Origin of the sequence: Kitasatospora sp. NPDC004615, from assembly GCF_042873545.1 — a bacterium.
GTDB lineage: Bacteria > Actinomycetota > Actinomycetes > Streptomycetales > Streptomycetaceae > Kitasatospora.
In genome coordinates this window covers 907,171-964,841 of record NZ_JBIALQ010000001.1, presented here as the reverse complement: position 1 = coordinate 964,841, position 57,671 = coordinate 907,171, and the positions used below count along the sequence as shown (strand labels likewise).

Genomic DNA, 57,671 nt, shown 5'->3' with positions numbered 1-57,671 from the left:
CTCGTACCTGCCGTCGCTGGAATCCCAAAACCCTTGGGGCAACGACGAGTCGGGCAAGCAGTTCGCCGAGGGCGAGAAGGGCTACCTGAAGTACAGCAAGGACACCCTGGACGTCATCAAGGGCCTCCCGGCCGCCCTCAAGGGCATCGCCGACGGCCTGAAGGCGATGGCCGACGGCTACCAGGGCGCCGACGACGGCGTCATCACCGAGCTGAACGGCGTGGACCCCGGCAGCGCGCCGATGCCCGCCTCGCCGCAGCAGGCGGCCACGGCACCCATGCGGATCACCCCGCGGATCTACCAGAGCGGAAGGCACTGACCAGATGGCTGTCGAACTCCCGGAGCCCCTCCAGTGGGTGCTCCTGCTGCTCGCGGGCTGCCGCTGGCCGGAAGCCGACGAGGACCAGCTCCGCGACATGGCCGACCACTGCCGCAAGGCCGCGGAGACCCTGAAGGATGCCGCGCAGAGCGGCGACGCCACGATCAAGCGCGCACTCGAGGGCCAACAGGGCGTCGCCGCCGAGGCGTTGGGCAAGTACTGGGAGAAGTACTCGGTCGGCAAGGGCACCGAACAGGACCCCGGCTACCTGCCCGGCGCGATCAACGCGCTCAACGGCATGGGCGACATGCTGGAGCAGGTCGCCAACTCCGCGGAGACAGCCAAGATCCAGATCATCGCCCAACTCGGCATCCTGGCCTTCGAGATCGCGACCGCGGAGGCCGAAGCGCCGTTCACCGGCGGCCTCTCGATGCTGGAGGTGCCCGGGTTCATCGCGGCGAGCAAGCTCACGGTCATGGCGACCCTGAAGGCCCTGCTCAAGGAAATGATCATCATGGCGGCCAAGCAGGCCGCCCAGATGGCCGCGATCAACCTGATGGCACAGGGCATCGAACTCGCCGAGGGCCACCGCAAGAGCATCGACATGAAGGAAGTCGGCGAAAGCGCCAAGGGTGGCGCGATCGGCGGCGCCTCCGGCCACCTGATCGGCAAGGGCATCGGCAAGGCGGGCGAGAAGCTCGGCGTCGAGACCGCGCTCAAGTCCACCGCCGGCAAGATGGCCACCGGCGCGGCCGTCGGCGTCGGCGCGGACGTCTCCACCCAGCTGATCACCACCGGCAAGGTCGACGGCAACTCCCTGCTCGGCTCCGGCCTTTCGGGCGGCGCGGGCGCGGGTCTGCACGCGGGCGCGTCCAAGGTCAAGGGGCACTTCGCCACGCCGAAGGCGGCGGAAGCGCCGAAGCTGCCCGGGGCCGGTGGCGGTGCCGGCGCGGGCGAGCATGGTGGGACGCCCAGCTTCAACAAGTCCGACACCGCCACGGGCGCCTCCGCGTACCACGGGCCGTCCGGCGGCTCCGGTGCCGGTGCTGGTGCTGGTGCTTCGCGCACGGCGGAGTCGGGGTCGTCCAACTCGGGTTCGTCGGCTTCGGGTTCGTCGCACGAGACGGGATCTGGTGCGGGCGCGTCGAAGGTCAGCGGGCTGACCCCGTTCGGCGGGGGACGGTCCGGGGACGCTCCGTCCGCCGGCTCGTCGGCCGCCGGCCACAACACGGCGCCGACGCCGACGCCGACGCCGACCTCGCACGAGCAGGCGGCGTCGCACGTCCAGGAATCGATGGCCCCGCGCGCCGAGTCGCGGGCTGCCGCGCCTGCGCAGGAGTCGGTGCCGCGTCAGGAGAGCGTCGCGCCCACGCGTGAGCAGATGGCGCCGCGCGGTGAGTCGCAGCCTGCTGCGCCTGCGCGCGAGTCGGTGCCGCGTCAGGAGTCGGTGGCTCCGGCGCACGAGAATGTCGCTCCGCGCGGCGAGTCGCAGCCTGCTGCGCCTGCGCGCGAGTCGGTGCCGCGTCAGGAGTCGGTGGCTCCGGCGCACGAGAGCGTCGCTCCGCGCGGTGACTCGCAGCCTGCTGCGCAGGTCCATGAAACAGCGCCGCGTCAGGAGAGCGTTGCCCCGGCCGCGGAGCGGTCCGTGCCGCGTCAGGAGTCGGTGGCTCCGGTGCACGAGAATGTCGCTCCGCGCGGCGAGTCGCAGCCTGCCGCGCCTGTGCACGAGTCGGTGCCACGTCAGGAGTCGGTGGCTCCGGCGCACGAGAACGTCGCTCCGCGCGGCGAGTCGCAGCCTGCCGCGCAGGTTCACGAGTCGGTGCCGCGTCAGGAGAGCGTCGCGCCCGCGCGTGAGCAGATGGCGCCGCGCAGCGAGTCGCAGTCTGCTGCGCCTGTGCATGAGTCGGTGCCGCGTCAGGAGTCGGTGGCTCCCGCGCACGAGAATGTCGCCCCGCGCAGCGAGTCGCAGCCTGCGGCGCCGGCCCACGAGTCGATCCCGCGTCAGGAGAGTGTCAACCAGCCTGGCGCGCACGACAGTTCGGCGCCGGACGGGTTCACCCCGCAGAACGATCCGCGGGAGCCGAGGCCGAGCGGCGCGTCCGCGATGCCCAACCTGTCGGGTGTGCTCGGCGGTGCCGGGCACTTGGCGGGGGCCGGGGGCACCCATCTGGACGGTGGGACCCGCCTGTCCGCAGGGCCGGCGACGGCCCGTCCGGCGGGGCCGGAGCAGGTGGCCGCGCACCTCGTGCCGGACGGTCCGGGCGATGCCCCGGCCGCCGCGAGCACCACGCAGAGCCCGATGGCCGGTGCGCCGATGGCGGGCGGGTTCACGCCCGGCCCGGTCGGCGGTGTCGGCGGTGTCGGCGGTGTCGGCGGGCACGGCGGGTCCGGGGCCTCGGCCCACGCCACGCCGTCCCCGACCGTCCCGCACCAGGGCGGTGCCAAGCCGGCCACCACCCCGAACCCGAACGCCGCCCCGGCCGCTGGCACGATCCGCCCCGGTGCGGGTCGCGCCCCCGAGGCGGGCAACAACGGCAAGCCGACGGCGGAGCAGGCCCACGACCAGCTGCTGGACCGTCAGCGGCGGGAACGCCAGACCGAGCTCGACCGGCTCGGCCGGGCGACGAACGTCCGGGACGCCGTCCAGCAACTCGGTCGTACCCAGCGGCCCGGCCAGCGGCTCCGTCGTCCGGCCGACGCGGACCGGCTGCGGCAGGACATGCCCGGTATGACGCCGGAGCAGCGGGCGCAGGAGCTCGCCAACCTGAAGCCGGAGAACCGGCGTTGGCTGGCCCAGGACCCCGAGTTCGTGGACACGCTGAAGTCCTCGCTGCCGCCGAAGGACTTCGCCAAGGTGGCCGCCGACCTGATCGTGCACGTGGACCCGCGGGCCGAACAGGCCCCGTCCGCGCGCCACGAGGCGCAGCAGCAGGTCGCCCGGATGCTCCAGGACCCGGACACCGCCGCACAGTTGATGAAGAGCGGCGCGGACGTGGTGATCGTCCCGAAGGACGTCCGGATGACCGACGTCCCCGAACTGCACAACCTGCGCGGCGGGACCAACGACTCCGACGCGGGCGGCGGTCGCGGCTACGACGACATGCGCGGCTCCGGCGGCAAGCACTCCGCCGTCACCGAGGAGAACCTGCTCGGCGAGCGCACCACGATCGGCGCGGGCGGCCACTACGCGGACGGGTACTCCACCACCACGCACGAGTTCAGCCACACGCTGCACGAGCACGGGCTGACCCCCGCGGACAAGCAGACGATCACGGACGCCTTCAACAAGAAGAAGGCCGACGCCCAGGACCCGACGAAGTCCGTGCAGTGGCCGGACGGTTCGAGGCCCGGCAACTACTCCTCGCAGGACCAGCACGAGTACTTCGCGCAGGCCACCAACGCCTACCTGGGGACGAACCACGGCCACGACGCGTTCACCCGCGAGCCGCGCAACAACGGCCCGGAGTGGGTGAAGCAGCACGAGCCCGACCTGTACCCGCTGCTGAAGAAGCTGTACGGCGAGAACCCGTCCGCCATCCACGACGGCCCGGCGAACCCGGTGCGCGAGACCACCGCGCAGAACGCCGCGTACGACGGCTTCCGCGAGTTCATGCAGCACGTGGACGGCACCCCGACCCCCACCGGCGAGCACGTCCCGCCGGCGACCGAGCACACGCCCCCTGCGGCTGATCGCACACCTGCGCCGACCGAGCACACGCCCCCTGCGGCTGATCGCACACCTGCGCCGACCGAGCACCAGCCCCCGACGGGTGACCGATTGCCGCACCCGCCGCCGCCCGCCACCAGCGCGGAGTACCAGCACAAGATCGACGGCAAGAAGACCTTCGAGACCCTCGACAGGTTCCTCAGCGACTCCCCGGAGTTCCAGCAGGTCCGCGAGCAGGTGCGGGGTTACGACCGGGACGAGCTGAAGACCGGCGACACGAACGCGGTGCTCTCCCAGTACCGGAACGAGAAGCTCCAGCACGTGGATGTGCTGTCGCGCAACGCCGAGCAGCTCCCGAAGGCGATCGCCAAGGTCGACGAGCGGTTGCAGGCGGTCGAGCACGAGCTGACCACCGGCAACCACCCGCCCGAGCGGGTCGCCGAACTCCGGTCGCAGCGCGAGGGGTTGGAGAACGCCAAGGCGAGCATGCAGGAACAGCGCGACCGGATGGCGATCTTCGAGCACGAGCGGCTCAAGGACCCCGCGCTGGCCCGGGCCCGGTACGAGGCCGAGGTCCGGGTCCTGCCGGGCAGCATCGAGCGGATCAAGGCCGAGCAACTGCGCAACGACGCCCTGCTGGCACAGGCCACGCAGCACCGGGAGGACGGAAAGCAGCCCGACGGCAGTTACAAGAACAAGGTTCACAACGACCGGTACGAAGACCTGAAGACTCACAAGAAGAACCTGGCCAAGGATCTCACGCAGCGCGAGAACGACCTTGCGACGGCGCAGGCGGAGATCAAGAAGCCGGCCCCGTCGGCAGCCCCGGCGGGCAGCACCGGCAGGGGCGGGGTGAAGGCGCCGGCCAGCAAGGAGGCCTGGACGGACTTCGACAACACCTACCGCAAGGCGTTCGGGTACTCCGACCAAGGCGTGATGGGCCATCAGCCGCACGCCGAGAAGGTCGTGGCCCGGATGGAGAACCACGCCCCCTCGATCGGGCCGGCGAACATCAACCGCAACCACGTGATCGCCGACTACATGGTGCACAAGTACGTCACGGCGGCCGTGTTCAAGGCGCGTGCGATGGACGAGGGCGACCATCGGGCGGCCTCGGACGCGTTCGGAGACTTCGTCTCCGCGATGTCCCCGGACCAGCACCGGATCTACGACGTATACGGCAAGAAGGCCCAGGCCCGGATCGGCACGGAGGTCTACGACCTGGCCGGGCTGAGGGAGCACGAGCTGACCCGCACTCCCGGCACCGTCGATCTGAAGGCGACGTACGGCAATGAGCGGTTGCCGGGCGCGTTCGAGACCACCGGGATCACCGACCACGGCAGCGCCGAGACCGCGGCGAAGAACCTGGAGCGAGAACTCGGCCGGTCCGGCCTGGACGTGCCCGCCCGCGAGCAGCTCAACCGGTTGAACGCCGCAGTGGCCGGGGTGCACCCGGACAACCCGACCGCGAAGCAACTCGCCGACGTGCACGGGGCGGTGGGCGCGGTCCACCAGAAGATCAAGGAACAGGCGGTCGACGACCTGGCGCTGGTCCACGGCGTCACCGGGCCGCAGAAGCTGGACGAGGCGGCGGCCGTGCTGACCAAGGCCGCCGAGGGGAAGGGCGGGCTGCAGACGCCCGAGCAGCAGCAGCGGCTGGCCGGGAAGTTGGACGACCTGGCCGACCACCTCCAGGCGGCCGGCAAGGACCCGAAGCCGGTCCGCGACCTGGCGGGCGACCTGCGCGACCACCCGGAGCGGCTCACCGCGGACCGGTACGGCGCCGTCGCGGACAAGCTGACGAACGACCGGCCCGCCGTGCGGGATCGCGAGGTCGACACGCTGCTGAAGGAGCCGGTTCCGAAGGGCACGGTCCGGCGGACGGCGGAGGGCCCGGCGGAGCGCGAGGTGAAGGCCGCGCAAAAGACGGTGACGGAGCGCGAGAAGACCATCGCCAACACGAAGAAGGACTTGGCAGCCGCCGAGGCCACGCACGCCACCGCCGAGCAAGCGGCCCAGAAGTCCGCGAAGGCCGCCGCGGACAACCCGACGACCGCGAACAAGAACAAGGCGGAGGCCGACGTCAAGGCCGAGCAGAAGGCCAAGGCCGCAGTCGACAAAGTCGCGAAGAAGCTGGGCGAGGAGGAGGCCAAGCTGCGCGGGGACAAGCAGCACCTGGACGCCAACAAGGCACTGCGCGACCGGGTGAAGGCGGTCTACGCCGAGCAGGTGTCGGGAGTCACCAAGCCCTCGCCCGCGCAGAAGAACGACGCGGGCCGGGTGGCCCGGGCGACCGTCGACCTGGAGACGGTCGGCAAGCAGTACGGCGGCTCGTACGCGCGCGCCGGGGACGGGGCGAAGCACCCGGCCGCGATGTTCGAGCAGGCACTGACCGCACACCTCGACGATGTGCCCGCGCTGATCGAGAAGCTCACGGCCGACCTGTCCAACAGCGCCTCCAACCTGCGGTTCGGCGATGAGTGGGTGAACAAGTGGATCCAGAACTTCCTGGACCCGCACATCATCCGCGAGCCCGATCTGCTGACCGCCGTCGCCCACGAGCAGTTGCCGCCCGAGGTGCTGTACGCGCCGCACACCGCCGACCTGTTGCAGGCGGTCCGCAGCCTGGAGGCGAACGGCCTGGTGCCGCTCGAGCTGCGCGACCTCATGGCCCCCAAGACCCAGGCCGACCTGGAGCACCTCCGGACGGCCGAGAAGCTCAGCGACAGCTCGACGATCGTCGTCGAGGACCTCGGCATCCCGTCCCCGCACGCCGCCAAGCTGCCGGTCTCTTCGTCCGGTGAGTTCGCCAACCGCGCAGACGCCACCAAGCTGACGGACGAGCAGCTTCAGCGCCTCGGCGTGGAGGGCCTGTACCGGCCCGACCACGTGCCGCAGCCGGCGCCCGACCACGACGTGGTGATGGCCGACGCCGGCCAGTCCACCGCCCACACCCCCGACGGGGACGTGCAGATGCACGACGGGACGGCGGACGCCGTGGGGCCCGGCCGCAAGCGCCGCCGGGACGACAGCGAATCCGACGAGGAGTTCAGCCGGGAGACCGCGCGCCTCCGCCTGGACGACCCCACCCCGCCCCCGCCGCCCCCGCCGCCGCCCGCGGCCACCGGGCACGGCGCGGGCACCGGCACTCGCGGGTTCGGCAGCCCGGCTGCGCCGCCGCCCCCGCCGCCGATGGGCAGCGTCCACGAGGGCGCGCCGGTCTTCGGACACCAGCCGCCGCCGCCCCCGCCGCCGCCGAGCGCTGTCCACGAGGCGCCGTCCCACGACGCGCCGCCGGTGCACGAAGCACCGTCGCACGAGCAGCCGCACGCCGCCCAACAACCGCCGCACGCCGAGCCGTTGCTGCCGCCGCCCGGCACGGTGGAGCGCTGGCTGGTGCAGAACCCGGCCGAGCTGATGTCGCAGGCGCCGGTGACGGTGAACTACGCCGACGGCGCGATGCAGCGGATGCCCGGGCTGAACCAGCAGCAGGCCAACTCCTTCGTCGCCGCCGTCGAGAAGGCGGACCAGCACTGGTTCACGCTGGTACCGGACCGCAACCACGTCGGGGCGGGCAAGAACGGCTTCGTGCTGACCCCGGCCTGGGAGAAGTACGCCGAGCACGACCCGTCGTTCCCGCGTCCCCCGGCCGGCACCGCGTTGCCCGCGCCGCAGCCCGACCACCACTACGTGACCGGTTCGTACGTGCCGTACAAGACCGGCCGCCCGGACCCGAACCTGCCCGACGCGATCGGCAAGACCGTGGTCCCGATGCACCCGGACCCGTCCCGGCCGAACGACGGCCTGGTGCTGACCGGCGGCATGAACGGCTGCGCGTTCGCGATCACCGACGTGACGCCGCACGAGTTCACCGTCTGGCACGTCCAGTCGTACTCGGCGTCCTCGAACCTCGGGATGACCGCGGACTTCCGGGCGACCAAGTCGGTCACCGACTGGTTCGGCGTCGAGGAGTACATGACGCCCGGTCAGTCGCGGCCGTTCGCGGTCACCAACATGCTCAAGCACGGTGCGCACGGCTGGGAGGTGATCAGCCACGAAGTGGTGGACCACGGCGGCGAGTTCGGGGTCGGACGGCAGAACCGGCGTCCGCTGAACTTCACCCCGCCCACCGAGGCCGACCGGGTCCGGATGACGGTCGGCACGTACGAGGTGACCGCCCGCGAGCAGTTGAGCAACTTCGACCGGGCGGCGGAGTTGGCGCTGCGCGAGTTCGACCGCAACAGCCCCGGGTACCGCGTGCTGGAGCAGCAGATCGGCGAGTTCCGCGGCCGTCTGACGGACCAGCTGGACACCGTGGCCGCTCTTCAGCAGCCCGGCCGCAGCCTCCAGGACGTGCGCAACGCCGCTCAGCAGCTGACCGACAACGCCGCGCAGCTCGGGCGGGCCGCGAATGACAGCAAGCTGCTGATCGAGGGCACCATGCGGGCGCTGCTGAAGGAGCCCGTCGGGTACGGCGCGGACGCCGAGCCGCACTCGCGGCAGGGGAAGATCGACACCATGCTGGAGGCCCTCGAACCGCAGCGGGGCGGCCACTGGATCGAACGGATGAACCAGGACAGCGCGAAGCAGCTCCAGGCCCACAACGCGGCCCCGGCCACCAGCGAGGGTTTCGGCTCGCCCGCTGCCGACCAGCGCGGTGCCCCGCCGGTCGAGCACGTGACCGGTCGGGACGTGGAGCCGATGGACATCGAGACCCCGCCCTCAACCGACGTGCGCCAGGCGCCAGTTGAGCAGGGTGGAGACACCGCGCCCCGGGAGCAGGGTGGAGGCGCCGCGCCCCGCGAGCAGGGCGGAGACACCGCGCCCCGCGAGCAGGCCCGCAACGACCGCAAGCGCGGACGGGAGGACGACGAGCCGACGCTGCGCCGGGAGACCGAGCCGACCGGGCCGCAGGCCAAGCGGCAGCGCACCCCCGCGTACGAGAACACCGACGCCGTCATGCACGACCGCGGCTACCAAGCGGTGGGCCCGCAGCACGAGTTGACCGGGCAGCTGGTCGACTACCTCGGTGGCGCACCGAAGTTGCATCCGCCGATGAGCAACTCGCTGCTGCAGAAGGTCAATCCGCACCAGTCGCCGGTCCGGCCGGTCGAGGGCTTCCAGCCCGGCAACGACCTGAAGGCCTGCTTCGAGAACGTCGAGGCTTACCGGGACACCCACTTCGGGCGGCCCCGGGTTTCCGGCCAGACCCTGAACGGCACGGTCGAGCCGATCCCCGGCAACGTCCTGTGGAAGCGGCACGACGGGCCCGCGCTGTTCGGCGAAGGGCCGGGCGCGGTCAACGAGTTGATGGCGAAGGTGAAGGCCGGTGGTCCCGGCAGCTTCGCCACCGTACTGGGCGCCGGGCCGACCGGCGCCGGCCACGCAGTCGCGCTGGTCCACGACCGGGACGGCGCGCTGCGCTGGGCCGACCTGACCGACCGCCGGGTGGTCGCCGCCAGGCCCGGGGAGATGCCCTACAGCTTCGACCCCTCCTGGACGGTGTGGGCCTCCGTCGCGGACCGGCACGAGACCAACATCTCCGGGCCGCACGACCCCCAATTCATGGAGCGCTACAGCACGTTCACCCGCGGCGAACCGTCGCACGACACGTCCGAGCCGATGGACATCGACGACGGCTTCGGCACCGAGGGTCCGTCCCGGACGGAGGTGCTGGACGAGCACCCGGGCGGGGCGCCGAACGACGCTGCGCCGCAGCCGGGCGCCCCGCAGCCGACCAGCCGGACCGCGTCCGGCGACGACGGACTGGACGCGCCGGGGCTGACGACGCCCAGCACCCCGCCGCCGAGCACGCCCGGCGGTGCCAGCGGCCACGTGGCGGGTGGCCCGAACCCGGCTGGTGGCCCGAACCTGGCTGGTGGGCCGAACCTGGCTGGTGGGCCGGCCTCGACGGGCGGCGGCAGCCGTGCGACGGGCGGACCGAACCGCCCCCGGTCGGCCTCGGCCCCGGCCGAGTTCGGACCGCGCACGCCCGCCACCCCGGCCCGGTCCGAGACCGTCGCCGCTCCCGTCCGGTCGGAGACCGCCACCGGCCCGGTCCGGGCCGAGAGCGCCGCTGCTTCGGTCCGGTCCGAGACCGTCACCGAACCCCGCACCGGGACGGGCCCGGAGAGCCCCCTGCGTCCGACTTCCCCCGAGGGGGGCGAGCGCGCCCCGTCGCTTGCACCGAACTCCGAGCACACGCTTGAGCCGGAGTTGGGGCCGCCCACGTCGAAGCCCGAGCACGCGCCTGAGGCGGAGCTTGCGCCGCCGACGCCGAAGTCTGAGCACACGCCCCCGGCGGAGCTTGCGTCGCCCGGGTCGAAGTCCGAGCACACGCCTGAGGCGGAGCTTGCGCCGCCGACGCCGAAGTCTGAGCACGTGCCTGAGGCGGAGCCCGCATCGTCCGCGCCGAGGTCCGAGTACACGCCCTCGGCGGAGCCCGCGTCGCCCGGGTCGAAGTCTGAGCGCGCGCCTGAGGCGGAGCTTGTGCCGCCGGTGCCGAGGTCCGAGTACACGCCCCCGGCGGAGCTTGCGTCGCCCGGGTCGAAGTCCGAGTACACGCCCCCGGCGGAGCTTGCGTCGCCGACGCCGAGGCCCGAGCACACGCCCCCGGCGGAGCTTGCGTCGCCCGGGTCGAAGTCCGAGCACGCGCCTGAGGCGGAGCTTGCGCCGCCGACGCCGAAGTCTGAGCACGTGCCTGAGGCGGAGCCTGCGTCGCCGACGCCGAAGTCCGAGCACACGCCCCCGGCGGAGTTCCCGCCGCCCGGGCGGCGGGTGCCGGTGGCGGGGGACGGGTACTGCCTGCTCCGGGCGGTCGCGGTCGGCGCGCCCGAACTGGCGGGGCCGCACCAGCTTCAGGCCGCGGTCGGGGACCACTTCCGGTCGCTGCGTCCGGAGGAGTGGCCTACCGAGGTGGTGTCCAACTACCGCAACAACCTGCTCGGTCGGCCGGACCTGCCCGCCGGTGACCTGCTGGCGTACGTCCGTGCCGAAGACCGTCCCAACTTCACGGGGCTGACCGTCGAGCAGCTGCGGGAGTCCGTCGGCGCGTACCTGACCGAGCACCAGCCGCTCCCGGCGGGCCACGAGCGGGCGGCGCTGATCCGGACCGTCCAGGAGTGGGACACCCGTTGGGGGAGCACCGAGGGCGAGATGCTTCCGGCGGCGACCGCCCACGCGCTGGGTCTCCGCCTGCGGGTCGTCGACCACGACGGGATCACCCAGGCCGTCTTCGGCCCCACGGACGGCCGCCCGGTGACGGTGTACCGCGCCAGCGACCACTACGACGGCAGCGAACCGCCGACGCACACCCCGGAGACCGACCACACGCCGCCGCCGACCCCCGAGGCCGAGCAGCCGCCGTCCCACACCGCCCCGGAGGCCGAGCAGCAGCCGCACCCGGCCCCTGAGCCGGCGCCGCAGCAGCCCGCCGCCGTCGCGCCGAAGCCGATCGCGGGTACCGACCTGGTGGTCGGTCTGACCGGCAACGAGGCGGCCGTCCGGAAGAAGGTCATCGACGTCATCGCGCAGGCCGTCCCGGGCGACCGGGCGGCGGCGCGGGCGTTCGCGGATGCGCATTTCGGGCCGGCCACGCTGCGCCCGATGCTGGGTGCGCTCTCGCGGGGCGAGGTGTGGACGGCGCCGTTCGAGGGCAACGGCTGGAGCGGCAGCGTGAAGCTGCGCGGCCAGGTCACCGAGTCGACGCATCTGCGTACCGAGAAGATCGAGTTCGAGAACGGCGCCGACCGTACCGTGGCGACCGGGACCAATCGCGGTGCGCAGTGGCAGTTCAACGTCGGCGTCCAGGCCCGGGAGGGGCGTGGGATCGGCGAGCCGTCGGAGCTCGTCGCGTACTACCATGACCGCGGTCAGGCCGAGGTCAACCTGGATCTGGGCGGCATGGTGGCGCGGTCGAAGACCAGCGGGCCCGCCGAGGTGTTCGAGTCGACGATGCGGCTGGAGCTGGACCTCGGCGACCTGCGCCACAACGGTGAGCCGGTGCGCGCCGAGGGGCAGGGCCGTACCGAGGCGGTGGACATCGACCTGACGGTGGCCGTCCCCGAGCGGCTCGAGGCCCCGGCGGCCGGCGAGCAACGGGTGCCCCCGCAAAGGCTGTTGGACGGCCGGGTCGGCGGCCAGGAGATCGTGCTCGACCTCGCGCCGCGTGATACGGCAGGGAACCGTCCGCCGGTGGAGGCGCTGCTCGACCGTGCGGACGCGGCGGGCCGGCAGGAGTTCGGCGGCGACTGGCCCGCGGTGCGCGAGAAGGTGCTCGCGGAGGTCGACTTCGCCCGTCTCCAGCGGGACTTGAAGAGCATGACGGCCGGCGAGCCGGTGTCCGTCACGCTCACCGACCGGCGCGGAAAGCAACTCGGCGAGGTGGAAATCACCGCGCGGGTCGGCGAGTTGAGGCAGACCGGCACCACCAAGGAGACCGAGTTCAACATCGGCACCGCGGTGCAGCAGGTGCGCAGCACCTCCTCGAACAGCGGCCACGCGGGTCAACTCGGGTTCTCCGCAGCGGTGAAGCCGGGCACCGGCCTGATCGGTGGCGGCGGCGCCGGGCGGCTCGGCCGCGACCACGTGGAGATCAGCGGTGAGGCCCGGACCGCGCAGCTGACCAGCAAGTCGAAGGTGCCCGGCGTGATCTACGACGGCACCGTCCACTTCGATCTGAAGTTCAACGGCAAGTCCGTTGCGCACGACGCGGGTTCGGCGGACCTCCGGGTGCTGGTCGATCGCGCGGACACCAGCGCGGACACCAGCGCGGACACCACCGCGAAACACACCGCAACCGCACAGCAGCCGGCCGAGGTGGCCGCCCCGCCGGACAGCGTCTGGCGCGGCGGCGACGACCGGGGCGGGCTCGGCGAGACCGTGGTGGTTCGAGACCTGGAGAGCACGGCGGGGCTTCGCGAGGCGCTGGACCGCAAGGGGCGTGAGCGGTTCGGCGAGGACTGGAACTCCGTCCGCGACCAGGTGATGCAGGGGTTCAGCCAGCCGAACCTGGCGGCCCGGCTGACCGGGATGACCCGCGGTGAGGCGCTGGAGGTGAAGATCCCGGGCAAGGAGGGCCTGGTCGTCAAGGCCGTCGCCCGGGTCGAGGAGATGACCTACCGCCGCGAGGACGGCAAGGCGGAACTCAACACCGTCAACGAGACAGGCGCGTTCAGCGTGGCCCGTCGCCTCGGCGCGCGCACCACGATCGAGCAGGGCCAGCTCGGCGGCACCGTCGCCAAGGGCACCCCCGGTGCCGAGCTCGGCGCCACCGCGTCCGGTCAGCAGCGCCGGCGTGTCGGCGGCCAGGGCCGGCAGGCGGACCGGGTGTACGCCAGCGGCAAGTACAGTGCCCCGCAGGTCATTTACGGGGCCAGGCTGGTGGTGGACGTGCACGTCGGCCGGGCCGGCGAGGCGGTCGGCGGCCGTCCGGACGTCTCGGCACCGGTCAAGGTCGAGGTGGGCCTGGACGCGCGGGAGACCGTCAAGGCCGAGGCGCCGTCCACCGGGAGCTTCACGCGTCCGGAACAGCGGCCTGAGAGCACGGCGGCCCCCGCCGAGGCGGCCACGCACACCGCGCCGCGCCGGATGACCGAGCGCCACGAGCTGAACGCTTCCTACGTGGTGCACAGCCTCAGCGGCGCCGACAAGGTGCGTGCGGCGGTGGAGGACGCGGTGCGGACGAAGCACGGCGAGCCGTCGGAGGAGGTGAAGCAGCGGATCGGGGCGAGCTTCGACCGGGTCGCGCTCAGGGCGCAGCTCTCGCAGCTCACCCGCGGCGGGCGGATCACCGAGACGGTGGCCGGCAAGACCTGGTCGGCGGAGGTCACCGTCACGGCCAGGCTGGGGGAGTCCACGTACCACTCCCAGGCCGCCAAGTACGAGTTCGAGTCCGGGACGCGCACGTCCAGCGGCCAGGGCACCCTGCGCGACAGCCGGGACCGGCTGAACGGCGGTGGCCAGGTCAGGGCGAAGGCCCCGTTCGTGGCCGTCACCGGCGGCTACACGTACCGGATGGACCGCAGCTACGGCCAGGCGACGGAGACCGTCGGCTCGGCCTCGAACCGGGGCAAGCACGTCGAGCCGGCCGTGTTCTTCGACGTCGCCGTGCCGTACGACGTCACCGTCGCGTTCAAGCGGCTGGGTGTGCCCGACGGCTCGCACACGGCGCCGGTGGAGACGGTGGCGCGGGTGGCCGTTCCGATGCGTGACGCCGAGCCGGTGTCCGGGCCGGTCGAGCGGACCACGGCAACGCAGCCGAAGGGCTTCGTGGAGGGGCGGCGCCTGGACTCCTCGGCGATCGTCACCGACATCCACGCGCTGCCCGGGCCGACGGTCGGGGTTCCCCGCCGGACGCTCGGCGAGTCGGTCCTGTCGCAGGTGGAGTCCGGCTGGAAGCCCGGCGGGCTGCGCGCGTTGCGGCGGAGGCAGGCCGGGCAGCCGGAGTTGACGCGCAACCCGTTCGGCCGCGACTGGGCGGGCATCCGGAGCAAGCTGGACGCCGAACTCACTCCCGACCGGCTCCAGTCCAGGCTCAAGGGCATGACGGCGGGCGACGAGATCGTCGTGCGGCACGGGCGGACCACCGTCCGAGTCGGCGCCCAACTCCGCGACCGGATGGAGTACTTGGGCGACACGGGCACCACCGAGTTCAACGCCGGAACCGACGTGCAGCGCAGCTTCGCGCACACCGGCGGCACCGGCAGCGGCCACCAGGGCGCGCTCGGGGCGGTCGCCTCCGTCCCCGTACCGGCGGCGCCCGGCGTCTCGGTGACGGCCGGTGTGACCGGCAGCGGCGGCCGGGGCCACGACCAGGTGGACACCCATAACCGCGCCACCGCGACCGGGTCGGCCACCAAGGCCAAGCTGCCCGGCAGCGCGTACGCCGGTGAGGCGGAGCTCCAATTCACCATCTCCCGGCGGCCGTTGGTCGGCACCCAGGTGTGGCAGCGGCGTACGGCGGCGATCGGGTTCGAGACGCTGGTCGAGTCGGGCGAGACCGTGCCGGTGCCGACCGGCACGGTGTCCGGGTCCGGAACCGTCACTGTGCCCGGCGACGGGCAGCCGCGCACCGTCACCGTCCGGCCGCCCGAGCCCGTCACCGTCCAGGTGCCGCCGGAGCGGGTCTGGGAGGGCGGCCTGCGCGACACCGACGTGCTGCGCTGGCTCGGCGACGTCGGCGGCGTGCAGGACCTGGTGCGGCTGCGCGGCCCGGAGTACTTCGGCAAGTCGGCCTGGAAGGAGATGGAACCGGTGGTCGGGACGATCACCTCGCACGGCCACCTCTCGGCGCTGTTCGGCACCGCCACCCAGGGCATGGAGGTGTCGGCGACGGTCCCGTCCAACCGGATCACGCTCGGCGGCGGCAAGGGAGTCGAGGTCGGCGTGAAGGTCGTCTCGCTCGAACACCGGGCGGTCGACGACAAGGTCGAGCTGAGCCCGGCCAACGCCGTCTCGGCCGGCAGCACGCGCTACGACCTGTCGACGGGCAACGCGGGCGTTCAGGGCCAGGTCGGTGCCAAGCTCACCGGCGACGTCACCACCAGCCCGGCGATCGTCGGCGGCGTCCAGCGCCTGTGGCACGAGGGCGGCGGCCACAGCGACGGCGGCCAGGTGGTGTCGAACGGCAAGTTCGCCGTCCCGATGGCGCGTTACGCCGGGCATGCCGAGGTGGAGGTGACGCTGTTCAACGGTGGCCGAACCCCGGTCAAGGAGAGGGGAGTTGTTCCGTTCGCGGTCGACATCCCGCTGTCCGAGACGACCGCGTCCAAGGTGGCGGGCGACCACTACCTGGCGTTCACCGAGCAGCAGCGGTCCGGTGAACTCCGGGTCGCCGAGGGCGCCTGGCGGCTCGCCGAGGTCCGGCGGCTGCTGGCACCCGACGCGGGCCCGGTCCGTACGCCCGCCGAGCACGAGCAGCTGATCGGCACCGTGCGGCTCGGACAGGCGGTCTACGAAGGGGAGTTCACCGCGAGCACCGAAGCCGGCGCCGCCCACATCCGGGCCACCCACCAGCTGGTCGAACTGGCCGGCGGCACCTCGGAGGGCACCGCCGCCCTGCTCGACGGCCTGCTCGGCGGCACGGACGGCGCGCCGCTGAACGCGGACGACGTGCGCCAGGTGATCACCCACATCGAGCGGAGGACGGCCGAAGGACCGCTCACGCTCGAGGAGTTGACCGCCGCGGCGCAGAACGGCTGGAACGCCTGATCCACCCGAGGCGGAAGGCCGCCGGGCCCGCTCCAACGGGCTCCGGCGGCCTTCCGATTTCGACAACGAGTGTTTCGGCGTGGGGCGTTGACAGTCGATCTGTCCGGTCGATCTAATGCTGACGCCCGAGCAGCGGGCAGCTCACTGGGGGGAGCCGCATGGGAAGCAGCAGGATCGACTCACTGTTCGAGCGCGACCGGGCCTGCCAGGGCGCGGGCATCGTGCTCGACGAGGTGACCGGCGGCCGGGCGGTGGCCCGGATGAAGGTCACCGCGGAGATGGCCAACGCGCACGGCATCGGGCACGGCGGGTACGTGTTCCTGCTCGCCGACGCCGCGTTCTCCTACGCCTGCAACAGCTACGGCCCGGTAGCCCTCGCGCAGGGTGCGCAGGTCACCTTCCTCGCCCCCGCGCAGATCGGCGACGAGCTGATCGCCGAGGCCGTGGAGCGCACCAGGTCCGGCCGGCAGGGCGTCTACGACGTCACCGTCCGGAGCGGCAGTGGCACGGTGGTCGCCGAGTTCCGCGGCCAGAGCACGCTGGTCGCCGGAGTGCCGCACAGCGCCTGACAGTTGGGCCTCACGGCACCCAGGCACTCCGGGGTTCAGACGTCGCGACGGCTGCCGAAGAACAGGGCGGCCAGCGCGCCGCCCACGGCCCAGGCGGCGTAGACCCACCACTCACCGGCCGGATCGGCCGGGAACGGAATGTGCGGGTTGACCGGCGTGCCGACCAGGTCGTGCAGGACCTGCCAGGCGCGGAACGGCGTCGCGTGGTACAGGCAGGCCGACCAATAGTGGTTCTCGCTCATGAAGTTGGGGATCAGCAGCAGCACCGTGACAGTGGTGACGACGGTCGCCACGCTGTGCCGGACGATGGCCGCCAGCCCGAGGCCGGTCAGCGCGCACACCGGCGGCAGCAGGGTGGAGGCCAACAGCGCCCGCCAGATGCCCGGTTCGGCGAGCGAGATGCCGGCGTGCTTGCTCGACAGCACGGCCTGCGAGGCCCAGAACGACACCGCGGTCGCCACCACGCCGAAGGCCGTCATCACCACCGTCAGCACGACGATCTTCGCGGAGATCAGCGCCTGCCGGGCCGGCACCGCCGCAAAGGTGGTGCGGATCTGGCCGGTCGAGTACTCGCTGACCAGCGCGACCGCGCCCAGGCATCCCGTGATCAGCAGGGTGGCGATGCACGCGTTGTTGGTGAAGGAGGCCGCCAGCGATCCGCCGGGAACGAAGAACTCCCGCATCCCGGGAGAGAAGTGGTCCCAGTCGTTCACGTCGGCGATCGCCGCGTTGACGTTCAGGAACACCAGCCCGAGCAGGCCGAGGAGCAGGCCCCAGCGGATCGACCGCAGCGAGATCAGCTTGAACCACTCGCCCAGCAGCAAGTCCCGGAAGCGGGCCCGCGGTTCGTCCACCGCGAGCGGTGCGGTGGGGGCGACGGAGGTGAGCGCGGTCATCGGGAGTCTCCTGCGAGGTATTCGACGCTGTCGGCGGTGAGTTCCATGAACGCGGTCTCCAACGAGGCGGCGCTGGTGGCCAGTTCGCGCAGCCGCAGACCGTGCCGGTGCGCGAGGTCGCCGACCGTGTCCGCGTCCAGGCCGGTCACCACCAGCCGCTCCTCCCCGTCGGGCCGCACCTGCGCGCCGGCCGCCGTCAGCACCTCGGCCAGCGCGGTCGCGTCCGGGGTGCGGACGGTGACGCTGCTGCCCCGGCCGCGGGCGGCGAACGTGGACAGCGGCTCGTCGGCGATCAGCCGGCCGCGGCCGACCACCACCAAGTGGTCGGCGGTGTGCTCCATTTCGCTCATCAGGTGGCTGGAGACGAACACCGTGCGCCCCTCGGCGGCCAGCCGCCGGAACAGGCCGCGCACCCAGCGCACACCCTCCGGGTCGAGGCCGTTCAGCGGCTCGTCGAACAGCAGCACCGGCGGGTCGCCGAGCAGCGCGGCCGCGATGCCCAGGCGCTGCTTCATGCCGAGCGAGTAGCCGCCGATCCGCCGCCGCGCCACCCCGGCGAGCCCGACCTCCTCCAGCACCTCGTCCACCCGCCGCAGCGGGATCGCGTTCGTCCGGGCCAGCACCCCGAGATGGGCGGCCGCACTGCGCCCGCCGTGCACGTCGGAGGCGTCCAGCAGCGCGCCGACGTGCCGCAGGCCGCGCGGGTGGTCGCGGAAGCGGTGGCCCTGCACGGTGACGGTGCCACTGGTCGGCTCGTTCAGCCCGATGATCATGCGCAGCGTGGTGCTCTTGCCGGCCCCGTTCGGGCCGAGGAAACCGGTGACGCAACCCGGGCGGACGGTGAAGGTCAGACCGTCGACGGCAACCGTGCGGCCGTAGCGCTTGGTGAGTTCGTTGACTTCGATCACGACAACCACAGTTCCGTGACGGGCCGTCGTCCCGCGTCGGCCTGCCGCCGACACCTCCGGCGGCCGATGTCTACCCAGGTTGTACGCCCCGGGTCCGACGCCCGTCGGCCGGGCGGCTGGCTACGATCACCCCATGCCCGTGAACTCGCCCTCCCTGCTCAGACGCGTGACACCCGGCGGCTGGGCGGCGGTGGCCTGGACGGCCGGCCTCGCGTACTCCTTCGTGGTGCTGGTCCGGCTGCCGGGCGAGTCGCCGGACAACTTCTACCGCGGCCTGCTGATGTCCGACGCCAACCAACGCTGGCTCGCTGTCTGCGCGGTGGTCTCGCTGGCCGGCTGCGTGCTGCTGCGCCGCATGCCGCTGACCGCCCTCGGGCTGCTGCTGGTGGGCGCGGTGTTCGGCGCGTTCGCGATGCACTCCAGCACGATGGACGTCCCGCTGGTCCTCGGCCCCGACGTGGCGCTCTGGTACGTCGCGGCGAGCCTGCCCCGCCGCAAGGTGGTGCTCGGCTCCGGGATGGCCGCCCTGGTGCTGCTCGGCTACCCGATCGGACGGGTGTTCGCCGGCTTCATCATCGGCACGTCCACCGAGCTGGCCGTCCTTTTGACCGCCGCCGTCGCCGTCCTGCTCGGCAACTCCGCCGGGGAGTCCCGCCGGCACGCCGCCGAGCTGAGCGAGAACGCCGCCGCGCGGGCCGTGGCCGGTGAACGGCTGCGGATCGCCCGCGAGTTGCACGACATGGTCGCGCACAGCATCGGCATCGTCGCCCTCCAGGCCGGCGCGGCCCGGCTCGTCCTCACCACCCAGCCGGAGGCCGCCCGCGACGCACTCGGCCAGGTCGAGACCGCCAGCCGCGAAACCCTCTCCGGCCTGCGCCGCATGCTGGTCGCCCTGCGCGCCGCCGAGGACGACCCTTCCGGGCGGCCGCCGCTCACCCCCGCCCCCGGCCTCGCCGACCTCGACCGCCTCGCCCGCTCCACCACTGCCGCGGGCGTCGCCGTCGACCTCCGCTGGCACGGCGAACGCCGCCCCCTGCCGCCCGAGGTGGACCTCTCCGTCTACCGCGTCGTCCAGGAGTCGCTGGCCAACGTGGTCCGCCACGCCGGCGCGCGCTCCTGCCAAGTGACCATCTCCTGCGAGGAGGACTCGGTGTCCGTGGAAGTCCTCGACAGCGGCGGCCTGCGCGGCACCCAGCCCAGCGGCGCGGGCTTCGGCCTGCTCGGCATGCAGGAACGCGTCTCCCTGCTGCACGGCACGTTCGCGGCCGGCCCCCGCCCCACCGGCGGCTTCCGGGTCGCCGCCACCCTCCCCGTCGCGGCGGGTGCCCGATGACCGTCCGCATCCTGCTCGTCGACGACCAGCCGCTCGTCCGCGCCGCCCTCTCCATGGTGGTCAAGGACGCCCCCGACCTGGAGATCGTCGGCGAGGCCGGCACCGGGGACGAAGCAGTGCGCCTGGCCGCGGAGTTGGCCCCTTCCGTGATCGTCATGGACATCCGGATGCCGGGCATGGACGGCATCGAAGCCACCCGCCTGATCACCTCGGGCCCGTCCTCGGCCCACGTCCTCGTCCTCACCACCTTCGACGACGACGAGTACGTCTACGGCGCGCTGCGCGCCGGCGCATCCGGCTTCCTGGTCAAGGACATGGGCCTGGAAGAGATCCTCGCCGCCGTCCGCGTGGTCGCCGCCGGCGAGGCCCTGCTCGCCCCCCGCGTCACCCGCCGTCTGATCGCCGACCTCACCGCCCGCCCCACGCCCGGCAGTTCAAGGCCGCCGCTCGCCCTCACCGCCATCACCGAACGCGAACAGGAAGTCCTCACCCTGATCGGCCGGGGCCTCTCCAACACCGAGATAGCCGAGCACCTCTACCTCAGCGTCACCACCATCAAGACCTACGTCACCCGCCTGCTCTCCAAGCTGAACGCCCGCGACCGCGTCCACCTGGTGATCCTCGCCTACGAGGCGGGCCTGGTGACGGCATCCCGCTGACCTCTTGGGCCGTCAGAAGGGCGGCGCTGTGTGTATTTGGCAGCCGTCGGATTCCTGTGCGCTTCGGCGAGCATCCGGTGAGGACCGTGTATGCCTCGGGACGGAAGCCCAGGGCAGCGTCGATCTGAATTCCCGGCAGGGAATGGCCGCCGTCGATGTGATGCCGCTGGCGCTTTCGGCCCCTGCTGCAAATCGCGCGGTGATAAAGGTGTTGGGCCGCCGCAGAGTGCGGCGGCCCAACAGGTGCTGCTAGCTGTTCAGGTCTTGATCATTGGCGATGATTCCTGCGATCAATTCCGCGAGGAATTCGGCGGCCTTCCTGGGGTCTTCCGTGAGCAGGAGAACCTGGGCGTCCCTGGACCACGCTTTCGATCGGACGGCATATGTGCCTTCCGATCCCACCGCGACGGTCGGCCACTGCTCATCGATCGGGGCCTTCCAAGCGTACCCATCACGAAACACCACAAGGGTGTTCAGGGAGACGGTGGGAAATACCTGGCGAAGAACCGGGATCTCCGAGGCGGCTTGCAGGAGCGGCCAAAAGAGCGGACTGAACCAGCCATTCGTGCCGTGGGGTGGGCGGAATACGTTGAGGAGGCCCTCCCACTCGGAATCCACGCTTCTGTCTTCCACCCTCGGCCCTTTCTGATTGCTAGCACGGCGCTGGTCCGTTGAAGAACGTGGTTGCTGCTCTCGCTGCTGAATTGCTGCAGATGTATTGAAGCTCAAACGATGTCGGCCTTCCAGGCGCTACTCTTCCGGCCAGCACTCCCTCGACGTCCTGCATCCCCTGAAGATTGAACGATATCTTACCGCCTCCCGCGACGACCCTGTCGATCATGGCTTGACCTGCACTGTCGCTCCAATAGTTTGGGTTCGGGAAGATGTCCTTGAACTCTGGAGCATCGTTCATAACTGCCTGCTGTAAATTGGCGAACTGCCCGAGATTTGCGCCACTTGCGCTATCGAATCTGAACCCGAGCGCGAGATGGATGCCGCAAGGGCCATCTGCGTTGTGTACCAGCACGGGGACAGTCCCGGCCAATACGTAGTATGTGTGGTTGTTTTCGACCGTCAGGTTGAGCATGTCCGCCGTACCCGGCCGCAGTTCAACCGAGGTGATCCGGGCCTGACGGTTCTTGCTTGTGACGAGGACGTGGTCCGGAGCCAGTTGGCCTGCGGGGATCCACTCGTGATCAGTGTCGTCCCAGAACGGATGGTCCGACGTGGTTCGAAGGGTACTGATTGAGCCGGTGCCGTCGACAAGGTTGACGTTGACCAGGTCAATGTCATGGACCGGCGCCCCCTCCCTCTGGGCCATCACCCCCCAGGACACCCTCCACTCCTGGACCGGCACCCGCACCGGCACCCCGACCGACCCGGCCTTCACCCTCACCGGCCCCAACGCCTGACACCCACCACGGCCGGGCCCCGCTCTCGAACTGACAAGGGCGGGGCCCGGTCTCGTGGTCGGTGCTGGGGACATTCGTCGACGACCTGCTGTGCGGAGCGGGCCCGCGGGCCAACATCCGAGCTACTGTGGATGTCATGACTGCGGCCTACGAGGACGTGCCCTTCAGCGAACTGCTCCACCACCCCGCCGCGACCACGCGCAGACTGGACGCCGTCCGTGCGCTGCGCCTGCGCCGCCGCGACGCGGGCGACCTCGCGCTGATGCGCGTCGAGCAGATGGAACGGGACGCCTCGGTCGTGGACTTCACTTCGCGCCTGCTGGCGGGGCTGGTGCGGACCGAGAACATCGATGCCCTCCGCCAGGCACTGCCCGAAGCCCTGCCGTGGACCACGTTCCTGCCGGCGGAGGACCTCGACACCCTGCTCGCGGAGCTGGTGGACACGGCGTGCGGCGCGGTGGCTCTGGACAACCTGGCCCCGGTCGCAGTCCTGCTCACCCAGTGGCGGCACAGCGCCGAGATCTACGCCGACTCCACCCTCCTCGCCATCCTCACCCGCGAGCCCGACGGCGACCTCGGCCCGGCCCCCATGCCCGAGGTCACGGAGTGAGCCCGAAGCGGGGAGACCGGGCCGCGCCGCCGCCGATCGGCTGTGAGTACGAGCTCCGTTTCGCCAACACCGAGGCCGCCGACGGCTGGGATCACCTGGGCCGCCAGGCGGCGGGCAACCTGCGCCGCGCGTTCGAGAAGATCCGTGCCACTCCCCGCGCCGTCGACAACCCCGACCGTCAGCACCGCCTAAAGGGCATGCTCGGTTCCGGCATCTTCAAGGGCCAGGAACTCGAGCGCTGGCAGTACGAGGTCACTGGCGGCGGGCGCATCTGGTACCTGCTGGACGACGCCAACCGCACTGCCTGGATCACCTATGCGGGCACGGGCCATCCCAAGGCCACGGACTGAACCTTCCCCAAGCAGGTCGGTTCAGGCGGCAATGCGGCACTTGCGCCCCAGCCCGGGCCCCGCTCTCGAACTGCGAGAGCGGGGCCCGGCCTCGTTCTGCTGGGCGGGGCCCAGTCGCGTCAGTGGGCGGGGCGTTCGTCGATGACCTGTTGGAGTTTGCCGGTGCGGGGGTTGGTGGTGAGTTCGGCGCGGGGGACCCATTCGATCTGGAGGGGGTGGATGGCGCCGATGGCGGTTTCGTCGGCGTAGGTGGGGCGGGCGTCGAGGACGGCGCGGCGGAGGGTTTCGGTGAGGGTGGCGGGGGGTGGGGTGGTGTGGCCGAGGCGGATGATGAGGCCGTCGCGGTTGTCCCAGCGGCGTTGGACGAGTTGCATGCCGGTGATGTGGTGCTCGGGGTCGTGGGCGAGCAGGACGTCGCGGACCTGCTCGGTGGGCATGGAGACGATGCCGACCCGGGCGCCCTCCGTGGAGCGGCCGAGGAGGCGGAACCGGCGGCAGGTGGCGTCGGTCCATTCGGCGCGGTCGCCCGCGGGGTAGCGGAGGATCGGGACCAGGGTACGGAACAGGTTGGTGACGACGACGCGGCCGGGGACGCCGGGTTCGGTGATGGGCTCGCCGGTGGCGTCGTCGATCAGTTCGACGATGGTGCGGCTCGGGAAGGCTTCGTGGACGCGCAGGTCGTCCCCGGCGGGGACGGGTCCGGCGACCAGGCCGGCGTCCACGGAGGCGTAGCCGATGGAGGAGAGGGCGGCGTTCGGGAAGGCCGAACGGAGCAGCGGGCGAAGGTCGTTGAAGAGGATGTCGCCGCCGAACAGGATGAGTTCGACCTGCGGGGCGGGCCGGTCCTGCTTGAGCAGGGTCTCGGCGACGGCGGAGAGTTTCATGGGTTCGCCGGCCAGTACGTCGGCGCCGAAGCCGTGGATCACGTCGGCGACGTATTCGTCGGGTGCGGTGGCGATCGGGAGGCGGACGTTGTCGATGGGGGCGTGCTGCAGGGCGTATTCGATGAAGAGGAAGCCGCTGTAGAACTCGCCGGCCCGGAACAGATTGGCGACCTTCTGGCCGGGCTTCAACCCCGCGTCGACCAGGCCGGCGCCGAACGCGGTGACGGAGTCGACGTGTTCCTCGCGGGTCCAGGGGGAGAACTTGGGCTTGCCGGTGGTGCCGCCGGACTTGTAGACGCAGGCGTCGGTGAGCGGGCCGGTCAGCAGGCGGTTGTCGGGCCAGGTGTTGGCGGCCCAGAACGCGATCTGGTCGATGACGGGCAGGTCGGTGAGGGAGGTGACGGCGTCGGGTACGTCGCGGTAGAGGTCGGCGTAGAACGGCGAGTTGCGGCGGGCGTGGTCGACGAGGGATTGAAGTCGCTTGGCGGGCACGGCGGTTGCTCCAAGGTCACGGGGTGGGGGTGAGGCCGATCCAGTCGTGGGCGAGGCGCTGGACGGTGCGGCCGTCGCGGTCGGCGAGTTTCGCGGCGAGGTAGTCGGCGGCCCACGCGTTGGTGGTGATGCGGAACGGCGGCTCGTCCTCGGCGAGTGCGCGCACCACTGCCTCGGCGACCTCGGCGGCGGGCTGCGCGGCGCCCGCCCAGCTCTGTCCGAGCCGGTCGACGTACGCGCCGAAGGTGTCGGCGTAGGGGCCCGAAGCGGCTTGCACGGTACGGCGGTTGACGTCGGGGAAGTGGCCGAACCGGGTGTCGGGGACGTAGCCGGGCACCACCATCGAGACCTGCACGCCGTGCGCGGCGGCGACGGGGGCGAGTGCCTCCATGAAGCCCTCGACGGCGAACTTGGCCGCGCAGTACGCCTCGTTGAAGGGCTGGCCGACCACGCCGTGCACGCTGCCGATGGTGAGCAGCCGGCCGCCGGAGGCGCGCAGCAGCGGCATCGCGGCGCGCGAAACGGCCACCGTGCCGAAGAAGTTGACCTCGAGGTTGGTGCGCAGCGCGGCGGAGGTGGACATCTCGAGTGTCGGGTCGAAGTTGGAGATCCCGGCGTTGTTGACCACGGCGTCGAGCCGGTCGAGGCCGGCGAAGCACGCGGCGATGGATTCCTCGTTGGTGACGTCGAGTTGGCGGACGAGGGCGTCGGGCGCGGCGGCCCGCAGCGCGTCCGCGCGGTCGGGCGAACGGACGGTGGCGATCACCGTCCAGCCGGCCCGGCTCGCGGCCGCCGCGGTGGCCAGCCCGATGCCGGACGAGCAGCCGGTGATGAGAAGAATCTGACGGCCCGTCATGAGGTGGCATCCGCAAGCTCGGTGACGCTGTCGGCGGCCTTCGGCAGGTCGGCGTCCATCCGGGCCTGGACGCCGAGTGCGGGCAGGAAGGAGCAGGCGGCGAGCAGGGTGCCGCCGACCATGGTCCAGCGGGTGGCGTCGAGGATGCCGAGCGGGCCGGTGAGCAGCGAGACGGCGAAGCCACCGGCCAGTGCGGCGAGCGGGATGACGCCCCAGGTGGCGGTGCGGAACGCGGCGTGCATGACGCCCTGGTGCTGCGCGGACATCCGGGACTGCCGGGCGGGCGCGGAGCACACGTTGATGCACGACATGAAGAAGCCGTAGCAGCCCATGGTGACGGCGATGACCGGCCCGGCGGGCAGGGCAGGTGCGGCGAGCACGCCGAGGCCGACCAGGCAGTGCAGCAGCAGTGCCCAGGCCATGGTCCGTCCGATGCCGAGGCGTCCGCTGATCTTCGGGGCGACCAGCGCGCCGAGCAGCGCGCCGACCGCGCCCGCGGACATCGCGGCGCCGAACACGCCGACGGTGACGTGCAGGCCGCGGTAGGCGAACACCGGCAGCACGGTGACGAACACCGGCCCGCCGGAGTTGAGGGTGACGGCGGCCAGCACCACCCGGCGCAGCACCGGGTCCTGCCAGTTGAGGCGGAAGCCGAGGGTGAGCCGGCGCCACACCGAGCCCTGCGCGACGGTGCGGTCGCCCCACGGCTTCATGAAGCGGAAGCAGGCGGCGGAGACCAGGTAGCTGGCGGCGTCCACCAGCAGCGAGGCGGCGCCGAGCGCGCTGTACAGTCCGGCGGCAATGGACGGCCCGGCGACCTCGGCGACCGAGCCGCTGCCCTCCAACCGCGAGTAGGCGCGCACCAGTTGCTGCTGCTCGACCACGGCCGGTACGGCCACCAGGTAGCCGACGTTGAAGAAGATGGTCGCGCCGGAGACGGCGGCGACGCAGCAGAACAGCAGCGGCGTGGAGAGGAAGTCCAGCCAGTACGCGAGCGGGATGATGCCGACGGCGACCAGCCGGATCAGGTCGCAGACCAGCAGGGTGATCCGCTTGTCCCAGCGGTCCACCAGCACGCCGGCCACCGGGCCGAGCAGTGGAATGCCCAGGTACTGGGCCATCGCGACGATGCCGACCTGGAACGCGGACGCGTGCAGCACGAAGATCATCAGGGTGGGGACGACGAACACCGTCACCCGGTCGCCGACGTTCGAGATCGACTTGCCGAACCAGAACAGGTTGAAGGCCCGGCCGAGTTGCTCGGGCGCGTGCAGTTTCACGAGGCCTCCCGGACCACGAAGCTTGCGGTCTTCCCGGTGCGGTCGTTGCCGACCAGCGCGTCCACCACCCGGACTCGGACGTGCTCCGGGTCGTGCACGAAGGCGGTGCTCAACGTGAAGGTGGCAGACAGCAGTTCACGCCGCAGCGCGTCCGTGTCGGGCTCCGCGCCGGCCGCCGTCAGCAGCAGGACGTCCACCTGCTGGGCGCGCCTGCCCTGTTCGGTGATCACCACCTGGCCGCGGGTGACGCCCGGTTCGCGCTCCACCCGGGCGAGCAACTCGTCGATGTGCAGGCCGAGTCCGCGCACCTGCACGACATTGTCGCGGCGGCCCAGCACCCGCATCGCAGGGCCCGGCCGGCCGCACGGGCAGCTGGTCAACTCGCCCGCGTCGCCGGTGCGGTAGCGCAGCACCGGGTTGAGCATCGCCGGGTCGAGGGAGGTGAAGTCGAGCAGGCCGTCGTCGCCGACGTGCACCAGCTGGTGCGGGAAGGTGTGGAAGGTGTCGGCCGGGCATTCCGGGGTGTTGGAGCCCACCACCCAGGTCTCGGTGGAGCCGAACATGCCGTGCCGCCGGGCCTTCGGTGCGACGACCGCCAGGTCTTCCTCGAGCTGCGGCTGCCAGGCCTCGCCCAGCCACAACACCTTGCGCAGCGACGGGAGTTCGATCCCGGCGGCGCGGGCGTGCGCGAACCACAGCCGCAGCACGCTCGGGGTGCCGCCGATCGCGGTGACCTTCCGGTCGGCGAGGAAGCCCAGCCACTCCGGGTACTCCTCGCGGGTCACCGACCCCAGCGCGATGATCCGGCAGCCGGACAGGTCGGCCAGGCCCGCCGCGAGGAAGTGCGCGCCCCACATCCGGCCCGCGCCCCAGGCGTTGACGAAGATGTCGTCCCGGTCCAGCGGCTGCCAGTGCTCGAACACCTTCGCCATGTAGAACCCGGTCGGCGCGTACCCGACCTTCGGGGCTCCCGTCGAACCGCCGCTCTGGAACAGCCAGGTGGCGCCCTGCTCGGCGGACGGCTCCAGGTGGGCGAGCGCCGTGTTCAGGTCGTCCTTGGCCAGCGGCGGCAGCGCCGCCAGCTCCGCGAGCGTGGTGGGCTCCTGCGCCTGGGCGTACCGCTCGCCGAACTCCGGGACGCCGCGCAGCAGTTCGAGAGTTCGGCGGGCCACGGCCAGGCCGTCCGCGGCCTGCTCGTCGGTCAGCGAGAAGCTCATCGGCCGGCACCCCCGTGGGCGAGGAACGCCGCGTGCGCGTCCCGGTAGGCCGCGAACCGGGCCCGGGTGACGTCCCGTTGGACCGAGCGGTCCGGGTCGTCGAAGTCCGGGGCGATCACCCCGTCCGGCTCCAGCTCGGAGAACCAGAACCGCTCCCCGTCGTGCAGGAAGTCCACGCAGAAGAACGGGATCGGCAGCTTCTTCGCGAAGTACGCGGTGGCGTCGGCGAGTTCGGCCGGGATCTCGCAGAACTCCATCGAGCCGCCGCGGCTCGCGTTCGCCACCGGCGAGCCGTCCTCCGGGGTGCGGCGCAGCACCGCGTACGGCTTGCCGTCGATCACGTACACCCGGTAGTCCACCGTGCCGTCCCCCAGGTAGGGCTGGGCGACCAGCGTGGTGTCACCGCCCTGGGCGAGACTGGCCAGGCCGCGCACATCCTCCGGCGAGCGGGCCAGGCAGATCCCGCCGCCGCCGCACCAGCCGGCCGGCTTCACGATCGCCGGGAACGTCAACTCGCCCAGCGCCACCTCGTACTGGTGCTTGGAGACGTCCCGGCCGGAGCCGATCCGCACCGACGGGATCGGCGGCACCGGCGAATCCGCGAGGAACAGCATGGTCGCCAGCTTGTCGTTGCCCAGCAGCGACACCTGCGCCGGGAACGGCAGGTAGAACCCCGCCTGCTCCAGCACCGTGCACAGGGCGAGCTGGTTGAACACGTCCATCGACTGGTACGGCAGCGAGTACAGCGCCGTGATGAACAGAGTGTCCTCGGGCGTGACCAGTTGGTCGTCCACGTACACCCGGGGCCGGCCCGGATCGGTGCCGTCCACCGTCACCGCCTCCGGGGCGTGCCGGGACCACTCCATCCCCATTCCGGCGGCGACCTCCGCGAACATGTCCCAGAAGTAGTGCTTCCACATCGCCCCCGACCGGGTCGACTCCCGGTCCGGGAAGATCCAGCACATTCGGCGCAGCGGCGCCGGCACCTCGCTCACGAGTTCTCCAAGAGGTCCACTGGTTCCGGAAGTTGTGCGCCATCGGCGCGTGCTGCCTGCTCCGCCCACCAGGCACGGCCGTCCGCCGGCAGGGTGTCCACCGGATCCACGTACGGATACCGGCGGTTCGACCAGCCGTCCCCGCCGAGTGCTTCGAGCGAGCGGAGCTCAAGTGCGGTGCGGTAGTTCTTGGTCCAGTACGAGATGCCGCGCACCCGGTCGTAGCCGACCGCCTGGTGCACCCAGCGCTTGCCGACGTGCGGCACGTCCGCGACCAGCCGCGGCGTCGCGTACCCCGGCAGGTAGCCGAGGATCGCCTCCTGCAGGCGCTGCGCCTCGGACAGCGGCAGCCGCCAGTGCTCGGCGTTCGGGATCACGTCGCACAGGTAGAAGTAGTAGGGGAGGATGTTCGCCTCTCCCTGGAGGGCGAAGCACAGGTCGAGCAGCGCCGCCGGGGTGGCGTTCACGCCGCGCATCAGCACGCCCTGGTTGCGGACGTCCCGCACGCCCGCGTCGAGCAGCGCCCGCGCCGCCTCGGCGACCAGCGGGGTCACCGAGGAGACATGGTTGGCGTGGGTGTGCACCGCCAGGTTGACCGACCGGCGGGCGGCCAGCCGGGCCACCCGCTCGACGCCCGCCAGCACCTTCGGCTGGAGCCAGTGCTGCGGCAGGCCCACCACCGACTTGCTGGCCAGCCGGATGTCCCGCACCGAGCCCAGCTCCAGCAGCCGCAGCAGGAACGACTCCAGCCGCGGCCACGGCACGTTCGCCAGGTCGCCGCCCGACACCACCACGTCCCGCACCGACGGGGTGCGCTTGAGGTAGTCGAGCATCTGCTCCTCGCGGTCGGCCGGACGCAGCACCAGCCGCGCCTTGGCCACCTGCGGCGTGGAGCGGCCGACCAGGTCCATCCGGGTGCAGTGCCCGCAGTACTGCGGGCAGGTGGACAGCAGCTCGGCCAGCACCTTGGTCGGGTAGCGGTGGGTCAGGCCCTCCACCGCCCACATCTGCGCCTCGTGCAGCGAATCCCGCGCCGCCAGCGGGTGGTTGGGCCACTCCGGGTGCCGGTCGGAGCGCACCGGCAGCATGTACCGCCGCACCGGATCCGCCAGGAACGCCTCGGTGAACGCCCCGGGCTCCAGCGCGGCGTCCGCCGCCATGGTGTTCAGCATGTGCGGCGGCAGCAGCACCGACATGGTCGCGAACTCCGCTTGGTCGGCGGCCAGTTCACGGTAGAACCGGTCCTCGAGGAGAGACCCGAAAACCTCCCGCAGCTGCCGCTCGTTCTGCACGCAGTGCGCCCGCTGCCACTGCGCGTCCCGCCACTGCGCGGCCGTCACCTCCCGCCAGCCGGGCAGCCGCCGCCAGTCCGGTTCGACCAACTCCCGCCGCACGTACTGGTACGGCTGGGCGAGCTGACGGTCCATCAGGAACGCGCCGAGGAAGGTGCCGAGGAGGTGATCGAGGAGGTGATCGAGGAGGGGGTCGAGGAACCTCCGGCGAGCTGGAGGAGCCCGGCGTGCCGGGTGCGCAGCTCCCGCTTGAGCACCTTGCCGGTCGGGCCGAGCGGGAAGTCCATGGCGTTGGACGCCACTTGGAGTGCCGCCAGCTCCGCCAGCCCGGCCTTCGCCAGCTCGGCGTTGGCCGCCTCCAGCAGCCCGTCCGCGCTCGCCCCGTCCTGCAGCCGCACCACGGCGATCGGCCGCTGCCCGCCGTCCGGGTGCGGCACGCCCACCACCGAACAGTCCTGCACCCACTCGGCGCAGTCGGCGAGCAGCACCTCCTCCAGCGGCAGGCTGTACACCGGCCCGTCCAGGGTGTCGATCACGTCCACCGTCCGGTCCAGGTGGAAGAACCGTCCCTCGCCGTCCCGGTACGCCACATCGCCGGTCAGCCAGTACCCGTCGCGCCGGAACGACTGCGTCAGGCGCTCGTTGTTCCAGTACCCGGGCGTGATCGACGGCGCGATCACGGCCAGCAGGCCCACCGTGCCGTCCGGGACCTCCACACCGTCCTCGTCCAGCACCGCCGCCCGCTCCACCACCTCCGACGGCTTGCCGACGCAACGGTCGGCGCGGCCCGTCTCCGGCGAGGTGACCTGCCCGAACAGCGCCATGCCCATCTCGGACGAGCCCAGCCCGTCCACGAACTGCGAACCGGGCAGCGCCGGTTGCTCGGCCCGTTCCTGCGGCAGCAGCCACGGCCGGATCAACCCCGCCGGGCGCTCGCCGAGTTGGACGAGGCGGCGGATGTGCCCGAAGTGCGCGCTGTCGCCGGTGTTGAACCAGGAGTGCACCTTGGACGCGCCCTCCACCGGCAGCTCGCCGGTCGCCAACTCCACGAAGGTGCGCGGGAACGAGGCCACCATGGTCGGCCGGAACGCCTCCATCACCGGCTCCACCGTGACCCGCTGCCAGTCCGCCATCACCACCGTCGGCAGACCCAGCAGCGTCGCCGTCAGGAAGTAACTCAGGCCCCCCGCATGAGTGTGCGGCATCAGCGACATCAGCCGGTCGGACGGCTCCGCCGGGAAGCGCACCATCCGCGGCTGCTTGCCCTCCCAGAACTGCCGGTGCGCCAGGATCGTCGACTTCGGCGTGCCCGTCGTCCCCGAGGAGTGGATCAGCGCCACCACGTCCTCGGCCGCGTGCTGGTACGGGTACCCCTCCGGCAGCGGCGCCGACGCCGCGTCGAACGCCTGTATCTCGGCCGTCAACGACAGGAAACGCGGCCGCAGTTGCGGATCCTTCCGGTACGCCGAAGCCAGCCGGGTGGTGTCGTCCGCGACCACGCCCACCACGCCCACGTGGCTCAGGTAGCGCACCATCACGTCGTGCCGCATCGCGTCGTTCACCAGCGCCGGCACCGCGCCCAGCGCGGTCAGCGCGAAGAAGTGCAGCAGCGGCTCCAGGCCCTCGGCGATCACCACGCCCACCGGCTCGCCCGGCCGCACCCCGTTCGCGTGGTACCAGGCCGCGTACCGGTCGCGCAGCGCCACCAGATCGAGCAGGCTGTGCCCGCGCAGCACCACCTGCCCCCGGTGGTCCAGCCGGTGGCTGAACGCGAACGGCACCGCACGGTTGGGATTCGCCTCGACCGCCCGGTCGAGGAAGTTGCCCGCACCCAGGGTCGGGTCGGACATGAAGCGCTCTCTGACGGCGAGCGGCGCGATGGATGTCTGATCGCTCATGGCGGCCTCCGGTCTCTCCGGTCTTCCGAAGCAGGACTCGATGCCCGGACACGCCCTCGTGAAGCGTGCACCGGGCCAGGGGAAAGGGGGTCCAACTAATCAATGGGTGACGCGAGTTGCGCCTAATGGCCGAGAAGCTCGGCGACCACGCGACGGCCCGATCGGATCGCGCCCTCCAGCAGGCCGAAGAACTCGGTGCTGGTCTCGGTGCCCGCGAAATGCACCCGGCCGTGCGGCGTCGTCAGCGTCGGACCGAGCGCCGACCAGTCACCGGGCCCGAGCAGCGCCGCGTAACAGCCCCTGCTCCAGGGCTCGTTGACCCAGTCCGTGACATGGAACGCGAGCGGCTCCGGCAGCATCGGAAACAGCCGGGACGCCTGCGCGACCGCCGCCGCGCGCTGTTCCGCAGGCGGCAGAGCGGCGAAACGGTGCGCCTCCGCGCCCGTGACGAACCCGGTCAGCACGCCCGGCGACCCCTCCGGCGGAGTGTCGTCCACCGTGGACAGCAGCGGACCGGCCGCGTTCACCGACCACCCCGACAGGCCGTGCGCCCGCCACACCGGCTCCGGGAACACCAGGTTCACCTTCACCGCACACCCGCGCCCGGTGCGCGACGCCGCTCGCGGGGACGGCAGTTGCGGCTCGAACCCGATCGCGTCCGCGAGCAGCGGCGGCACCGCCACCACCACCGCCTCCGCCCGGTAACTCCCCTCGGGCGTACGGACGATGGCCTCCCGCTCGGTCTGCTCCACCGACAGCACCGGCTCGTCCGTGTGCAGCAGCCCGCCCAGATCCAGCAGCCGCCTGGCCAGCCGCTCGCACAACCGGTGCGAGCCGCCCGCCACCCGGTCCTGCTGCGCGCCGCCCTCGAAGGCGTTCAGATAGCGCAGCCCACCGCCCGAGCGCAGGTAGAACGCCATGTGCAGCACGGAGATCTTCGCCGGGTCGGCGGCCATCATCTCGCCGAGGAACAGCGGGAAGAACAACTTGGCGTCCGGGTGCGACAGTTGCTGCTCCGCCCAGTCGGCCACCGTCATCGCGTCCAGCCGCTCGGCGTCCGGCGAGAGCCACGGCGCGTCCGGGCGGACGGCGGCCGTCAACTCCTCCAACCGCTCGAACAGATCGCCCAGTGCGACGGCGCTCAGCGGCGGGAACCGCCCGTCCCGGGTGGCGTCCGCTTCCTCGCCCGCCAGGGCAAATCGGCTGGCGCCCCGCATGGTGGTCGGCGCGGTCTTCAAGTCGCAGGCGGCGAGCAGGGCGTGGAGCTCGGTGTGCAGGTCGCCCAGGTAGGCCGCGCCCGCGTCGATCCACCGCCCCGGCGCCACCTCGATCCCGCGCGTACGCCCGCCGACCTGGTCCCGGGCCTCCAGCACCGTCACCCGCACGCCCTGGCCGGCCAGTTCGACCGCCGCCGTCAGGCCGGCCAGTCCCGCGCCGACCACGATCACCGAACGCGGCGCGGGCCCGGTCTCCGAAGGGGACGCGGCGCTCACCGGGCCGCCGCGATTCTCTCCGCCGCGACGCGGGAGGCGAGACCGGCCGGGGTCGGGTCGGCGAGGAAGTCCTCGAAGGTCAGCTCGACGCCGTGCTCGCGGGCGACGGCACTCAGCACCCGGGTGGCGATCAGCGAATCGCCGCCCAGGAGAAAGAAGTTGCCGTCGGCCGGGACGTTGTCCAGCTCCAGGATCCGGCAGAAGACGGCGGCCAGCGACTCCAGCTGGTTCGCGGCTGTGGCGTCTGCCCGGGCGGGTGCGGTGACGGGCATGTCGAGGCTCATCGGGGGGTCTCCTTCGACCGGTGCGGGGTGCGCGTGGTCTGGCGGGGGGCCAGCGGTGCCAGCGGCGCTTGGGTGTGCGGTGCTGTGCGTGGTGCGGTGCGTGGGGCGCGACGGTGTTGCTGAGCAGGCGATCTGACGGCGCGTCAGATTCATGAGCAGTCCTCCGGCGCGTGCGGGGAGGGAGGGTGGCTCAGCGCGGGGCGGTGCTGTGCAGGCGGTGCGAGGCGGCGCGGTCGACCTTGCCGCTGGCGGTGCGGACCAGCTCCGGCACCACGGTGATCCGGCTCGGGACGAGGTGGCCCGGCAGGCGTTCCCGCAGGTAGAGCAGGAGTTCGGTGGCGAGCGCCGGGTCGGGCCCGCCGGTGCGCGGGACGACGTACGCGACCAGGGCGGCCCGCCCGGCCAGCGTGGTGGCGGTGACCGCTGCCGCGCCGACCCCCGGGTGAGTGCCGAGTCCGGCCTCCACCTCCGCCGGATCGACCCGGATGCCGCGGATCTTCACCTCGTGGTCCAGCCGCCCCAGCGGGGTCAGCACCCCGTCCTCGTCCCGGGCCGCACGGTCGCCGGTCCGGAACCAGCGCTTCCCGTCGCGGAGCACGAACCGCTCGGCGGTGGCCTGCGGCAGTCCCGGGTAGCCCGTGGCGATCGCGGGCCCGCCTATCAGCAACTCGCCGTCGGACGTGAGCAGTTCGTCCACGTGGGGGAGTGCCCGTCCGATCGGCGCGCGCTCGGTGGGATCCCACGCGCGGCCCGGCTGCCGGGTGCGCGGGCCGAGCAGGTCGACGGCGTGCGTGATCAGGGTGGTCTCGGTGCAGCCGTAGGTGTTCAGCAATCGGATCCGAGAGCTGCTCTTCAGTCGGCTCCAGTCCGCCAGCCGGGCCGGGTTGGCGGCCTCGCCGCCGATCACCACCAGCCTTACCCGCGGCGGCAGTTCGGCGCCTTCACCGTCCTCGGTGAGGTGCAGGACCAGCTCGTGCCAGAACGCGGTGGGCAGGTCCAGTACGGTGATGCCGCGCCGTTCGACCATCCGTAACAGCCGGGCGAACGACGCCGAGTGCGCCTCCGGATCGAACACCAGCCGGCCACCGGCCGTCAGCGTCGGCAGGATCTCCTCGAAACAGGTGTCCCAGTTCAGCGAGGCGAACTGCAACACCCGGTCGTCCGGCCCGACTTCGAACAGGTTGCGCAGCGATCCGACCGCGGCCGAGATCGCCCGCCGCGGCGTCACCACCGGCTTGGGCTGCCCCGTCGATCCGGAGGTGAACAGGACGTACGCGGGGTCGTCGGGCGCGACGGCCGTTGCCGTCCCTGCGGCCGGTTCGTCATCCAACTCGAGGTACGGAAGCCCGAGTTGATCGGCCTGAGCGCCAGCCCCGCGACCGGCCAGTAACCGGCAGCCGGCCGCCTCGACCATCCGCTGCTGCCGCTCAACCGGGAACCCCGGGTCGAGCGGCACGTACGCACCGCCCGCCATCAGGATGCCCAGAAGCGCCACCACGGTGTCCGGACGATGCCCGGCCGACACTGCGACCGGCCCCGGCCGGCCACTCAGCCGATCGGCCAACCGCTGTGCAGATAACGCGAGTTGCTGGTAGCTGAGAGTGTGCTCGGGAGACTCGATCGCGGCTCGCTCGGGCCACCGGAGAACGGTTTCCGCGAACGCATCCAACAGATCGGAGCCCGATCTGTTGATGCCACCGTTCTTTGACATGCGCGCTCCAAGATAAATGCCCAGAGGTGCCCGTCCGTGCTTCGGCGAACCGGGACTCTACCTTCAGCCCCCCGGCCCCACAATGGTTGTTGAGTCGATTTCCCAAGAGACCTGTAACTGAACTGTGAACTCCCCGCGCCCAGACCTTGATCACCGTCCGTGATCAAGCCCCCCAACTGGTGCCGACCGTCTCGCGACCCCTGTCCGGGGGCATTCGGGCGCTGGTCCAGTCCACCGCGCGACGGTGCGCAGGCGCACCCGTGATGCCGGGTCGGCCCGCCGCGGAATGCCCCGAATTGCGGCCCGATCCGATAGCGCCCCGCCCCGAATCTGCCTGCTTTGCCTCCGTACGAACGCCGGCCCGCCGCCCCCCGATTGCACCCACTCGGGAATGGAAATCCATTACCTGCCGCCGCCCCGGCCGCCCCCAATTCGCCCCGCGCCGGACGCTTGCGACGCCGCCCGCTTGTCCGCCCGACGACAACAGAGCGTCACCGAACGACAGTTCGGCGTCGGCGACACCAGCGGCCAGGCGGGTCGGTCCGAGTGCTCAGGCCGGCGGCGGTGTGGTGGCCGTTCATCCGGTCTTCGGCTTGTTCCAGTCCTGCGCCCAGCTCTCCGCCTGTTCCGCAGGCCACAACCAGCGGGCGCCGTACTCCTTCTCATCACCGGGATCCAGCTGGGTCAACGCGCGGACCAGCGCCGGGCTGTACACGGCACGGACCCGGAAGTTCTCCAGGAATCGGCTCTCCAGCACGATCCGTATGTACCGGTGCGGCTGTTGCTTTGGTGACGTCCCGACACAATGACGCGTTCGCCTCCGTCGCCCCAGACCGGCGGCGCGATCCACACCTTCGCCCCCGGCGCGAAGTGCTGTAGCCCCCGGCGGATCTCCAGCCCACCGTGGCCGTGACTGGTCTCCTGGGCGACATTGGCCACGACACAGATGCCCAGCAGCTCCGGTCCAGTTGCGCTTTCCATGGTTTCCATGATCGCGCAGTGAAGGCGGCGGGGCGTGAACCCTCTTCCGGGGTTTGCTCTTGAAACCGTCGGCCGGCGCCGAGGGGTCTCCAGCGGGGATCTGCCGCGCTCGCCGCGCGGGCGTCCGCAGGCCAGCACGGCCTACCGCATGGTGCCGGCCTGCGGACGTCGTCTCACTTCAGGTGGCGAGCGAAGAAGCGGGCGCCGGCGTCGAGTTCGTGATGCGGGACGCCGGTGTGGCCGCCCATGTTGGCGTGCAGGGTCTTCTCCTTGGAGCCGAAGGCGTCGAACAGGTCCAGGGCGGCCTGGCGGGGGTTGCCCTCGTCGTCCCACTGCAGCAGGACCTGGAGCGGGATGGTGACCTGCCGGGCCTCCTCGACGATGGCGGCGGGAACGAGGCTCCCGGCGAAGAGGCCGGCGGCCGCGATGCGCGGCTCGACGGCCGCCAGCCGGACGCCGATGGAGATGATTCCGCCCTCGTAGCCGGCCGGGCCGCCGATCTCGGGCAGCGCAAGGAGGTCGTCGAGCGCCGCCCGCCATTCCGGGACGGACTTCTCGACCAGCGGGAGGACCAGCGCGTCGACAAGCTCCTCGCTGACCGGCTCGCCGGCCTCCATCGCCCGACGCAGGTCGGCGCGCGCCTGGTCGGCGGCGGCCCAGCGGGGACGGTCACCGCTCCCGGGCAGCTCGATGGTGGCCGAGGCGAAGCCGTACTCGGCCGAGTAGTACCGGGCCCGCCCCGCCAACCGGGGGTACATCTTGCCCAGCCCGAGCGGCGGGGGACAGATCAGGATCAGCGGCGCCGGCTCGGACGCGGAGGCGGACGCGGGCGTCCACAGGATGCCGGGGATCTCGCCGAGGGTGAACCCGCGCTCGACGACGCCGTCGTCGAAACGCTGCTCAGAAGTGAAGTGCATGGTCGTGCCTTTCGGGAGTGCTCACAAATGGCGCTCCCGGACGACGACCTATCGCCCGACCGTGACCCCGGAGGGGAGCACCCATGTCGATACTGCGTTCACGGGTACCACCTCCTCGTTCTCTTTCACGGCCACCGGAAAGGTAGCAGCGGTCGCCGCAGTCCACCAAACGGGTTGCCGCGAGGGGAGACCGGGGCCACGGCGAGCTCGTCAGGGGCGGGCGGAGTCGGTGCGGACGTGCAGGTGGCCCTCGGACGGAAACGCGGGCGGTCGGGCGGGAAGGACCGCTTCAAGGCCGAAGCCGCACCTCTCGGCCACCCGGCAGGACGCGCGGTTGTCCGCCGCGTGGAAGAGTTCCAATCGCACCACCGGCACCGAAGAACCGCTGGCCAGCACCCACCCGACGGCTGCCTCCAGCGCCCGGGAGGCCAGCCCCCGTCCACGAACGTCCGCCGCCGTCCAGTAGCCCACTTCCGCGCCGCCCGCGTCGTTGAGTTTCACCGTCACATGGCCGACCGGCGGGCCGGAACCCGCGCCGTCGTTCTCGGAAACGGCGAAGCCGAAGCGCGTGCCGGAAGCCCAGCCCAACTGCTGGCTGTCGATCCAACGACGCGCGTCGGCCTCGCTGTTGATCACCGTCATCAGCCATCGACGCATGGCAGGATCCCGGTGCGCGGCGACCAGGGCGGTGGCGTCGTCGGCCTGCCAGGGACGCAGGCTCAGGGCGGGCAGGCCGGCAGTCGACGCCACGGACAGCAGGACGCTCACACAGATCTCCGATCAGCTCTTGCACTGATCAGTAATCTAGCCGCCGCCCGTCATCGCGAAGGGGAACCCGGGAGCCTTCGGACGAGCCTCACCCGACTCAACTCGGTGCGGCCTGGGCCTCCTTGGGCGGACCGGGTGGGTCATCCCCCCTCGAACGAAGCCAGGCTACGGGCCGGCGTGTCAACTCGCACGCCGTACGGCGGAGTTGTGGCGGACGGGACGGATCGTGCGCCTATGATCTGGCGAATGTCGCCCACCGTGCTGCTGATCGATCTCGCCGTCGTCCTGTCGGTCGCCACCGGTCTGTGGTTCGGGCCGCGGGTGTTGGGTGGGACGCCGCCGGTGCGGGCCGGGTGGACGGTGCGGCCCGAGGTGGGGCTGGCGGTGGTGGTGGGCGCCGTGTACCTCAACCAACTGGTGTGCGCCGCCTACGTGGTGAGGGTGCACGGCGGGGACGCGTCGTTCGTGGCGCGCTACCTGCCGTCCGGGTGGTTCGCCCAGCCGGTGGGGAACCCGGTGGTGCGGGCGCTGGCCGAGTGGATGCCCGCGCCGCGGCTGTTCGGGCCGAGTGTGCTGCGCGTGCAGGCGTTCCTGGAGCTGCCGTTCGTGCTGTTCGCGTACGGGACGGCGCTGCGGCGGCTCAGCCCGGCGCTGTACCGGGCGGCGCTCGGGTCCGCGCCGCTCGCGTGGGCGGCCGCGCTCTCCTACACGGTGGTGTTCGGGGTGGTGGAGTGGGCGCTGCGCAACCCGTGGACCGTCCAGGACGTGCTGATCCGCGCGGTCTCCGCCGCCGTCACCGCCCCGCTGGTGCTCACCCTCGCCCGCCGCGACCGTGACCGGGGACTGGAACTCCGGCCCGGATTGGGAGGGTTGCTGCACTTCGCCGTCTCGCTGTGGGCACTCGGCGGGCTGGTGATGGTGGTGTACGACACCGCGCTGCTCTACAACTCCGCCCACCTGCGCACCCGTTGGCCCGAGGCGCTGCTGTGGCTCGCCGTGCTGGCGGTCACCGCGCGGTGGCGGCCCACCACCCCGAGGCCGGTCGGTCCGGCCACGGCCGCGCTCGCCACGGTGCTGCGCCGCGGCCTGGTGCTGTTCCTGGTGCCGGCCCTGGCGGTGCGCTACGGCCTGGGCTTCGCCCACCTGCAAGTGGCCCTCGGCGGTGGGATGTCCACTGCCGTCGGCGCGCTGTGCCACCGCCAGGTCCGGTCCGCGCTGCTCCCGCTCGCGCTCGCCGCGACGGCCGGACTCGGCGCCGCGTACCTCGCCCTGCACGCGGTCGCCGATACCTACCCCGAGAGCGGCCTGCTCCGGGCGATGGTTGCCTGTCTGGCGACCGCCGCGCTGGTCTGCGCCCTTGCCGACCGCCTGGCCGACAACCCGCCTGCGGCGTCCGTGATCTGAGGAGTCGATCAGCGCCTGGACGCCGTCCAGGATCCGGTCGAGCCCGGACTCCAGCGGGTCGGCGGGCTCGGGGGCCGAACGCGCCGGCGGCGATCGCGCGGGTGAGGGCCGGGAAGCGGGCGGCGTGCCGGTCGAGCAGGTTCCAGTGCTCGCTGCTGCTCACCCGGGTCCGCACGATGCTCCTACCCCTGCCCGTCACCCGGCCCCCGAGTCCGCGTCCTCGTCGAAGTCGCCCAGGTGGAGCGGCACTTGGCCGGTGCCGTCGCGGAGCAGCCCGGTCAGGTGGTGGGCCAGCCGGCGGGGGCGGACGGTCTGCTCGGTGGTGGCCAACTCCTCGATGCTCCACCAGTGGTGGCCGTAGCGGGCCTCCTCGGTGTCGATCCGCGCCGCTGCCGCCTCGGCGGGGGTGAGGCGGCAGAGACGGTACTCCTCGGACTGGTCGAAGTGCCGGCCGTCGACGCTGAACCGGGTGCGGCGCGTCCAGGCGAGCGGGCCGAGCCGGTCGGCCGCCACCGTCAGCGTGGTCTCCTCGCGCAACTCCCGTACGGCGGCGGCCAATGCGTCCTCGCCGTCCTCGATCCCGCCGCCGACGGTGAACCACCAGCGGGCGCCGTCACGACGCGGGTCACGGCCGCAGAGCAGCAGCAGGCGGTCGCGGTCGTCGAGCAGCAGGATGCGGGAGGTGCGGCGCCGGTGCATGGTCATGGGGCGCCACGTTACCGGCGGCTCTTGTGCGCCGGCCCGACCGGCAGCGGCGTCGCGGCGAAGTCGGCCTCCGTCAGCGGGAGTTGAGCCCCCGGACGAAGCAGGTCGAGCATGGCGGCCCAGGCTGCTTCGCCGAGCAGGGATTCGCCGTGGGCCGTCCCTCCGTAATCAAAGACCGCCGAGGGCGCGGCGGGGCCTTCGCCCGGGAAGCGCAGCCGGTGTCCGGCGTCGTCGCGGCTCACCAGGCGGACCTGGGCGCCAACTGCCCGGCGGCGTGCGGCCAGTTGCTCGGCATAGCGCAGGGACGGCCACATCCGGTCGTCGCCGCCCGCGACCAGCAGGAGCTCGGCGGACATCTTCTCCACCGGGATCGCGGCGGCGTCCAGGCGCTCGGGGAAGGTCCGCTCGCTGAGTTCGTACCAGCCGAGGATCGACACCGGACCGTCGCCATGCCCCTCGGGCTCCCAGCGGTCGCCGGCCAGCGGAACGAAGGGCACCGGCTGCCCCTGCCACGTCCAGGAGGACCGCCAGGGCTGGTTCTGCCCGTCCAGCCCCGGGCCCACGTTGCACCAGACCAGCGAAGTCGGCGAGAGGGCCACCACCGCGTCGACACGCGGATCACGGATCGCCGTGAGCATCGCGGCCTCGGCGCCCTTCGACCAGCCGAGGATGCCGACGCGATCCGCGCCACGGGACCGCAGCAGATCGACGGCCGCCACGAACGTCTCCAGCGGCAGCTCGCAGATCCCCGGCGGCTGCCCCGGCCCGCCGAACCAACGGATGGCCAGCGCAAGGAACCCCTGCTCGGCGAGCAGCCTCGCCCGCACGCGGTCCACCCGCCCGCTCGACCCGGCCAGCACGAGGACGCCCGTGCCGTTGCCCGCGGCCGGCTCCATCAGGACCCCTTCCCAGGGGGTCGTCAGTTCGTGTTCGACAACGGTCACGGATTTCTCCTGACTCGGAAGGGAGTTGAGTTGAAGGCCGGCCAAGGAGTCGCACAGGTGGGCGCGTTCGGCAAACTCCGGGCGGGGCCGGAGACGGTCTTGGAACGATTGTGCCGCGTGAGGGAAGGTCGGGTGTCTGACATGCTGGGCGCGTGACAACGACCGGTTCTTCGATCCGCCTGGCGCGTCCTGAGGATGCGTCCGCTCTGGTGGCCCTGCAGCAGGCGCTGGACCACGAATCGGAGTTCATGCTGCTGGAGCCCGGCGAGCGGGAGCCCGATCCGGAGTCGGTGGAGGCGCGTCTGGCCGGTTGTGCCGACGGCCGGGACCCGTCGTATCTGGTCGTGGCGCTGACCGGGCCGGTGGTGGTCGGCTATGTCGATGTCACCGTACTGCCCTTCACCCGGGCCCGCCGGAGCGGCTACGTGGTGGCCGGTGTACGCGCCGATCACGCCGGCCGGGGCCTGGGCCGGGCGCTGATGGAGAGCGCGATCCGGGAAGCCGGCTCGCGCGGGATGGGCCGTCTGGAACTCACCGTGATGGAACACAACCACCGTGCTCTCGGTCTCTATCTGCGGTGCGGCTTCCAGGTCGAGGGACTGCGAAGGGCCGCGCTCGACGTGCACGGCCGCCGAGTCAGCGAGTACTACATGGGACTGCTCCTGGGCTGAGCCCTCGCGGGTCGCGTTCACGGGTGGCGGACGGTGATGACGGTGTCGGCGTCGGCAAGTTCGAAGACGGCGTCGGCGTGCGAACTCATGACAGCGACGGCGTCGGGCATCCGCAAGCCCTACGGTCGGGGGTCGGCGCCCCGGTGTGCGGACGAAGACATGACCCGGCCGGAGGTGGAGACGGTGATGTCCACGCGCACGGCCATCTGCACGTTGTCGGCGTTGGACCGGCGGTAGCTGAGCAGGTAGGCGCCCGGGGTGTCGGTCGGGGTCAGCGTCGGGGTCAAGCCCCCTATGAGGTCGGGGAACCAGGTCGTCGCGAAGTCGGCACCGACCTTGAGGACCTGGTCCTGGGCGAGCGTCCCCGGGTCGATCCGGGTGTCGGCAGCGGCGCTGGTGAGGAGGCGCCCGGTGGGCCACTCGATCCGGAACCGGCCGCGGTCGGTGGTGACTTCGAGGACCGGCTGGGGCGGCTTCTCGGGATCGGTGGTGCGGTAGGTGGTCTGCAACAAGGTGCCGGGGCCGAAGAGTTGGGCGGCGATGCGTCGCGGTACCTCGGTCTCGTCGGCCGCGGTGACCGCGCCGAAGCCCGCCGCATCGTGATGGAGCGGCACGTACAGCCAGATGACGGCCGTGACTGCCGCAAGGCCGGTGCCGGTCGTGGCCAGGCCGTGCAGCACGTCACGGCGGCCGAACAGCGGCCCGCGACGGCGAAGCCACAGCCAGACGACCGCGGCCGCCGTGCCGATGAGCGCACCGAGTGCGTTGTCGACGAGGTCCGCTCCGTCGCAGGCGCGGCCGGTGCCCAGCAGGGTCTGGCCGACCTCGGTCGCGGCGGAGAGCACCGTGCACGCCGCGAGGACGGTCAGGGGCCGGCGCAGGACCAGCGTGGCGAACAGGGCGAGCGGCACGTACAGGGCGATGTTCATCAGCTCCTGCAGGGTGGTGGCGGTCTCCCACACCCCGGAGCCGATCGAGCAAGTCGGTTCTCCGGACGACCCGTTGACGGTCGGCGTCAGCGTCGCCGCGACCTCCCCCGCCAGCGACAGCCCCCAGAGCACCGCGGTGACCGCCGGCCACTTCCTGCGCCGGGCCTGCCACAGCGCCACGCCACCGAGGACCAGGCCGAGTACGGCGAATACCGGGAAGAGCGCGGGGGCCGTGGAGAGAATCGCTTCGATCACTGGTGTCCCCTTGTTCCTGAACGGCGGGGCGCGGGTGGGGAGTTCAGCTCGGCCAGCGGACGCCGAACCACTGCTCGGCGGCGAACTCCTCGAACCGGTCGACCTCGGCGAACCCCAGCTTCGTCGCGAGCCGCATCGCCCGGTCGTTGGCGGACTGCGTGCAGAGCACCACCGGCTCGCCGGGAAGCACGCCGTCGAACCAGCCGAGGACGGCCGTGCACGCCTCGGCGGCGTACCCGCGTCCCCACGCCTGCGGCAGGAACAGGTAACTGAGTTCGGCCTCCCCGCCCTCCGGACGGACGTGGCCGGGGCGGTCCGCGTCGCGCCGGTCGAGCGTGACGAGACCGATGGCCGTGCCGTCGAGCTCGACCGCGAACAGGCCGGGCTGCCGGGTCGGCGCCTCGGGCACCGCCCGCTCGACCTCCGCGCGCGGACGGGCGCCGCCGAGGTACGTACGGACCTCGGGCGAGCTGAACAGGTCGACCATTGTCGCCCGGTCGCGGGCCTCGGGCTCGCGGAGGACGAGCCGCTCGGTGCGGATCGGGGCGGGCGGCCAGGCGGTGATTCCAAGATCGGTCATGCCCGAAAACCTACCGCACGCCCTGATCCTGAACGGCAGTGCGCAGGTGGGGGGTTCAGCGGGGCCGGCGGACGCCGAACCACTGCTCGGCGCCGTACTCCTCGAACCGCTCGACCTCGGTGAACCCGAGCTTCGTCGCGAGCCGCATCGCCCGGTCGTTGGCGGTCTGGGTGCAGAGCACGATCGGCTCGCCGGGGAGCGCGCCGTCGAACCACTCGAGCGCGGCCGTGCACGCCTCGGCGGCGTACCCGTGGCCCCACGCCTGCGGCAGGAACATGTAGCCGAGTTCGGCCTCCCGGCCCTCCGGGCGGACATGCCCCGGACGCTCCGGATCGCGCCGGTCGAGGAGCGTGAGGAAGCCGATCATCGTCCCGTCGAGCTCGGCCACGAACACCCCGGGCCGCTGCCCGGGCACCTCCGGCACCGCCCGCTCCAACTCCTCGCGCGGGCGGGCGCCACCGATGTAGGTCCCGACCTCCGGCGAGGCGAACAGGTCGACGAACGCGGCCCGGTCGCGGGCCTCGGCCGGCCGGAGCACCAGCCGCTCGGTGGCGACGGGAACGGGCGGCCAGGCGACAGTTCCATGATCACTCATGCCGGGCAACCTACCCGAGGCCGCTCGACTTGCAGGCCGGAACAGCCAGTTCGGGGATCGTCGCCGCCGTAGTGCTCCACGGGGTCGGCAGTCGGCCGGGCGCGGCCGGTCCGGCGGCGCGGTCACGTACCTCGACGACCGGCGTCGGGGCCGACCGGACGGATCGTCAATCGGCAGGCACGAACACCTGGTGCAGGATGGGGTCAACAGCGTGCTCCCGGAAGAAGCTCTCGTGGTCGACCCCGCTCTCAAAGCCGCCCTGGTCCGCCTGCGGGCCGTGAAGTCGCAGCGGCCGACCGGCGCGGAGCCCCGCGAGCTGGCCGACTGGTGGGAGAAGATCGCCGATTTGCTGGATTCGCTTGCGGCTGTATTCCTCCTCGAGGACGACCGGGTCAAGGCGGCAGCGGAGGCCGAGGCGGCGCGGGCCCGGGCGGACGAGATCAGGGAACGCCTCAACCGGCAGGCGCGAACAGCTCGTCGAGGTGGTGGGTGAGGACGGCGAGCGCGGCCTCGCCGTCGCGTTGGCCGCCGAGGACGCTCTGGCCGAGGCCGTTGACCATGGCGGCGAGGCCGGCGGCGGTGATCTCGGGGTTGCGGGCGGGGGAGAGGGAGCCGTCCTGCTGGGCGGCGTGGAGCTGCTTGGTGAGGAAGGACTCCAGCAGGTCGGCCTGGCCGGTGCCGTGCTTCTCCAGCGCCGTCGGGTCGTTGAGGACCAGGGCGTAGTACGCGGTGTAGGTGCGGGCGATGCGCCGGCTCTCGGCGTCGGTGGGCAGGATGCAGGCCAGCACGGCGGTGATCAGCGCGCGCGGGGTGGGCGGGTTGCCGGCGGCGGCGATCCAGCGGGCCATTCGGGCCTGGAGTTGGGCGCCGAGGCGGGCGAGTGCGTCGAGCAGCAGGCCCTCCTTGGTCTCGAAGTAGTACTGGACCAGCCGCAGTGACACGCCGGCCTCGGCGGCGACCGCGCGCATGCTGGCGGACTGAAGTCCTTGGGTGTCGGCGATCCGGAGCAGCGCCTCGGCGATCTGCCGTCGGCGCTCCTCGTGTTCGACCTTCGTGTTCATGATCCGGCCTCCCTGGTACACCCGTATCATGCCGTGATACACATGTACCATGCGAATGAGCGAGTTCAGGAACGCCCAGGCCGCCGCTCGATTCCAGGCCGCCTACGACCATGCCCTGGCCACCCTCTGGCCCGGCCCGCGCACCGCCATCGACGTCCTCGGGCCGTACGGCACCACCCGCCTCTACCGCACCGGCACCGCCAGCGGACGGCCGATCGTGCTGCTCCCCGCCTCCGGCGGCAACGCCCTGATGTGGCACCACCACCTCGGTCAACTCGCTCAGCACCACCCGGTGTTCGCCCTCGACCCGATCGGCGAACCGGGCGCCAGCACACAGGCCGCGCCGATCGCCGACGGCGCGGACGCCGCCGCCTGGCTGGACGGCGTCCTCGCCGAACTCGGCCTCACCGACGCCCACTTGGTCGGCTGCTCGTACGGCGGCTGGGTCGCGCTCCAGCACCAACTGCACCACCCGGGCCGGGTTGGCGCATTGACGCTGCTCGACCCGGCCGGATTCAACGGCTTCGGCTTCCGCTTCTACGCCTGGCTGATCGCCGGCGGCCTCGCCGCGTCCGCACCCCGCGCGCTGCGGCCCCGGCTGGCCCGCGCGGTCGGCAACAGTGCCGTACTGGAAGAGGAGTTGATGCGGTTGTCCCGCGCAGCGATGGGCTTCCGCCGCGCCCTGCCCGTCCCGCCGGTGCTCACTGACGAGGAACTGCGCCGGATCGACCTGCCCGCGCTGTTCCTGCTCGGCGCACGCAGCGCACTGCACGACTCCGCGGAGGTCGCCGCCCGGCTCGAACGCGTGCTGCCCAGTGCCCGGGTGGAGATCGTCCCGGACGCCGGGCACTCGCTGCCGATGGACGCGCCCGACCTGGTCACCGAGCGGATCCTTGCCCGGAGCTGGATCTGACGTCACGTCACATCGACGTCTGCCTCGCACCGTTGGCGTTTCGCACCGCCACCGCGCACTGCCAAGTCGCGTACAGCAGAACCGCGGTGACGGCATCCATCAGGACGTTGACCAGCGGCTGAGTCAGCTGCATCGTGATCATATAGAGGTAGCTGAAGCCGCTGTAGAACGAGGACATCGCCATCGAGAGCACGAACGACGAGACCACCGCCGGGATCAGCGTGATGGCGATGACGCGCAGCACCGTCCGCCAGTCGCCGCGCAGCACCGCCCAGGCCCGGCGCACGCCCGCACCCTCCATCAGCACCGCCGTCGGCAGCAGCGTGAGTGCGATCGCGCCGAGCAGTGCGGCCAGATCGAGCACCATGCCGCCCGGCGGGAGCAGCAGCGCGGAAGCGGCGCTGTTGCGGGTGGACTCGGGGAAGAGGAAGCTCGTCATGATCACCAAGTGGCGGGCGCGCGGCACCAGCAGGGCCACGGCCAGCAACGCCACCCCGGCCCCCGCCCTACCCAGCAGGCCCCGGCGGCCCGACAGCAGCTCCAGCTTCGGCGCCCACACCAGGGCCGAGACCGCCGCCCCGACCAGTATCGGCAGCACCAGGGTGATCGCCAACGGGGCTTCGACCGCCGATCCGATGAACCGCAACGCCCACTCCGCGACCACCGGCACCAAAGCCAACAGCAACAGCCGCCACCAGCAGGCCGCAGCCCGCGACTTGACGATTCCCCACCAGCTCGCGTCCGCGCGCGTCTCTTCGTACACCACGCGGTGAGGGTAGCGGCCCGCGACCGGAGTGGTGGCCGCCGGGGTTCGCCGAACGGGCGTCAGGACGCGGCCCAGGTGAGCACCGCGGTGCCGCCGTGCAGGATCTGGCGGTGCACCTCGCGGAGTTCGGGACCGGGTTCGACACCGATGGAGTCGGCGAGATGGCGCCAGACCCGGTGGTAGACGGCGAGGGCCTCGGACGGGCGGCCGGAGCGGGAGAGCGCCGTCATCAGCAGCGCCCAGAACCGTTCCCGGTCGGGGTGGCGTGCGGTCAGCTTGCGGAGCTCGGCGACGGCGGTGCCGGTGCGGCCCAGACGGAGCAGCGCCTCGACGCGCAATTCGCGGACATCCAGGCGGAGTTCGGAGAGGCGGACGGCCTCCTCGTGGTGCAGGACGGCACAGGCGATGTCAGCGAGTGCCGGGCCGCGCCACAGTGCCAGGGCCTGATCGAGGGAGCTCAGGCCATCGCCCGGACAGCCCTCCCGGACCTCGTGCGCGCCGTGCTCGTACAGCCGGACGAACCGGTGGGCGTCGAGCTCGGCATCGGTGATCGACAGCCGGTAGCCGCCGGAGCCGGTCTCCAGCCGCGGCCCGAGCGGCCCGAGGGCGCGCCGCAGCCGCATCACGTAGCTGCGCAGCGTGGTGGCGGCACCGGCCGGCGGGCGGCCGTCCCAGACGAGTTCGGCCAGCGTGTCACTCGGAACGAAGCCGGGCCGCAGTAACAGGGCCGCCAGCAGCACGCGTTGGCGGGCGGCCGGTAGCGGGCGCGGTCCGGAGTGATCGGAGATCACCAGGGGGCCGAGTATCCCGAAGTGCATCTGTTCCTCCTCGTGTGCGGGTGGACCCGGGACCGCGGCCCGGGACGGGGAGTTGTCGATCGCCCCTGCCTACCCATGGTTCGACGGAGCGAGCCACGCCGATGCCGCCGATCAATCAATTCCGGTCAACCGGACAGCCGGACCCGCAGGTCGGGGCGGGTTCCTGGACGCCACGCAGGTGCGACGGGTATGCCACGGGCCTGACGAAGGATGGGCTTCGCGGGGCCACCGATCACTGGAGGGGCCCGCGACCACTCCGGTGCCGGATGTTCCGGCACCGCTGTTGAGGGAGGACCACGGGATGCGTCTTCGCAAGCTCATCGCGGCGGCCGGCATAGCCACCACGGTGGCCGGCTTCGGCCTGGTCAACGCCGGTGAGGCCTCGGCCTTCAGTGTCGACTGCAGCAACTACAACGCCTGCCTGTACTACAACTCCGCGGCGTACGGCTACGGCGCCTACTACGAGCAGCAGCCCAACATCTCGGACTACGCGGGCCTCACCTTCCGCGCCGGCAACAACGGCAGCTCCGGCGCCGGTGTCGCGGTGAAGAACCACGCTGCGGCCGTCGACAACCGGTGGATCGGCAACTTCACGATCTACTACAACAGCAACTACAACTGCTCCGTCGCCTGCCAGACCATCGGTGCCAACACCCGGGTGGACCTGAACGCCTCGGTGAAGAACAACAACGCCTCGGGCAGCTTCGGCTGAGCCGACGCATCAGCAACTGACTGAACGTCAGTAGAGCTGCGGCCCCGGGTCGTTCGCGCGACCCGGGGGCCGTGCTCCGCTCCGGCCGGTCGGCCCGGGCCGGGGTCGCTGCGCCGCCCCGACTTCGAGGAGTACCCACCCATGCCCCGCTGCAGGCGCTGCGCGCCACGGGGCCGACGAAGTGGGGCCACCGAATGCTGGAGGGCCCCGCGGCCACTTTGGTGCCGGACGTTCCGGCACCGTCGTCGAGGAAGGACCACGGGATGCGTCTTCGCAAGCTCATCGCCGCGGCCGGCGTCGCCACCACGGTGGCCGGCCTCGGCCTGGTCAACGCCGGTCAGGCTTCGGCCTTCGGCGCCGACTGTGCCGGGAACACCCATGCCGTCTGCCTTTACTACAACGACTCCGCGCACGGTTACGGCGCCTACTTCATGCAGACCGGAGACATCCCGGACTACACGGGCTACACCTTCCGGGCCGGCCTGAACGGCACTGCCGGTGCCGGGGTCGCGGTGAAGGGCCACGCTGCGGCCGTCGACAACTGGTACGGCGGCACCTTCATCTTCTACTTCAGCAACAACTACAACTGCTCCGTCGCCTGCCAGGCCATCGCGCCCTGGTCCAGGGTGGACCTGAACACCTCGCTGAAGAACACCAACGCCTCGGGCAGGTTCAACTGAGCCGACGCATCGTCAGCCGATTCACGTCGGTGAAGCTGCGGTTCGCGCCGCCCGCTCGACCGAAGCTCCGCCCGACCGGTCCAGGCCCCAACTGCTATGCCGCCGTCCCGACTTCGAGGAGTATTCGCCCGTGCCCCGCCGCCCGCGCCGTTCCCGCCGTACCTCCGGCCTGCTCGTCCTGCCGCTGCTGCTGGCCGCCGGCTGTGCGGGCGCCAACGCCGCTTCGTCGCACGCCGGTTCCGCGAGCCTGCCGCCGCTGCCGAAGCCCTCGGTGGGTGTCGCGCCGGTGACCGACTCCGCGAATGCGCTGCCGCTGCCGCTGGACGGCTACCTGCTCAACCCGGCACAGATCGCCTCCGTGCAGCAGGCACAGGCGAAGCTGGTCGACGCCTGCATGGCCGGGTTCGGTCTGGACTTCCACTTCCCCCCTGCGCCCAAGGAGCTGCGTGAACCGGACGCCCCGACCACTCGGGTCGACGGCCGGTACGGCCGGCAGAACGCGCAGTTGATGGCCCGCTGGGGCTACCACCCGGAGGGCGGCACGCCCGCCGACGGCGGCGTCCAGAAAACGACGCCACCCCCGGAGGTCATGGTGGCCGAGACCGGAACCGACAAGCCGACGGAGCGGTTCGGGCCCGGTGGGCAGGTGATCAACGGTCACAAGGTGCCCGAGCGCGGCTGTCTGGGGCAGGCCAACCGTCGGCTGACCGGTACCCCCGACGGGCAGATCGGCGACCCGCAGAGCGCGATCGACGCGAAGTTCCGCACCATGGGCGCCGCGCAGGACGATCCGCGCACGCAGGCCGCGTTCGCGCAGTGGGCGGCGTGCATGAAGGAGCACGGTGTCGCCGAGTACACCGATCCGCTTGCGGCGATGTCCGACTCCGAGTGGATGCGCACCCCGCAGCCCGGCGCGCGCGAGCTGAAGGTGGCGGGCGCGGACGCCGACTGCCGGCACCGCGCCAACGTGGTGGGGATCTGGTACAGCGTCGACTACGCCTACCAGCAGGAAGTCGTGGACGCCGACCCGGCCGGGATGGCGAAGATCAAGGCCGGGCTGGAGACGCAGGTCCGCAACGCCGCTGAGGTGCTCGGAAGTTGACGACGGCCGCCGTTCGCCGGGACCCGCAGGTGGGCGGGCCCCGGCGCTCGGCTCAGCCGTTGATCGGATAGCGGCAGGCCTCCGCACGGGCGGCCTGCAGGGCGTCGCCGGTGAGGGTGTCCGGCCGGCCGGTCTGCCCGGTGCCGACCAACAGGGCGTCCGAGACATCGGTCGGCGCCTGTCCGCCCAGGCAGGCGGCGGCCACTACCGGGACGTCCGGCTGCCCGTCGGCGGCCGAGCCGGGCTGCCAGGTGGTGCGGAACTCCTGCTTGGCGGTGGTCATCGCCAGCTGGTGCCAGTGCGGCCGGTCGGCACCGCGGTCCTGGTAGTAGGCGGCGAACCCGACGATGCCCAACTGGTGCCCGCTGACCGAGAGTTCGACGGTGGTCGGGTCGGCGGCGAAGGGACGGGCGGTGAGTGCCAGGTCGGACGGGCCGGGGAGCCCGCCGGGACAGGCGGCGGGCGGCAGTTCGCGCGGCGGGTTGCCGTGGACGACCGCGGAGGAGATGTATCCGTCGCCCAGCTTGAACCAGCGCAGGTCCGGCGAGTTGCCGGTGGCGTCGATCACCACGTCGCCCAGGCAATAGGCGGTGAACTTCAACCGGCAGCCGGCCGGGAGCTCCTGGAGCACCTGCCCGCCCAGTGAGGGCGCGTCCCGGACCCGGGTGGTGTCGGTGTACGTCCGGCCGCCGAAGCCGCCTTTGCTGCTGACGGGTTTCGGGCATCCGGGCGGGAGCAGGGCCAGCCGGTCCGAATTCTCGGTGGAGAGGTGGAGTGCGAGCATGCTTCCCGCCAGCGCCGTCACCACTCCGGCGGCCAGTGCGACCGGGCCGCGCCACGGCCGTTTCGGCACCGGCTGCGTGAGGTCGAGCGAGACCGTGGTGAACGTTTCGGCGGGTACGGGTAAAGAGTGTAAAGAGCCGAGCGGAGTGGTCGCGGTGGCGGTTGCGGTCATCGTGGCGGTGGACTCCCGTACCGCAGCGGCGAGTTCGGCATCGGCCGGGTCGCGACGGAGGTCGGTGAGTTCGGCTTCCAGCCGGTGCCAGCGGCGGCGCCAGTCCTCCTCGTCGCCCTGGCAGGCGCCGACGAAGGCGAGCGTGACCTCCAGGCTAGGGCGGCGCAGACCGGCGGCGGCGTCGCTCAAGGTGGTGGCGCTGAAGCCGGCGACGCGGGCGAGGGACCGGTAGGTGGGGTTGCCGACGGACTCCCGGAGCTCGCGCAGGCCATGGGCGAAGGCCTGCAGTGGCCCGTCGGTGGGGTCGAGGGGGCGTGGTCTACGGGCCAACGTGACTCTCCTGCGAAAGGGGACAAGGCGGGCGTTCGTATAGACCAGATACAGCCCGCCATTCTCCATGATCGGAGAGCGACCGACAACCAAAAGTTTCGCAATCGAAGGGTGGAGACGTGGTGCGCCCCTTCGGTCACGGCCCGGGGCGGACGATCTGCACCAGATTGCCGCAGGTGTCGTTGAACACCGCCGCCGTCACCGGCCCGAGTTGGGTCGGCTGCTGGGTGAACTCCACGCCGAGGGCACGCAGTCGCTCGTACTCGGCCTGCACGTCGTCCACCGCGAACGAGACGGCCGGAATGCCGTCCGCGACCAGTGCCGCCTTGTACGGCGGGACGGCTGGGTGTCCCGACGGTTCGAGCAGCAGCTCGGTGCCCGCCGGCTGCTCCGGCGACACCACCGTCAACCACCGTGCCCCGCCGCCCAACGGCACGTCGTGCTTCACCACGAACCCCAGCACCTCGGTGTAGAAGCGCAACGCCCGCTCCTGGTCCTCGACGAACACCGAGGTGATGTAGATCCGCATCCCGCCGCCCTCCAAGCCTCGCCGCCGACCCACCGACCCACCGACCCTACGGCCGACCGCGACCCCGGCAGCCGGCGGCACGCCGGGCGCGGACGAACGCAGAAGTGCGGTCAGAAACGGGAATTTCGCGATGGGTTACTCCGGGCATCGCCCCCCCTGCGGCTGACTGACCTCACCCGCCCGCGGCACGCCGGGCGCAGCCGACCCGTGGAAGTCCCGTCCGGAGTGGGGAGTTCACTTCGGGCGGAGGAGGGGAGGTCGAGCGCGTGCGGGTGGGCACTGCGGCGCATGTCGGCATCCCGCTGCCCTCCGGACCCCGCCGCCGTCTCCCTGCTTCCGCCCCCACGGCGGACCGCCGGTGGCATGTCGGGCGCAGCGGATCCGCAGAAGTCCCGTTCGGAGAGGGGGGTTCACTTCGGGCGGAGGAGGGGAGGTCGCGCGCGTGCGGGTGGGCACTGCGGCGCATGTCGGCATCCCGCTGCCCTCCGGACCCCGCCGCCGGTCCCCTGCCCCCGTCCCGACCGCTTCCCCGGCCGTCCGCGGCACGCCGGGCGCAGCCGACCCGTGGAAGTCCCGTTCGGAGTGGGGGGTTCACTCCGCGCGGGGGAGCCGGGCGGCCAGTGAGGTGAGGAGCAGGTCGAGCGCCAGCGGGTAGGCGCTGCGGCGCATGTCGGCATCCCGCCGTCCTCCGGCCCCTGCCGCCGTCTCCCTGCTCCCGCCCCCACGGCTGGCCGCCGGTGGCAGAAGTCCCGTTCGGATAGGGGGGTCACTGCTGCTGGGGGAGCCGGGCGGCCAGTGAGGTGAGGAGCAGGTCGAGCGCCAGCGGGTAGGCGCTGCGGCGCATGTCGGCATCCCGCCGTCCTTCGGCCCCCGCCGCCGTCTCCCTGCTTCCGCCCCCACGGCCGGCCGCCGGTGGCACGCCGGGCGCAGCGGAACCGCAGAAGTCCCGTTCGGAGTGGGGAGTTCACTCCGCGCGGGGGAGCCGGGCGGCCAGTGAGGTGAGGAGCAGGTCGAGTGCGAGCGGGTAGGCGCTGCGGCGCATGTCGGCATCCCGCCGCCCTCCGGCCCCCGCCGCCGTCTCCCTGCTCCCGCCCCCACGGCTGGCCGCCGGTGGCAGAAGTCCCGTCCGGAGAGGGGGGTTCACTGCTGCTGGGGGAGCCGGGCGGCCAGTGAGGTGAGGAGCAGGTCGAGCGCCAGCGGGTAGGCGCTGCGGCGCATGTCGGCGGCGAGCAGGTGGGTGGTGGCGGCGATGTGGGGGTGGGTGGTGGGGGAGAGGGTGCGGTAGGCGGTGTCCCAGACGGCGAGGTCGGCGTGCTGGGCGGGCGCGGGGAGGGCGAGCATCGCGGAGTCCAGGACGGCGAAGCCCAGGGCCTGGTCGATGAAGGCGTGGTACAGGCTGACGGCGTCCGGGTCGGGGAAGCCCGCGTCGCGCAGGATGCCGAGCATGGTTTCGATGGCGCGGATCTCGTTGGCGCGGCCGGTGGTGCGGTACGCGGCGAGGACGGCGGCCTGCGGGTGGGCGAGTGAGTGGGCGTGGATGCGCAGGCCGACCTCGCGCAGGTCGGCCTGCCAGTCGCCGGTGGGCTGCCAGCCGTGCAGGCCGCGGCCGATGAGTTCGTCGGCGACGGCGAGCAGCAGGTCGTCCGCGCTGTGGAAGTAGCGGTAGACCGCGCTCGGGTCCGCGCCGAGCGCCGCGCCGAGGCGGCGGACGGTGAACGCCTGTGCGCCGTGCTGGCCGACCAGGCGCAGCGCGGTGTCGATGATGACCTGCTCGGAGAGCACGGTGCCCTGCTTGGTGGGGCGCCGCCGCCGGCGTGCGGCCTCGGGGACGACTCGATCGCTCATGGTCGTCGAGCTTACGACAACAGCATTGACGTGTGAAGCGGAGCGCGGGTTTCATGGCGTGCCACCGGCCCTCCCGCCGGAGCACCCCCCACCCCGGCGCGCCGCCTGCTTCGCGGCCCGCCGTCGCACCTCCGCGCCCGCCGCCGAACCCGGCCGAAGCGCCCCCAACTCGCGCCCGCCGCACGGGCGTTCCCCCATGACTGAATCGGCGGTGATCCCTTGGCAACGATGCTCAAGGACAACGGCAGCAGTACCTCCACCCCGGGCGCGATGCGCAAGTCGGTCGGCGTCGGCGCGGTGGTGGTGATCGCCGCGTCCAGCACGGCCGCCACCACCTCGATCGGCATCGGCCTGGGCCTGATGGCGGGCGTGGTCGGGCTGCACCTGCCGGCCATCATGCTGCTGGCGTTCCTGCCGGTGCTGGGCATCGCCTGCGGCTACGGGCGGCTCAACCGGGTCGAGCCGGACGCGGGCAGCTCGTACCGCTGGGTGGGCCGGGTGCTGAGCCCCTGGCTGGGCTTCCTGACCGGCTGGGTCAACATCCTCGCCACCATCGTCTTCATGGCGTACACCACCACGGTGACCGGCTCGGCGCTCATCCAACTGGTCGGAAAGGCGGGCCTGCACGCGCTGCCTGGCGTGGAGCTGGACGCGGACTCCAGCCTCCAGTGCACACTGATCGGCATGCTGGTGCTGGTGGGCGCGACGGTGGTCGCGGTGCGCGGACTCGACCTGGCAGCGGCGTTGCAGAAGTACCTGCTGATCTTCGAGTACGCGGTGCTGATCGCGTTCTGCGGGTACGGGCTGATCGCCGGCGACCAGCCGTTCAGCCTGTCCTGGTTCAACCCCTTCGAGCTGACCTCGCTGAGCGCGCTCGCCCAGGGCATGGTGCTGGCGGTGTTCTGCTACTGGGGGTTCGAGTCGGTGTTCAGCGTCGGCGAGGAGGTGCACGACCCGAAGGACGCCACCCGCGGCGGCCTGTGGTCGCTGCTGCTGATGCTCGGCCTGTTCCTGTTCGCCGGAACGGCCTTCCAGCGGGTGCTGCCGCTGGACGAGTTGGCCGACAACGGCGCCACCGGCCTGGCCTACTTCGCCGAGAAGCTCGCCGACCAGCCGCTGGCCGCACTGCCGCTGGTGGCTCTGACCTGCTCGGCGGCGGCCTCGCTGCAGGCCTCGGTGATCCCGACCGCGCGCGGCGCGCTCGCGATGGGCCGCGACGGCACCCTCGGCAAGGTGTGGACGCGCCTGCACCAGCGCCACCGCACCCCGTCCACCGGAACCTGGCTGATCACCGGCATCTCGCTGACGCTGGCCAGTCTGTCGCTGGTGATACCGACCGTCACCGAACTGATCTCGGCGACCGTCAACGCGATCGGCATCGTGGTCGCCCTCTACTACGCGCTGGTGGCGATCGCCTCCGCCGTGCGGTTCCGGCACCTGCTGCGCGAGGACTTCGTCGAGGGGCTGAAGGCGGTCGTCGCACCGCTGCTCGGCGGATCGGTGCTGCTGCTGGTCGGTGGCTACCTCGCCTGGACCTTCTACGACTCCACCGACCACTTCGAACTCGCCGCCGACAACGGCTGGTTCGAGCTCTCGGTGCCGGTGCTGATGATCGGCTCCGGACTGCTGGCCGCGGCCTGGTCGTGCTGGGGGCGCCGCTCGCCGTACTTCACCACCAATAACTGACGTATCGTCACATCCTCTGCGCCACTTGGAGATTCCCGCATGAACCACGCCGACCTGGTCTTCTCCGGAGGGCCGATCCACACCGGCGACGCCGCCCGCACCCGGGCCAGCGCGCTGGCCGTCACCGGCGAGCAGATCACCGCCGTCGGCCACGACGAAGTCCGGGACCTGATCGGCCCGGGCACCGAAGTCGTCGACCTGCACGGCAAGTTGCTGATCGCCGGCTTCCAGGACGCGCACATCCACGCGGTCTACGGCGGCAACGAGATGGCCTCCTGCGACCTCACCGGCACCGTCACCGTCGACGAATACCTGCAGCGGATCGGCGAGTACGCGGCCGCCCACCCCGAGAAGGAGTGGATCACCGGCGGCGGCTGGTCGCTGGAGAGCTTCGACGGCGGACTGCCGACCCGGCAGCTGCTCGACCGGGTGGTGCCCGACCGGCCGGTGCTGCTCGCCAACCGCGACCACCACGGCGCCTGGGCCAACTCCCGTGCGCTGGAAGCCGCCGGGCTCGACCGGCACACCCCGGACCCGGCCGACGGCCGGATCGAACGGGAGGCCGACGGCACCCCGAGCGGCATGCTCCAGGAGGGCGCGGTCGGCCTGGTCGGCCGGCACGCCCCGTCCGCCACCGCCGCCGACCTCCTGGCCGCCCTGCTGAGCGCCCAGCGGATGCTGCACTCGCGCGGCATCACCGCCTGGCAGGACGCCCTGCTCGGCGAGTTCGGCGGCAACCCCGACCCGTCCGACGCCTACCTCACCGCCGCGCAGGACGGCACGCTGACCGCCCGGGTGGTCGGCGCACTCTGGTGGGACCGCGAGCGCGGCGCCGACCAGATCCCCGAACTCGTCGCCCGGCGTGAGAAGTACAGCCACGGACGGTTCCGCGCCGGGGCGGTGAAGATCATGCAGGACGGCATCGCGGAGAACTTCACCGCCGCCCTCACCAGCCCGTACCTGGACGGCTGCGGCTGTGCCACCGGCAACAGCGGCCTGAGCTTCGTCGACCCGCTCGCGCTGCGCGAACACGTCACCGCACTGGACGCGCTCGACTTCCAGGTGCACTTCCACGCCCTCGGCGACCGCGCCGTCCGCGAGGCACTGGACGCCGTCGAGGCCGCCATCACCGCCAACGGCCGGCGCGGCAACCGCCACCACCTCGCCCACCTGCAACTCGTTCACCCCGACGACGTGCCCCGGTTCGCCGCACTCGGCGCGATCGCCAACATCCAGCCGCTGTGGGCCGCCCACGAACCCCAGATGGACGAACTCACCATCCCCTTCCTCGGCCCCGAACGCGCCGCCTGGCAGTACCCGTTCGGTGACCTCCTGCGCGCCGGCGCCACCCTCGCCGCCGGCAGCGACTGGCCGGTCTCCAGCCCCGTCCCGCTCGAAGGCCTGCACGTCGCCGTCAACCGCCGCGAACCCGAAGCCGACCCCACCACCCCCGTCTTCCTCCCCGACCAGCGCCTCGACCTCGCCACCGCCCTGGCCGCCTACACCTCCGGCACCGCCCACCTCAACCACCTCGACACCACCGGCACCCTCCGCCCCGGCCACCTCGCCGACCTGGTCGTCCTGGACCGCGACCCCTTCGCCGCCCCCGCCGAAGAAATCGCCGAAACCCGCGTCCTGCGGACGTATGTGGGTGGCCGGGCGGTCTTCACCGCAGAGTAGGCCGCCGCCGGCCGCCGGGTTCGCACCGGTCGTTGACGAGCCACGTTCCGACAGCGACCGGTTCGGGCCGCAGCGTGATCGAGGTCGCCGCCTCGACGCGTTCGGCGAGGGCGGTCAGTACGCGGGTGAAGTCGCTCGCGGTGGCGTCGCCGTGGGCGCTGAGGGTCAGGGTGCGGGCCTCCGAGCACCGGACGTTCTCGGTGATTCGCCGGCCCGGGTGGCAACCGGCGAGTTCGAGGAACCACCCGGCGCCGGCCCGCAGTTGTCCGTCGCTGTCGGTGTGGACCGGGCAGCCTGCGGCCGACCAGCGCTCTGCCTGGACCGCGGTGACGGCAGGATTGAGGAACACGGAGCCGACCTGGCGGGCGTCCGGGCTGTGCGGATCGAGAAGCAAGCCGCGGCGGTGGCGGCTGGCGAGGACCGCGGTGGTGACTTCGGCGACGGGAGGAGTGGCCCCGGCCCCGGCGCCGAGTTCGTCGATCAGCGGCCGGTAGCGGACCGGTGCGGGTG

At 72.0% G+C, this 57,671-nt stretch carries 45 protein-coding genes (2 of these 45 only partly in view); 16 read left to right on the top strand and 29 right to left on the bottom strand.

Annotated elements, in window-relative coordinates; genetic code table 11:
- The 3 genes from ACFYS8_RS04400 to paaI all read left to right on the top strand — a co-directional run.
- Nucleotides 1-319: the end of a hypothetical protein gene (locus ACFYS8_RS04400; RefSeq protein WP_387635563.1), read on the top strand. Its footprint begins 671 nt before the window's first position; only the last 319 of its 990 coding nucleotides appear in the window; its start codon lies beyond the left edge, outside the window; it ends in the stop codon at nt 317-319.
- A gap of 4 nt (nt 320-323) precedes the next feature.
- Entirely contained in the window at nt 324-16,196 is a 15,873-nt protein-coding gene (locus tag ACFYS8_RS04395; RefSeq protein ID WP_387635560.1) for a hypothetical protein, read from the top strand.
- A gap of 158 nt (nt 16,197-16,354) precedes the next feature.
- Nucleotides 16,355-16,765, top strand: a complete 411-nt coding sequence (gene paaI / locus ACFYS8_RS04390) for a hydroxyphenylacetyl-CoA thioesterase PaaI (protein WP_387635557.1) — start codon at nt 16,355-16,357, stop codon at nt 16,763-16,765.
- Nucleotides 16,766-16,800: 35 nt separating this feature from the next.
- On the opposite strand, the gene ACFYS8_RS04385 is transcribed toward paaI, so the two are convergent.
- Both ACFYS8_RS04385 and ACFYS8_RS04380 read right to left on the bottom strand, forming a co-directional pair.
- Nucleotides 16,801-17,661 carry an ABC transporter permease gene (locus ACFYS8_RS04385; protein ID WP_387635555.1) on the bottom strand — a complete coding sequence of 287 codons (861 nt, stop codon included), beginning with the start codon at nt 17,659-17,661 and terminating at the stop codon, nt 16,801-16,803.
- Nucleotides 17,658-18,569 carry an ABC transporter ATP-binding protein gene (locus ACFYS8_RS04380; protein ID WP_387635552.1) on the bottom strand — a complete coding sequence of 304 codons (912 nt, stop codon included), beginning with the start codon at nt 18,567-18,569 and terminating at the stop codon, nt 17,658-17,660. The genes ACFYS8_RS04385 and ACFYS8_RS04380 overlap by 4 nt, the downstream gene beginning before the upstream one ends.
- Nucleotides 18,570-18,702: 133 nt before the next feature.
- Here ACFYS8_RS04380 and ACFYS8_RS04375 point away from each other — a divergent pair, with 133 nt between their 5' ends.
- The gene (locus tag ACFYS8_RS04375) at nt 18,703-19,902 is read left to right on the top strand and encodes a sensor histidine kinase (RefSeq protein WP_387635550.1); all 1,200 of its coding nucleotides are present in this window, start codon (nt 18,703-18,705) and stop codon (nt 19,900-19,902) included.
- The gene (locus ACFYS8_RS04370; protein WP_387635547.1) at nt 19,899-20,561 is read left to right on the top strand and encodes a response regulator; all 663 of its coding nucleotides are present in this window, start codon (nt 19,899-19,901) and stop codon (nt 20,559-20,561) included. The genes ACFYS8_RS04375 and ACFYS8_RS04370 overlap by 4 nt, the downstream gene beginning before the upstream one ends.
- A 249-nt stretch (nt 20,562-20,810) precedes the next feature.
- Here ACFYS8_RS04370 and ACFYS8_RS04365 read toward each other — a convergent pair whose 3' ends face one another.
- Complete coding sequence (locus tag ACFYS8_RS04365; protein WP_387635544.1) at nt 20,811-21,179, bottom strand: DUF6193 family natural product biosynthesis protein; 369 nt, start codon at nt 21,177-21,179, stop codon at nt 20,811-20,813.
- Between the two features lie 34 nt (nt 21,180-21,213).
- Nucleotides 21,214-21,897 carry a polymorphic toxin-type HINT domain-containing protein gene (locus ACFYS8_RS04360; protein ID WP_387635541.1) on the bottom strand — a complete coding sequence of 228 codons (684 nt, stop codon included), beginning with the start codon at nt 21,895-21,897 and terminating at the stop codon, nt 21,214-21,216.
- A 212-nt stretch (nt 21,898-22,109) separates the two neighbouring features.
- On the opposite strand from ACFYS8_RS04360, the gene ACFYS8_RS04355 reads away from it, so the two are divergent.
- Both ACFYS8_RS04355 and ACFYS8_RS04350 read left to right on the top strand, forming a co-directional pair.
- Nucleotides 22,110-22,583: a hypothetical protein gene (locus tag ACFYS8_RS04355; protein WP_387635538.1), complete on the top strand. Its 474-nt coding sequence runs from the start codon at nt 22,110-22,112 to the stop codon at nt 22,581-22,583.
- A complete protein-coding gene (locus ACFYS8_RS04350; RefSeq protein ID WP_387635535.1) occupies nt 22,580-22,933 on the top strand; it encodes a hypothetical protein in 354 nt (117 codons plus the stop codon). The genes ACFYS8_RS04355 and ACFYS8_RS04350 overlap by 4 nt, the downstream gene beginning before the upstream one ends.
- Nucleotides 22,934-23,052: 119 nt before the next feature.
- Here the strand turns inward: ACFYS8_RS04350 and ACFYS8_RS04345 are convergent, their stop codons facing one another.
- From ACFYS8_RS04345 to ACFYS8_RS04285, 13 genes are all read right to left on the bottom strand, one after another.
- The gene (locus ACFYS8_RS04345; RefSeq protein WP_387635532.1) at nt 23,053-24,309 is read right to left on the bottom strand and encodes a phenylacetate--CoA ligase family protein; all 1,257 of its coding nucleotides are present in this window, start codon (nt 24,307-24,309) and stop codon (nt 23,053-23,055) included.
- Nucleotides 24,310-24,325: 16 nt separating this feature from the next.
- Nucleotides 24,326-25,165 (bottom strand): SDR family NAD(P)-dependent oxidoreductase, encoded by an 840-nt coding sequence (locus tag ACFYS8_RS04340; RefSeq protein ID WP_387635529.1) that lies wholly within the window; start codon nt 25,163-25,165, stop codon nt 24,326-24,328.
- Entirely contained in the window at nt 25,162-26,445 is a 1,284-nt protein-coding gene (locus ACFYS8_RS04335; RefSeq protein ID WP_387635526.1) for an MFS transporter, read from the bottom strand. Before ACFYS8_RS04335 ends, ACFYS8_RS04340 begins: the two co-directional genes overlap by 4 nt.
- Nucleotides 26,442-27,662, bottom strand: coding sequence for a phenylacetate--CoA ligase family protein (locus ACFYS8_RS04330; protein ID WP_387635523.1), 1,221 nt, complete (start codon nt 27,660-27,662; stop codon nt 26,442-26,444). The genes ACFYS8_RS04335 and ACFYS8_RS04330 overlap by 4 nt, the downstream gene beginning before the upstream one ends.
- Nucleotides 27,659-28,657, bottom strand: a complete 999-nt coding sequence (locus ACFYS8_RS04325) for a RimK family alpha-L-glutamate ligase (protein ID WP_387635521.1) — start codon at nt 28,655-28,657, stop codon at nt 27,659-27,661. Before ACFYS8_RS04325 ends, ACFYS8_RS04330 begins: the two co-directional genes overlap by 4 nt.
- Complete coding sequence (locus ACFYS8_RS04320) at nt 28,654-30,084, bottom strand: KamA family radical SAM protein (RefSeq protein WP_387635519.1); 1,431 nt, start codon at nt 30,082-30,084, stop codon at nt 28,654-28,656. Before ACFYS8_RS04320 ends, ACFYS8_RS04325 begins: the two co-directional genes overlap by 4 nt.
- Nucleotides 30,084-31,847 (bottom strand): class I adenylate-forming enzyme family protein, encoded by a 1,764-nt coding sequence (locus ACFYS8_RS04315; RefSeq protein WP_387635516.1) that lies wholly within the window; start codon nt 31,845-31,847, stop codon nt 30,084-30,086. The genes ACFYS8_RS04320 and ACFYS8_RS04315 overlap by 1 nt, the downstream gene beginning before the upstream one ends.
- 122 nt (nt 31,848-31,969) lie before the next feature.
- The gene (locus tag ACFYS8_RS04310) at nt 31,970-33,340 is read right to left on the bottom strand and encodes a flavin monoamine oxidase family protein (RefSeq protein ID WP_387635513.1); all 1,371 of its coding nucleotides are present in this window, start codon (nt 33,338-33,340) and stop codon (nt 31,970-31,972) included.
- Entirely contained in the window at nt 33,337-33,624 is a 288-nt protein-coding gene (locus ACFYS8_RS04305) for a phosphopantetheine-binding protein (protein ID WP_387635510.1), read from the bottom strand. Before ACFYS8_RS04305 ends, ACFYS8_RS04310 begins: the two co-directional genes overlap by 4 nt.
- A 190-nt stretch (nt 33,625-33,814) precedes the next feature.
- A complete protein-coding gene (locus ACFYS8_RS04300) occupies nt 33,815-35,335 on the bottom strand; it encodes an AMP-binding protein (RefSeq protein WP_387635507.1) in 1,521 nt (506 codons plus the stop codon).
- A gap of 577 nt (nt 35,336-35,912) precedes the next feature.
- On the bottom strand, nt 35,913-36,092 hold the full coding sequence (locus ACFYS8_RS04295) for a hypothetical protein (protein ID WP_387635504.1): 180 nt from the start codon (nt 36,090-36,092) through the stop codon (nt 35,913-35,915).
- Between the two features lie 397 nt (nt 36,093-36,489).
- On the bottom strand, nt 36,490-37,233 hold the full coding sequence (locus ACFYS8_RS04290; RefSeq protein ID WP_387635501.1) for an alpha/beta hydrolase: 744 nt from the start codon (nt 37,231-37,233) through the stop codon (nt 36,490-36,492).
- Nucleotides 37,234-37,443: 210 nt separating this feature from the next.
- Nucleotides 37,444-38,001 carry a GNAT family N-acetyltransferase gene (locus ACFYS8_RS04285; RefSeq protein ID WP_387635497.1) on the bottom strand — a complete coding sequence of 186 codons (558 nt, stop codon included), beginning with the start codon at nt 37,999-38,001 and terminating at the stop codon, nt 37,444-37,446.
- A gap of 246 nt (nt 38,002-38,247) precedes the next feature.
- On the opposite strand from ACFYS8_RS04285, the gene ACFYS8_RS04280 reads away from it, so the two are divergent.
- A complete protein-coding gene (locus ACFYS8_RS04280) occupies nt 38,248-39,405 on the top strand; it encodes a hypothetical protein (RefSeq protein ID WP_387635494.1) in 1,158 nt (385 codons plus the stop codon).
- 195 nt (nt 39,406-39,600) lie between these two features.
- Here ACFYS8_RS04280 and ACFYS8_RS04275 read toward each other — a convergent pair whose 3' ends face one another.
- Nucleotides 39,601-40,110, bottom strand: a complete 510-nt coding sequence (locus ACFYS8_RS04275) for an NUDIX hydrolase (protein ID WP_387635491.1) — start codon at nt 40,108-40,110, stop codon at nt 39,601-39,603.
- A gap of 11 nt (nt 40,111-40,121) precedes the next feature.
- Nucleotides 40,122-41,054 carry an acyl-CoA thioester hydrolase/BAAT C-terminal domain-containing protein gene (locus tag ACFYS8_RS04270; RefSeq protein ID WP_387635489.1) on the bottom strand — a complete coding sequence of 311 codons (933 nt, stop codon included), beginning with the start codon at nt 41,052-41,054 and terminating at the stop codon, nt 40,122-40,124.
- 152 nt (nt 41,055-41,206) lie between these two features.
- Between ACFYS8_RS04270 and ACFYS8_RS04265 the strand changes: the two genes are divergently transcribed.
- Nucleotides 41,207-41,725 carry a GNAT family N-acetyltransferase gene (locus tag ACFYS8_RS04265; RefSeq protein ID WP_387635487.1) on the top strand — a complete coding sequence of 173 codons (519 nt, stop codon included), beginning with the start codon at nt 41,207-41,209 and terminating at the stop codon, nt 41,723-41,725.
- 119 nt (nt 41,726-41,844) lie between these two features.
- On the opposite strand, the gene ACFYS8_RS04260 is transcribed toward ACFYS8_RS04265, so the two are convergent.
- Genes ACFYS8_RS04260 through ACFYS8_RS04250 form a run of 3 tightly spaced genes read right to left on the bottom strand, consistent with a single transcriptional unit; the run spans nt 41,845 to nt 44,084 of the window.
- The gene (locus ACFYS8_RS04260) at nt 41,845-42,909 is read right to left on the bottom strand and encodes a VanZ family protein (protein ID WP_387635485.1); all 1,065 of its coding nucleotides are present in this window, start codon (nt 42,907-42,909) and stop codon (nt 41,845-41,847) included.
- A gap of 43 nt (nt 42,910-42,952) precedes the next feature.
- Nucleotides 42,953-43,489: a GNAT family N-acetyltransferase gene (locus ACFYS8_RS04255; protein WP_387635483.1), complete on the bottom strand. Its 537-nt coding sequence runs from the start codon at nt 43,487-43,489 to the stop codon at nt 42,953-42,955.
- A 55-nt stretch (nt 43,490-43,544) separates the two neighbouring features.
- Complete coding sequence (locus ACFYS8_RS04250; protein ID WP_387635481.1) at nt 43,545-44,084, bottom strand: GNAT family N-acetyltransferase; 540 nt, start codon at nt 44,082-44,084, stop codon at nt 43,545-43,547.
- Between the two features lie 190 nt (nt 44,085-44,274).
- Between ACFYS8_RS04250 and ACFYS8_RS04245 the strand changes: the two genes are divergently transcribed.
- Nucleotides 44,275-44,577 (top strand): hypothetical protein, encoded by a 303-nt coding sequence (locus ACFYS8_RS04245; protein WP_387635479.1) that lies wholly within the window; start codon nt 44,275-44,277, stop codon nt 44,575-44,577.
- On the opposite strand, the gene ACFYS8_RS04240 is transcribed toward ACFYS8_RS04245, so the two are convergent.
- A complete protein-coding gene (locus ACFYS8_RS04240; protein WP_387635477.1) occupies nt 44,537-45,145 on the bottom strand; it encodes a TetR/AcrR family transcriptional regulator in 609 nt (202 codons plus the stop codon). The two genes, ACFYS8_RS04245 and ACFYS8_RS04240, sit on opposite strands and share 41 nt — an antisense overlap.
- Nucleotides 45,146-45,200: 55 nt before the next feature.
- On the opposite strand from ACFYS8_RS04240, the gene ACFYS8_RS04235 reads away from it, so the two are divergent.
- Nucleotides 45,201-46,058 carry an alpha/beta fold hydrolase gene (locus ACFYS8_RS04235; RefSeq protein ID WP_387635475.1) on the top strand — a complete coding sequence of 286 codons (858 nt, stop codon included), beginning with the start codon at nt 45,201-45,203 and terminating at the stop codon, nt 46,056-46,058.
- A gap of 7 nt (nt 46,059-46,065) precedes the next feature.
- Here ACFYS8_RS04235 and ACFYS8_RS04230 read toward each other — a convergent pair whose 3' ends face one another.
- A complete protein-coding gene (locus tag ACFYS8_RS04230; RefSeq protein ID WP_387635473.1) occupies nt 46,066-46,824 on the bottom strand; it encodes a hypothetical protein in 759 nt (252 codons plus the stop codon).
- Nucleotides 46,825-46,883: 59 nt separating this feature from the next.
- Nucleotides 46,884-47,642 (bottom strand): BTAD domain-containing putative transcriptional regulator, encoded by a 759-nt coding sequence (locus ACFYS8_RS04225; protein WP_387635471.1) that lies wholly within the window; start codon nt 47,640-47,642, stop codon nt 46,884-46,886.
- A gap of 301 nt (nt 47,643-47,943) precedes the next feature.
- Here ACFYS8_RS04225 and ACFYS8_RS04220 point away from each other — a divergent pair, with 301 nt between their 5' ends.
- The 3 genes from ACFYS8_RS04220 (at nt 47,944) to ACFYS8_RS04210 (ending at nt 50,136) form a co-directional block, all read left to right on the top strand.
- The gene (locus tag ACFYS8_RS04220; RefSeq protein ID WP_387635469.1) at nt 47,944-48,354 is read left to right on the top strand and encodes a hypothetical protein; all 411 of its coding nucleotides are present in this window, start codon (nt 47,944-47,946) and stop codon (nt 48,352-48,354) included.
- Nucleotides 48,355-48,617: 263 nt separating this feature from the next.
- The gene (locus ACFYS8_RS04215; protein ID WP_387635467.1) at nt 48,618-49,034 is read left to right on the top strand and encodes a hypothetical protein; all 417 of its coding nucleotides are present in this window, start codon (nt 48,618-48,620) and stop codon (nt 49,032-49,034) included.
- 130 nt (nt 49,035-49,164) lie between these two features.
- The gene (locus tag ACFYS8_RS04210; protein ID WP_387635464.1) at nt 49,165-50,136 is read left to right on the top strand and encodes a hypothetical protein; all 972 of its coding nucleotides are present in this window, start codon (nt 49,165-49,167) and stop codon (nt 50,134-50,136) included.
- A gap of 52 nt (nt 50,137-50,188) precedes the next feature.
- On the opposite strand, the gene ACFYS8_RS04205 is transcribed toward ACFYS8_RS04210, so the two are convergent.
- The 3 genes from ACFYS8_RS04205 to ACFYS8_RS04195 form a co-directional block, all read right to left on the bottom strand.
- On the bottom strand, nt 50,189-51,421 hold the full coding sequence (locus ACFYS8_RS04205) for a helix-turn-helix domain-containing protein (RefSeq protein ID WP_387635461.1): 1,233 nt from the start codon (nt 51,419-51,421) through the stop codon (nt 50,189-50,191).
- Nucleotides 51,422-51,557: 136 nt separating this feature from the next.
- Complete coding sequence (locus ACFYS8_RS04200; RefSeq protein ID WP_387635458.1) at nt 51,558-51,950, bottom strand: VOC family protein; 393 nt, start codon at nt 51,948-51,950, stop codon at nt 51,558-51,560.
- Nucleotides 51,951-53,090: 1,140 nt separating this feature from the next.
- Entirely contained in the window at nt 53,091-53,795 is a 705-nt protein-coding gene (locus ACFYS8_RS04195; protein ID WP_387635456.1) for a TetR/AcrR family transcriptional regulator, read from the bottom strand.
- A gap of 228 nt (nt 53,796-54,023) precedes the next feature.
- On the opposite strand from ACFYS8_RS04195, the gene ACFYS8_RS04190 reads away from it, so the two are divergent.
- Entirely contained in the window at nt 54,024-55,481 is a 1,458-nt protein-coding gene (locus ACFYS8_RS04190) for an APC family permease (protein ID WP_387636838.1), read from the top strand.
- A gap of 39 nt (nt 55,482-55,520) precedes the next feature.
- Nucleotides 55,521-57,161 carry an amidohydrolase gene (locus ACFYS8_RS04185; protein ID WP_387635454.1) on the top strand — a complete coding sequence of 547 codons (1,641 nt, stop codon included), beginning with the start codon at nt 55,521-55,523 and terminating at the stop codon, nt 57,159-57,161.
- Here the strand turns inward: ACFYS8_RS04185 and ACFYS8_RS04180 are convergent.
- A protein-coding gene (locus tag ACFYS8_RS04180) for a UDP-N-acetylmuramate dehydrogenase (RefSeq protein WP_387635451.1) crosses the window boundary here: on the bottom strand, nt 57,148-57,671 show its end. 559 nt of this gene lie beyond the right edge of the window; the window shows 524 of its 1,083 coding nt (coding positions 560-1,083); the start codon falls outside the window, past its right edge; it ends in the stop codon at nt 57,148-57,150. The two genes, ACFYS8_RS04185 and ACFYS8_RS04180, sit on opposite strands and share 14 nt — an antisense overlap.

Excerpts from the sequence above, each read along its gene's own strand:
- ACFYS8_RS04185 (WP_387635454.1), top strand. The coding sequence starts at position 55,521 with ATGAACCACGCCGACCTGGTCTTCTCCGGAGGGCCGATCCACACCGGC.
- ACFYS8_RS04330 (WP_387635523.1), bottom strand. The coding sequence starts at position 27,662 with ATGAGCTTCTCGCTGACCGACGAGCAGGCCGCGGACGGCCTGGCCGTG.
- ACFYS8_RS04395 (WP_387635560.1), top strand. The coding sequence starts at position 324 with ATGGCTGTCGAACTCCCGGAGCCCCTCCAGTGGGTGCTCCTGCTGCTC.
- ACFYS8_RS04225 (WP_387635471.1), bottom strand. The coding sequence starts at position 47,642 with ATGCACTTCGGGATACTCGGCCCCCTGGTGATCTCCGATCACTCCGGA.
- ACFYS8_RS04290 (WP_387635501.1), bottom strand. The coding sequence starts at position 37,233 with ATGCACTTCACTTCTGAGCAGCGTTTCGACGACGGCGTCGTCGAGCGC.
- ACFYS8_RS04255 (WP_387635483.1), bottom strand. The coding sequence starts at position 43,489 with ATGACCGATCTTGGAATCACCGCCTGGCCGCCCGCCCCGATCCGCACC.
- ACFYS8_RS04240 (WP_387635477.1), bottom strand. The coding sequence starts at position 45,145 with ATGAACACGAAGGTCGAACACGAGGAGCGCCGACGGCAGATCGCCGAG.
- ACFYS8_RS04355 (WP_387635538.1), top strand. The coding sequence starts at position 22,110 with ATGACTGCGGCCTACGAGGACGTGCCCTTCAGCGAACTGCTCCACCAC.
- ACFYS8_RS04370 (WP_387635547.1), top strand. The coding sequence starts at position 19,899 with ATGACCGTCCGCATCCTGCTCGTCGACGACCAGCCGCTCGTCCGCGCC.
- ACFYS8_RS04305 (WP_387635510.1), bottom strand. The coding sequence starts at position 33,624 with ATGAGCCTCGACATGCCCGTCACCGCACCCGCCCGGGCAGACGCCACA.
- paaI (WP_387635557.1), top strand. The coding sequence starts at position 16,355 with ATGGGAAGCAGCAGGATCGACTCACTGTTCGAGCGCGACCGGGCCTGC.
- ACFYS8_RS04385 (WP_387635555.1), bottom strand. The coding sequence starts at position 17,661 with ATGACCGCGCTCACCTCCGTCGCCCCCACCGCACCGCTCGCGGTGGAC.
- ACFYS8_RS04320 (WP_387635519.1), bottom strand. The coding sequence starts at position 30,084 with ATGGACCGTCAGCTCGCCCAGCCGTACCAGTACGTGCGGCGGGAGTTG.
- ACFYS8_RS04235 (WP_387635475.1), top strand. The coding sequence starts at position 45,201 with ATGAGCGAGTTCAGGAACGCCCAGGCCGCCGCTCGATTCCAGGCCGCC.
- ACFYS8_RS04215 (WP_387635467.1), top strand. The coding sequence starts at position 48,618 with ATGCGTCTTCGCAAGCTCATCGCCGCGGCCGGCGTCGCCACCACGGTG.
- ACFYS8_RS04375 (WP_387635550.1), top strand. The coding sequence starts at position 18,703 with ATGCCCGTGAACTCGCCCTCCCTGCTCAGACGCGTGACACCCGGCGGC.
- ACFYS8_RS04190 (WP_387636838.1), top strand. The coding sequence starts at position 54,024 with ATGCTCAAGGACAACGGCAGCAGTACCTCCACCCCGGGCGCGATGCGC.
- ACFYS8_RS04280 (WP_387635494.1), top strand. The coding sequence starts at position 38,248 with ATGTCGCCCACCGTGCTGCTGATCGATCTCGCCGTCGTCCTGTCGGTC.
- ACFYS8_RS04200 (WP_387635458.1), bottom strand. The coding sequence starts at position 51,950 with ATGCGGATCTACATCACCTCGGTGTTCGTCGAGGACCAGGAGCGGGCG.
- ACFYS8_RS04195 (WP_387635456.1), bottom strand. The coding sequence starts at position 53,795 with ATGAGCGATCGAGTCGTCCCCGAGGCCGCACGCCGGCGGCGGCGCCCC.
- ACFYS8_RS04275 (WP_387635491.1), bottom strand. The coding sequence starts at position 40,110 with ATGACCATGCACCGGCGCCGCACCTCCCGCATCCTGCTGCTCGACGAC.
- ACFYS8_RS04340 (WP_387635529.1), bottom strand. The coding sequence starts at position 25,165 with ATGACGGGCCGTCAGATTCTTCTCATCACCGGCTGCTCGTCCGGCATC.
- ACFYS8_RS04220 (WP_387635469.1), top strand. The coding sequence starts at position 47,944 with ATGCGTCTTCGCAAGCTCATCGCGGCGGCCGGCATAGCCACCACGGTG.
- ACFYS8_RS04250 (WP_387635481.1), bottom strand. The coding sequence starts at position 44,084 with ATGAGTGATCATGGAACTGTCGCCTGGCCGCCCGTTCCCGTCGCCACC.
- ACFYS8_RS04315 (WP_387635516.1), bottom strand. The coding sequence starts at position 31,847 with ATGAGCGATCAGACATCCATCGCGCCGCTCGCCGTCAGAGAGCGCTTC.
- ACFYS8_RS04300 (WP_387635507.1), bottom strand. The coding sequence starts at position 35,335 with ATGTCAAAGAACGGTGGCATCAACAGATCGGGCTCCGATCTGTTGGAT.